The sequence below is a fragment of the Paraglaciecola sp. genome, from assembly GCF_039964565.1.
In the GTDB taxonomy this organism is placed as follows: domain Bacteria; phylum Pseudomonadota; class Gammaproteobacteria; order Enterobacterales; family Alteromonadaceae; genus Paraglaciecola.
The window spans coordinates 1-55,182 of sequence record NZ_JBDVXF010000018.1 but is presented as its reverse complement, the minus strand read 5'-3'; the positions used below and the strand labels follow the sequence as shown (position 1 = coordinate 55,182).

Annotated in this window: 42 protein-coding genes and 1 pseudogene; 24 read left to right on the top strand and 19 right to left on the bottom strand. The window is 41.4% G+C overall.

Annotated elements, in window-relative coordinates:
* Positions 1-239 (top strand): annotated as a pseudogene (locus ABJK37_RS08205) (transposase); the annotation flags it as partial.
* 298 nt (positions 240-537) lie between these two features.
* Positions 538-1,665, top strand: a complete 1,128-nt coding sequence (locus tag ABJK37_RS08200; RefSeq protein ID WP_348351937.1) for a hypothetical protein — start codon at positions 538-540, stop codon at positions 1,663-1,665.
* Between the two features lie 314 nt (positions 1,666-1,979).
* Here the strand turns inward: ABJK37_RS08200 and ABJK37_RS08195 are convergent, their stop codons facing one another.
* The 8 genes from ABJK37_RS08195 to ABJK37_RS08160 form a co-directional block, all read right to left on the bottom strand.
* Positions 1,980-4,331, bottom strand: coding sequence for a hypothetical protein (locus tag ABJK37_RS08195; protein WP_348351935.1), 2,352 nt, complete (start codon positions 4,329-4,331; stop codon positions 1,980-1,982).
* A gap of 93 nt (positions 4,332-4,424) precedes the next feature.
* A complete protein-coding gene (locus ABJK37_RS08190) occupies positions 4,425-5,789 on the bottom strand; it encodes a phytase (RefSeq protein ID WP_348351933.1) in 1,365 nt (454 codons plus the stop codon).
* Positions 5,790-5,916: 127 nt separating this feature from the next.
* Entirely contained in the window at positions 5,917-6,813 is an 897-nt protein-coding gene (iolE, locus tag ABJK37_RS08185; protein ID WP_348351931.1) for a myo-inosose-2 dehydratase, read from the bottom strand.
* 43 nt (positions 6,814-6,856) lie between these two features.
* Complete coding sequence (gene iolD, locus ABJK37_RS08180) at positions 6,857-8,704, bottom strand: 3D-(3,5/4)-trihydroxycyclohexane-1,2-dione acylhydrolase (decyclizing) (RefSeq protein ID WP_348351929.1); 1,848 nt, start codon at positions 8,702-8,704, stop codon at positions 6,857-6,859.
* A 10-nt stretch (positions 8,705-8,714) separates the two neighbouring features.
* A complete protein-coding gene (gene iolC / locus ABJK37_RS08175) occupies positions 8,715-10,628 on the bottom strand; it encodes a 5-dehydro-2-deoxygluconokinase (RefSeq protein WP_348351927.1) in 1,914 nt (637 codons plus the stop codon).
* 55 nt (positions 10,629-10,683) lie between these two features.
* On the bottom strand, positions 10,684-11,814 hold the full coding sequence (locus ABJK37_RS08170) for a Gfo/Idh/MocA family oxidoreductase (RefSeq protein ID WP_348351924.1): 1,131 nt from the start codon (positions 11,812-11,814) through the stop codon (positions 10,684-10,686).
* A gap of 20 nt (positions 11,815-11,834) precedes the next feature.
* Complete coding sequence (locus tag ABJK37_RS08165) at positions 11,835-12,671, bottom strand: ATP-binding cassette domain-containing protein (RefSeq protein ID WP_348351922.1); 837 nt, start codon at positions 12,669-12,671, stop codon at positions 11,835-11,837.
* Positions 12,672-12,683: 12 nt separating this feature from the next.
* Positions 12,684-13,805, bottom strand: a complete 1,122-nt coding sequence (locus ABJK37_RS08160; protein WP_348351920.1) for an ABC transporter permease — start codon at positions 13,803-13,805, stop codon at positions 12,684-12,686.
* Positions 13,806-14,515: 710 nt separating this feature from the next.
* Between ABJK37_RS08160 and ABJK37_RS08155 the strand changes: the two genes are divergently transcribed.
* The 13 genes from ABJK37_RS08155 to ABJK37_RS08095 all read left to right on the top strand — a co-directional run bounded on the left by ABJK37_RS08155 (position 14,516) and on the right by ABJK37_RS08095 (position 28,714).
* The gene (locus ABJK37_RS08155) at positions 14,516-15,475 is read left to right on the top strand and encodes a sugar ABC transporter substrate-binding protein (protein ID WP_348351918.1); all 960 of its coding nucleotides are present in this window, start codon (positions 14,516-14,518) and stop codon (positions 15,473-15,475) included.
* Between the two features lie 117 nt (positions 15,476-15,592).
* Positions 15,593-16,411, top strand: a complete 819-nt coding sequence (locus tag ABJK37_RS08150) for a MurR/RpiR family transcriptional regulator (protein ID WP_348351916.1) — start codon at positions 15,593-15,595, stop codon at positions 16,409-16,411.
* A 52-nt stretch (positions 16,412-16,463) separates the two neighbouring features.
* Complete coding sequence (iolB, locus tag ABJK37_RS08145) at positions 16,464-17,273, top strand: 5-deoxy-glucuronate isomerase (protein ID WP_348351914.1); 810 nt, start codon at positions 16,464-16,466, stop codon at positions 17,271-17,273.
* A 9-nt stretch (positions 17,274-17,282) separates the two neighbouring features.
* Positions 17,283-18,275, top strand: coding sequence for an inositol 2-dehydrogenase (gene iolG / locus ABJK37_RS08140; protein WP_348351912.1), 993 nt, complete (start codon positions 17,283-17,285; stop codon positions 18,273-18,275).
* Positions 18,276-18,679: 404 nt separating this feature from the next.
* Entirely contained in the window at positions 18,680-20,887 is a 2,208-nt protein-coding gene (locus ABJK37_RS08135; protein ID WP_348351910.1) for a TonB-dependent receptor, read from the top strand.
* Positions 20,888-21,060: 173 nt separating this feature from the next.
* Positions 21,061-22,362, top strand: a complete 1,302-nt coding sequence (locus ABJK37_RS08130; protein ID WP_348351908.1) for a metallophosphoesterase — start codon at positions 21,061-21,063, stop codon at positions 22,360-22,362.
* 110 nt (positions 22,363-22,472) lie between these two features.
* Complete coding sequence (locus ABJK37_RS08125) at positions 22,473-23,909, top strand: MFS transporter (RefSeq protein ID WP_348351906.1); 1,437 nt, start codon at positions 22,473-22,475, stop codon at positions 23,907-23,909.
* Between the two features lie 16 nt (positions 23,910-23,925).
* A complete protein-coding gene (locus tag ABJK37_RS08120; protein WP_348351904.1) occupies positions 23,926-24,399 on the top strand; it encodes a hypothetical protein in 474 nt (157 codons plus the stop codon).
* Positions 24,400-24,418: 19 nt separating this feature from the next.
* Positions 24,419-25,210, top strand: coding sequence for an inositol monophosphatase (locus ABJK37_RS08115; RefSeq protein WP_348351902.1), 792 nt, complete (start codon positions 24,419-24,421; stop codon positions 25,208-25,210).
* A gap of 79 nt (positions 25,211-25,289) precedes the next feature.
* Entirely contained in the window at positions 25,290-25,859 is a 570-nt protein-coding gene (locus ABJK37_RS08110) for a hypothetical protein (RefSeq protein WP_348351900.1), read from the top strand.
* A gap of 7 nt (positions 25,860-25,866) precedes the next feature.
* On the top strand, positions 25,867-26,556 hold the full coding sequence (locus tag ABJK37_RS08105) for a response regulator transcription factor (RefSeq protein ID WP_348351898.1): 690 nt from the start codon (positions 25,867-25,869) through the stop codon (positions 26,554-26,556).
* Positions 26,537-27,925, top strand: coding sequence for a HAMP domain-containing sensor histidine kinase (locus tag ABJK37_RS08100; protein WP_348351896.1), 1,389 nt, complete (start codon positions 26,537-26,539; stop codon positions 27,923-27,925). Before ABJK37_RS08105 ends, ABJK37_RS08100 begins: the two co-directional genes overlap by 20 nt.
* Positions 27,926-28,060: 135 nt before the next feature.
* Positions 28,061-28,714, top strand: a complete 654-nt coding sequence (locus ABJK37_RS08095; RefSeq protein ID WP_348351894.1) for an HAD family phosphatase — start codon at positions 28,061-28,063, stop codon at positions 28,712-28,714.
* 34 nt (positions 28,715-28,748) lie between these two features.
* On the opposite strand, the gene ABJK37_RS08090 is transcribed toward ABJK37_RS08095, so the two are convergent.
* Together ABJK37_RS08090 and ABJK37_RS08085 are read right to left on the bottom strand one after the other, a co-directional pair.
* A complete protein-coding gene (locus tag ABJK37_RS08090; RefSeq protein ID WP_348351892.1) occupies positions 28,749-31,739 on the bottom strand; it encodes a DUF3857 domain-containing transglutaminase family protein in 2,991 nt (996 codons plus the stop codon).
* A gap of 190 nt (positions 31,740-31,929) precedes the next feature.
* The gene (locus tag ABJK37_RS08085; protein ID WP_348351890.1) at positions 31,930-35,991 is read right to left on the bottom strand and encodes a hypothetical protein; all 4,062 of its coding nucleotides are present in this window, start codon (positions 35,989-35,991) and stop codon (positions 31,930-31,932) included.
* A gap of 213 nt (positions 35,992-36,204) precedes the next feature.
* Here ABJK37_RS08085 and ABJK37_RS08080 point away from each other — a divergent pair, with 213 nt between their 5' ends.
* Positions 36,205-37,080 (top strand): DMT family transporter, encoded by an 876-nt coding sequence (locus ABJK37_RS08080; RefSeq protein WP_348351888.1) that lies wholly within the window; start codon positions 36,205-36,207, stop codon positions 37,078-37,080.
* 13 nt (positions 37,081-37,093) lie between these two features.
* On the top strand, positions 37,094-37,714 hold the full coding sequence (locus ABJK37_RS08075) for a YigZ family protein (RefSeq protein ID WP_348351886.1): 621 nt from the start codon (positions 37,094-37,096) through the stop codon (positions 37,712-37,714).
* A 30-nt stretch (positions 37,715-37,744) separates the two neighbouring features.
* Here ABJK37_RS08075 and ABJK37_RS08070 read toward each other — a convergent pair whose 3' ends face one another.
* Together ABJK37_RS08070 and ABJK37_RS08065 are read right to left on the bottom strand one after the other, a co-directional pair.
* On the bottom strand, positions 37,745-38,833 hold the full coding sequence (locus tag ABJK37_RS08070) for a DUF2855 family protein (RefSeq protein ID WP_348351884.1): 1,089 nt from the start codon (positions 38,831-38,833) through the stop codon (positions 37,745-37,747).
* 10 nt (positions 38,834-38,843) lie between these two features.
* A complete protein-coding gene (locus tag ABJK37_RS08065) occupies positions 38,844-40,253 on the bottom strand; it encodes an NAD(P)/FAD-dependent oxidoreductase (protein ID WP_348351882.1) in 1,410 nt (469 codons plus the stop codon).
* Between the two features lie 136 nt (positions 40,254-40,389).
* Here ABJK37_RS08065 and ABJK37_RS08060 point away from each other — a divergent pair, with 136 nt between their 5' ends.
* Positions 40,390-40,986 carry a TetR/AcrR family transcriptional regulator gene (locus ABJK37_RS08060; RefSeq protein ID WP_348351880.1) on the top strand — a complete coding sequence of 199 codons (597 nt, stop codon included), beginning with the start codon at positions 40,390-40,392 and terminating at the stop codon, positions 40,984-40,986.
* A 140-nt stretch (positions 40,987-41,126) separates the two neighbouring features.
* Here ABJK37_RS08060 and ABJK37_RS08055 read toward each other — a convergent pair whose 3' ends face one another.
* From ABJK37_RS08055 to rpmE, 3 genes are all read right to left on the bottom strand, one after another.
* Positions 41,127-41,444, bottom strand: coding sequence for a DUF3718 domain-containing protein (locus ABJK37_RS08055; RefSeq protein ID WP_348351878.1), 318 nt, complete (start codon positions 41,442-41,444; stop codon positions 41,127-41,129).
* A gap of 329 nt (positions 41,445-41,773) precedes the next feature.
* Entirely contained in the window at positions 41,774-43,021 is a 1,248-nt protein-coding gene (locus tag ABJK37_RS08050) for a malic enzyme-like NAD(P)-binding protein (protein WP_348351876.1), read from the bottom strand.
* Between the two features lie 410 nt (positions 43,022-43,431).
* Positions 43,432-43,644: a 50S ribosomal protein L31 gene (gene rpmE, locus ABJK37_RS08045; protein ID WP_007625132.1), complete on the bottom strand. Its 213-nt coding sequence runs from the start codon at positions 43,642-43,644 to the stop codon at positions 43,432-43,434.
* Positions 43,645-43,927: 283 nt separating this feature from the next.
* Between rpmE and priA the strand changes: the two genes are divergently transcribed.
* The 4 genes from priA to hslU all read left to right on the top strand — a co-directional run bounded on the left by priA (position 43,928) and on the right by hslU (position 48,840).
* Complete coding sequence (gene priA / locus ABJK37_RS08040; protein ID WP_348351874.1) at positions 43,928-46,108, top strand: primosomal protein N'; 2,181 nt, start codon at positions 43,928-43,930, stop codon at positions 46,106-46,108.
* Between the two features lie 87 nt (positions 46,109-46,195).
* Positions 46,196-46,735, top strand: coding sequence for an SPOR domain-containing protein (locus ABJK37_RS08035; RefSeq protein WP_348351872.1), 540 nt, complete (start codon positions 46,196-46,198; stop codon positions 46,733-46,735).
* A gap of 168 nt (positions 46,736-46,903) precedes the next feature.
* A complete protein-coding gene (gene hslV, locus ABJK37_RS08030) occupies positions 46,904-47,428 on the top strand; it encodes an ATP-dependent protease subunit HslV (protein WP_215933653.1) in 525 nt (174 codons plus the stop codon).
* An 80-nt stretch (positions 47,429-47,508) separates the two neighbouring features.
* Positions 47,509-48,840, top strand: coding sequence for an HslU--HslV peptidase ATPase subunit (gene hslU / locus ABJK37_RS08025; RefSeq protein WP_348351869.1), 1,332 nt, complete (start codon positions 47,509-47,511; stop codon positions 48,838-48,840).
* A 123-nt stretch (positions 48,841-48,963) separates the two neighbouring features.
* On the opposite strand, the gene ABJK37_RS08020 is transcribed toward hslU, so the two are convergent.
* The gene (locus ABJK37_RS08020) at positions 48,964-49,554 is read right to left on the bottom strand and encodes a hypothetical protein (RefSeq protein WP_348351867.1); all 591 of its coding nucleotides are present in this window, start codon (positions 49,552-49,554) and stop codon (positions 48,964-48,966) included.
* A gap of 70 nt (positions 49,555-49,624) precedes the next feature.
* Entirely contained in the window at positions 49,625-49,942 is a 318-nt protein-coding gene (locus ABJK37_RS08015) for an antibiotic biosynthesis monooxygenase (RefSeq protein ID WP_348351866.1), read from the bottom strand.
* A 301-nt stretch (positions 49,943-50,243) separates the two neighbouring features.
* On the opposite strand from ABJK37_RS08015, the gene ABJK37_RS08010 reads away from it, so the two are divergent.
* A complete protein-coding gene (locus ABJK37_RS08010) occupies positions 50,244-51,602 on the top strand; it encodes an amidohydrolase (protein ID WP_348351939.1) in 1,359 nt (452 codons plus the stop codon).
* Positions 51,603-51,612: 10 nt separating this feature from the next.
* Complete coding sequence (locus ABJK37_RS08005; protein WP_348351864.1) at positions 51,613-52,905, top strand: amidohydrolase family protein; 1,293 nt, start codon at positions 51,613-51,615, stop codon at positions 52,903-52,905.
* A 680-nt stretch (positions 52,906-53,585) separates the two neighbouring features.
* Here the strand turns inward: ABJK37_RS08005 and ABJK37_RS08000 are convergent.
* Together ABJK37_RS08000 and ABJK37_RS07995 are read right to left on the bottom strand one after the other, a co-directional pair.
* A complete protein-coding gene (locus ABJK37_RS08000) occupies positions 53,586-54,086 on the bottom strand; it encodes a helix-turn-helix transcriptional regulator (RefSeq protein WP_348351862.1) in 501 nt (166 codons plus the stop codon).
* A gap of 195 nt (positions 54,087-54,281) precedes the next feature.
* Positions 54,282-55,028, bottom strand: coding sequence for an alpha/beta hydrolase (locus ABJK37_RS07995; RefSeq protein ID WP_348351860.1), 747 nt, complete (start codon positions 55,026-55,028; stop codon positions 54,282-54,284).
* Positions 55,029-55,182 lie beyond the last annotated feature (154 nt).

The following is a 55,182-nucleotide window of genomic DNA, read 5'->3' as shown; positions in this document are numbered from 1 at the left end:
ACACCACAGGCAGAATAATCAGGGAGGACAAAGCAGGACATATTGACCATCAACAACACCCCATCCTACAAAGATTGGGCTTATCAGACGAACAATGGTTAACCCTTACAACAGAGTTTGAAAAACATTTTTGCTATGCAGCTGGTGCAGAAATGATGATGAACCAATTTAAAGCGCACACAGGCCATCAACGTATTCGAGGTATGGGTAAAGCAAAAACATTGCTACGCTGCGCATAACCTTAACAAATCAGTCAACTTATAACTAAGAAGGCACAGTTGTGCCCACCACTGCGTTGAATATCTATTATTTCCACAAAATAGGTTGAAACTCGCCCTCTGCTCAGACCTCAGTCAATCCAAACCATTTGCACGCTGAAAATCAATAGTGAATCTTTGAGGTAGACTCAAAATCTTATTATGGGTGGCTTGGTAAAACTCTTGCTGGATAGAATCGTATTCTAATTAGGTTGATGTTTTTATGCTTTCGACAACATACAATACCGTCGTTTAACTATCCGTAGCATGGAGCACTATCTTGAAATTCGTTGATACGTGGGATTATCACCGCGATAGGCCTGAGCAAAAGCCACAAGACTATTATCGCGCTTTACGGGTCGAGCTTTCCAAATCAGTTGGAAATCAAAAAATTGTTTATCTCGACACAAACTTTTGGGTCAGGTTACGGAAAGGGATGCTTGATCCTGAACAGTATACAAATGAGAAAGCTTTTCTTGATATTACAGTTGATCTGGCTGAGCGCGGCATTTGTGCTTTTCCGATCAGCGAGAATACGTTTTGGGAGGTGATGGGGCAATCAGATGAAAGAACGCTGAGGGCCACAGCTGTACTGATAGATACATTGTCTAAAGGCATAACGTCTATTTCATCACAAGAACGCATCCAGCTGGAATTCATGCATTTTTGGTATTCTTTCCAAGGGAAAGACCTTTACAAACTGTCTGAGCTGGTTTGGAGCAAGCTTGCGTATAGCGCCGGTCTATTTATCCCTTCAATGCCTGAGCTTGAACCAGAACAGGATAAATTACTTCAAAAAGCATTTATTGATCAAATATGGAACGCGTCCTTAGCTGAAATGCTAGATGTAATGCTAAGTGATGGTAAATTTACACCGCCCCCTAAATCCAATATTGCGGACAAACTAAGTCAAGGCAAATTTGCACATCAAGACGAAGCGAAAAGTTTTAAGGCAATGTTCCTCAATGAGATAGGTGGTGTGATAGACCTCTTTGGAGATGACCTCGCTGACATGATGGAATATATGTTCGAAAAAGAGCACGGTTCAAAACTTAGCGAAGCAGATAAATTAACGCACCGAGCAGAATCGATGCGTTTAATGCGTAACGCCATCTACAACTTATTTAAGCTCAACAAAATGCCACAAAACGCTCTTCCTACATTGAGAATATTGTCATCACTACATGCGGCAGTAAGGTGGGATAAAAGGCAAATATTTGATGATCATGATATGCATGACTTTGGCCACGCCACTACCGCTCTACCCTATTGCGATTATTTCTTTACTGAGAAGAGACTGCACCATCTATTGCAACAAAAGCTGCTTGGTTTAGATAAACTATACAATTGTGAAATCCGTTCAAAACTGGTTGAGGCTACTAGGGTACTTCAACAGCTTAAAGTATAATTAACAATTTTGTGCCTTCGCATACCGGCCATTGGACTTACACTATCAGATAATTTTGTGAGTGTCCCTTTTTCGCTCAGTCATTGGCCAGTAAGAAACTATATTACTCAGTTTGATACTTTAACACTCACCGACATCACCTGTTGGCTCACGCTAGGCTCAAAATAATGCCGAAAAATTGGATTAAATATGAAGGGTATTGTGGATGCTTGTTTCAATTATTAGTCATCAGCTTATAGAAACAAAACTACCCTAGCAGATCATCTACTAGGGTAGTTTGGAAACCGGCTCATACCAGTGACAGAGCCGCTTTATTAGCGTGCAGGAAGCGCAACCTCAGCATATTTATTCATGCCTGAACCACCCATGGAGCCGGCGTCATAAATATAACCGTATACCGCACCCTTATCGGTTTGCTTGATAAGGTTACCGCGTACCCATAGTGCATTTACACCATCAACCTGAAGGCTTGGCTCACTCCATGTATTTTCGTTGCGATAGGTATAGAATATGCGACCTGTGTCTTGTTCAATAAAAACAACATGTACACCAGAGCCATATCCGATGGCATCGGCGCCAACCTGTTCAGAATCGGCAGCGTTTTGTACAACGGATCGACGGGTTACTTGTGTTGCTTTGGAAAGCTTACCTTCTGCATTGCCAAGACGCTCCCACAACTCTCCATTACTCAGCCGATAAATAATGCTTACGGTATCCGATTCATCTAAGTAAACCAGCGGGAGTATGGAACCAGCATCTTCGACTTCGGTACCCAAACCAGAGGCCACTAATGTGCGCTCTGTCAACTGACCATTGGCTAATATTTGTCGATACCAAGCGCTGCCATCGATGCTGGTATACGCAAGATGCACAGTATCGTTTTTGCTACGCACCACCACCGGACCAGAAAGATCCCCTGCGAGCTCTTGGTCAATAATGGTTTCTTCACTCCACTGACCTTCAGGTGAGCGAATTCTGAATAGAATTTTTTGCAGATTACCGTAGACACCTACCACACTGCCGTCAGATCTTACGGCGAGATCCGAGACCTGTACCGGGGGTTCTTGCGGGGAAGCCAGTTTTTCATCGGTAATGGCCCATGTATCAGGATGGGTAGGATGATCAGACGTGCGGAACACGTGGTAAAAAACATGATCAGATGTTTGATGCAAAGTGTGGATCTCATCGCCAACATGAGTCGATGACACACCCTCCAAATCGCCTGTTTGAGGGCGGTTAGTGCCATCTAGCTCGCGCCAAGTTCTGCCACCATCCGTTGATTTGACTGTCATCATCATATTGTCTGTTTCTGAGGGCTCCATCAAAAAGTATAGATCCCCATTGCTTGCTTCCCATGGACCAATACGCGTTGGCGTTTCAACAAATGTGCCGCCCAAATGACCTTCGGGCACCTCCACTGTCACTAGGGGGGTATGTTTGGCCTGCAAGGGCTTACCTTGACTATCAACCATTCTGAACTCAAAGGTATCCCCTGTTTTATTCAAAACAGCTCCGTCGGCTATGCGGCGGATTACTATAGGAAATTCCCACTCACTTTGGGCCAAAGACGCGGCCCATTTGGAAGATGTTGGGGCATAATCGATAGCTGAACCACCGGTAAATGGCAGCGTCGATGCCTGCAAAATATCTTGAGTTGGGTCACCGTAATCAAAGACGTCACTAGACATGATACTTACTATGGGGGAATGAGCTTCGCCAGAAATTTCAAATTCTTCGAATTCGACCGTGCTTTTTGCCGGAAGGTAAATACCTAACAATGATTTAGGAATATTGTTTCCCAGATTTTCAGTCAATTCTATGCCTTGTATGAACTCATCCCATTCATATTCGACAGTGACCTCAGAGTCTACTACCACCACTTTAACTTCAATCCATTGATTAGACTTTACGTCAACCTCATGGCTTGCCACTACGGATTCCTCACCCCTATGTGTACGCACAATATTAATGGCACTATTCGCTACCACATCTACACGAAAGTAATTATCGGCGTCAACATAGCCAAAGACGATGCCCGCTTGCGAAGCGTCTTGTAAACGCATAACGGCTGCAAATTCCTCTGCCTCCCAGTGTATTTGGTATTGACCTAAGGCGAGTAATGGATTTTGTTGCGTCGCAACGCGTAGGACTGCCTCATCATTGTCAGTGGGCACAGACATAAGCGCTTGGCTACCTTGGATAAAATGCCAGCGATCTGAAAGCGGTTCATTCGACGAGGATGAAAAATCCAATATCCGTTTTTTGATCGGGTAGGGAAAGTCCTCTGCCGTCAATGGCTCCCAAGAGCTGTTGTTGCGACGATACTGCAAGCCGAATTGTTGTTCAGATTGCGATGAACCTTCAACTTCAAAACGCAACCTAAATGGTTGGTCGGCCTGAACAACGGTTGCTTGATTGAGGTCAGTAGCCCAACCTTTATCCGCATTCAGCGGGGCATTAAAATCAGAGCGAATACGAAAAGCAGTCTGTTGCAGGTTTTCCAATGTCTCAGTCGCATCGGTTTCGTTTTTATCAGGATTGGAACAGCCTACAACTAACAGCAAAGCGGCTGCGAAAGTGAAGAACGATATAAAACTGACATTCTTTCGAATTGAAAAATGATGTTCTAATCTATTAAGTCCTAAAGCGGATAAATAACTACTCATGAGGTTCTCCTGTTCAAAAGGGGTCTGGTGACTATTTGGGTGAATTAGAGAAATTGGGGGGTAAAGCCAAGCTCTCCCCCCTAATTTTGAGATTTATTTCCTAGTCAAATCTTTAGTATTGACTGGTAAGTTGAGCTTGCTTGCTATATCTCCCCAAGAGACATATTTGAAATTACTGTTGTCTCCTTTAGCACCATCAAGGTGTTCCCTAGATGTTGCATTTTTACCGTCTTGCATCACTAATAAACCTTGGTCAAACTTTCCACCTAGATTGACGTTAACGACCATCATTCCGTCGGTTTCGTTGACTGCATCAACGCTACTACCATCAGTAACTGTGAAAGAGCTAACATATTGGTTGTCTCCGTCTCGCTGATAAAGCGCAACCGTATTATCACCTTGGCTAGACGCCAATATATAGCCCTTGCCATTACCACTGTCATACATGGTTAATCCTTCAGCATCGGCGTTTAAATATGGGTCACCATAGCCAGGGGCTTTATTGAAATCTAAGGTACACGCGTATTCTTCTTCTGCCTGATCCCATACTCTAGTGTAAGGCACGCCGTATTTCTTAACTTTAGAAAATAACGACCATGTTCTGACGTCGTTAGGCGCACTTAAGCTGGTTTTCCAAATACCCACATCTTCTTGGGCTAGAAATAGAGTGTTATTTTCTGGATCAGCCACCATGCCTTCAAAATGTGGCAGCTTACCGTCATCATCACTGCAAGGAGTCCAAAATTGGCCATTCGGCAAAGAGAAGGCGCTAGGGAAAACAATATCTACCATACTGCGATAATTGACTTTGCCTTGAGTGTCGACAAATAACTCCAACTGAGCCACAGTGGTTGTGCTGTTTTGTGTCACAAATGCCATGTACTTGTCAGTTTTAGCGGTCGCCAATCCGTAAGCGGTTAAGCCTTCATTGACCTCTTCTTGAGTGCTAGTAAATATACGCGGGACATCGGCAGCAGTAATATCTTTTAAGACAATATTACCATCTGAATTTTCTTCGATAGCATAAATAACAAGGGTATCTAAACCACGATCTGAAGCAACAGCAATGTCAATTAGTTTGCCGTTTAGATTAAAGTTATAGATCAAATCAACATTGTTAATACGCCCAGCTTTATTTTCACATTTCCTGTTATTCTCACAACCTGGTGCGGGTGCGGCAACAATGTGTTGTAGAAGATTTCCGTCCAATGAGTAGGTATCTAACCCACCTTTTTTTAAGGCCGTAATGACAACACTGCGGCTTTTATCAGTGGGATGGATCCAGATGGCTGGATCATCAACATCGGTAAAAAACTCCATGTCATTACTAAAGTGCGAACGTGTTTCCAATGTAGCATTCACTTTTGCAACATTGGGTGTATTTGACGCAGTAGCACATGCCTGAGTGCTTAAAGCGAGTAAAGAAAGTGAGATGATGTTGTACTTAAATGTTTTCATTATTTTATGCCCTAGTTAATTAGTGTGCTCAGATTAACCGAGTGTCTATAAATACTGGCTTGTCAAAACATTAAACTAAGTTAATGTTGGATAGGAGTTGAGTTGCTTTATGGCTAGGGCTTGCATATCAATTGATTGTTAGCCCAGCACTAGCAGCAAAGTTTTGCAGATTTTTAAAGCCTAACTTGGCGTAGGTCAGAGGATGGGCGATGGCAGGATCTTGTTCAGCCTCTACCACAATCCACCCATCGTACCCTTGCGATTTAAGTAGTTTAAAAATAGGTAGATAATCCACATCACCATCGCCAGGTACGGTGAATACGCCATTTAGAACGGCTTCGAGAAAGCTTAAATCACGATTTTTGGCGTCCTTTAAAATGTGACCTCTTATATCTTTGGCATGAAAATGAATTATTCTATCTGCATATTTTGTCGCAACATCTAACGGATTCGCACCTGCGAAAGTTAAGTGACCAGTATCTAAAAGTAAGCCTAATGAGGGTTTGGTGTTTTGCATTAAGTAATCAATATCTTGGGCCGACTCGACTACCGTCCCCATATGGTGGTGGTATGCCAGTTGTACGCCTTGACTTAAACAATAATCAGCAACTTGCGAGAGTCGCTGACCAAAGTCTTGCCAGTCAGTGTGTTTAAGAGTTGGACGTTGAGACACTGGCACCATTCGTTCACCATGAACGCAACCGGTGACTTCACAGTACACCATGACTGTAGCACCACCTTTCTTTAACAGTTGCAGGTGATCTTCAATCGCTGTAAGTTCCTCTTCGACACTATGGGACAACAATTTCCCGCTAAACCAACCGGATACAAGTGATAAGTCATGCGTTTTTAGAACAGCATTTAATTCTTCACTTTTACGAGGAAATTTATTACCTAATTCAAAACCTGAGTACCCCGCTTCACGGCCTTCACTTAGACATTGTTCTAATGGGGTATTGGCCCCCAAAGATGGCAGGTCGTCATTTGTCCAAGTAAGCGGATTAATTCCAATTTTTACAGTCATAATTATGTATCCCAAAAAGCCCCAACAAACGCTGACGCTAATATTAATAAGGTTGCTTAGTTTTATTCGAAATATAGTTTTTGTGAGCCAGTGAGACGTTATCGTTTATTGATACTTCTGGTATAGCCACATCCCACCACGAGTCACCATTGTCAGTCGTGATATAGGGGTCGGTGTCGATTGCAATCAAATAACTTGAATTAGCGGCTTTAGCTCTGATGATGGCTTGCTCAAGTTCAGCAATGTTTTGTACTGACTCAGATTGCACACCCATTGATTTTGCGTGTTGGGCAAAATCAATTTTTGGAGCCGGTTGACCGTTGGTTTGACAGTTTTCCAATAAGTTATTGAACGGTTCACTGCCTGTCGACATTTGTAGACGGTTGATACAGCCATAACCGCGGTTATCCAGCAAAACCACAATGATTTTATAACCCAGCATGACAGACGTTGCTAACTCTGAGTTCATCATCATATAAGAGCCATCACCCACAACAACAATGACGTCGCGCTCTGGCTCAGCCATTTTAATGCCAAGCCCACCGGCGACTTCATAACCCATGCAAGAAAAACCATACTCAACGTGATATGTGGCACTATCTTCACTACGCCATAGTTTGTGTAATTCACCAGGTAGTCCACCAGCGGCACAGACAATCACGTCCGTTGTATCTGATTGCCGCTTAACGGCTCCCAGCACTTGTGCATCACTAGGTAACCCCTTTTCATTAGGCGCAGTCACTGACTGATAGCTTTGCTGCCACTGTTGTTTTAGGTTTTGTGCTTTAGCAATCCACGATGACTCTGGAGACCAATCACTAAGTGATTCATTTAACGTTTCGATGACAGTCTTGGCGTCACCATGAAGCGGTATAGCGCCATGTTTTATTGCATCGAACTGTGTAACGTTTACTTGGACGAGAGAACACCCTTGTTGACTAAATAGCGTGCGAGATTCGGTTGTAAAATCTTGCAAACGACTACCGACAGCAATAATGAGGTCGGCCTTTCTGGCCAGTTCATTTGCGGCGGAAGTTCCGGTTACCCCAATACCACCCATTGCCATAGGATGCAGCCAATTTAGGCTACCTTTACCCGCTTGTGTTTCGGCTACGGGAATAGTGTATTTTTTAGAAAAGGAAGCAAGTGCCTGTGTTGCCAGTGAGTACTTTACTCCGCCGCCAGCAATAATGAGTGGCCGTGAAGCATGTTTTAATTTAGCAAACACTATGTCTAATTCGTGCTGTTCAGGAGCGGGTCGGCGTATACGGTGCACTTTTTTATCAAACATACTGATAGGGTAATCAAATGCTTCAGCTTGAACATCCTGAGGGAGTGCAATCGTTGCTGGACCACAATCTGCAGGATCGAGTAACGTCCGCATCGCCATTGGCAAACTATTAATCAGTTGCTCTGGACGAGATATCCGGTCAAAAAAACGACTCACTGGTCTGAAACAGTCATTAACTGAAATTGTCGGATCACCATAACATTCAATTTGTTGCAATACGGGATCTGGCGTCCTGTTGGCAAATACATCACCAACAACAAACAAAACCGGTAACCTATTGGCATGGGCTAGGCCAGCAGCCGTCACCATATTTAGTGCCCCGGGGCCAATTGAGGTTGTACACATCATCATCTGCTGACGATTTTTCTGTTTCGCAAAGGCAATGGCTGCATGGGCCATGCCTTGTTCATTATGTGCTCGATAGGTGGGAAATGAATCACGTTGTTGATGTAAAGCCTCACCAACACCTGCGACATTGCCATGCCCGAATATTGCAAAACATCCAGCAAATATGGGCTCCGCATCGCCATCGATTTCTAAATACTGCTGTTGCAAAAATTGGACTAGCGCTTGGGAAGCGGTTAAACGTATTGTAGTCATAGATATTCCTCTACGCCTTTCTACTGCGCCAAGCGTCTACTAGGCGTAAGTAATTATTTTTAATTTGATGCACAAATTCAATATCATCAATTTCATTATTGAGCCATGCTCGGCTAGGTGCCCCGAATATAGTTCTGCCTACTGCGAAACCTTTGCAAATAGGGTAATTTGCGCTGTTTTTAAAAGCCTGCGCCATTTCTTCGAAAGGGGCATCTAACCCTAACAATATAACGCCTCGACAATGTGGCGATCGCTCACTAATTAACGTTGAAATTGTGCGCCAAGCCGTTGAGCTAGGAGCTGGCAATTTCCACCAATCAGGTCGAATACCTAAATTGTATAGACGCTGCATAACTAAGGGGACATTATTGTCGGAAGCCGGCATATCACTAGGAGGAATAATTTCTAATAGTAACTCATGTCCGCTACTACAACAGGAATGGTAAAGTTCTAACAACTTGCGTTCTTGTTGCAGACGCAACTCACTGTCATCTTCGGGATGAAAGAACACCAAACATTTTACAACATGTTCAGCGGGCCATTTTTTCAACATGCTCCCAATTGAACTTTGACCTTCTAACTCAATAGGTCTAGATGATGGAAGCTCTACTGGACGACCAATCCACCAATTTTGTCCGGTGACTTGATTAAGCGCGTCTTGGCCGTAGGTGTCATCTATTAATACACCTGGTTGAAATTCAAACTCCGGTGAGTCTACGCATTCAGTAATTGATTGAACTAAAAGCTGTTTTAGTATTTTGATACGCGCTGGATCGGCATGAGCATTGCGCGCCATTTCGTAAAATTGTTTACGATGATCAAAAGCAAGAATACAAAGCTCTCGCCATTCTTTTGGCGAATTATTTGTGACTCGGTGTAAGTAGTTAATTTCGGTATCCAAATCAGGACGAAGTACACTGTGTCTGCGTGATAAGTAATTATCTAACTCCTCTTCAGAGGGGATCGCAGGGGCACAGTTATGTCTCGATACCACTAAGGCGCCACAAGCATTTGCGTAGTCACAGCATTTTTCATAACTTTCATTACGCAACCAACCGCGTAAAAAGCCACTCATAAAGGCATCACCAGCGCCTAACACATTAAGCACTTCGATTTTAACGCCGTAACGGGTAAAACCTTCATCCAATGTATCAGGAATTTTAGCGTCGAAAACACTGCAACCCAGGGCGCCTCGCTTAACCACTATTTCGGCGTTGGTTATTTCTCGAATGGTTTTCAAGCAAGCAATAGTATCGGTGCTGCCACCTGCAATATGGATTTCTTCTTCTGTACCGACTATCAAATCACACAAGGGCAAAATAGACTGTAAATGTTGAGTCACTGACTCATTCGAGACGAAACGATTTTCCCCTTCACCTATACCTGTTAATCCCCATAATACCGGACGATAGTCGATATCTAGTATGACTTTAGTACCCGCCTTTCGGGCATATTCGATTGCTTTTAGGCTTGTTTCATTGACCTGTTTAGTTGAGAAGTGTGTACCAGTAATAAGTAATGATTTGCTGGAAGCAATATAGTCATAATTAAAGTCTGCAGTATCGACAGCCATATCAGCGCAATCAGTGCGATAGAAAATCAGCGGAAAACTGTCATTATTTTTGATGGACAACAGCACCAATGCGGTTAAACGCTCGGGGTCGGTAATCACATGGCTAGTATCACAACCAACCCGTTGCAATTCTTCTTTGATAAATCGGCCCATATGTTCGTCACCAACTCGAGTTAACATCGAAGATTTTAAGCCGAGACGAGCAGTGCCAAAAGCAATATTGCAAGACGAGCCCCCTAAGGACTTACTAAAGGAATTAACGTCTTCCAGCCGGCTGCCAATTTGATCGCCATATAGGTCAACGCTCGCGCGTCCTAGACATATCACGTCAAATTTGTGTTTTTTTACCATTCTAAAGTTACTCCAATTAGATATTCAGCTTTTTTCCATTACAAACAATGCCGAATTACGCTTCTTTTATATTTATCCATCGGCCTAGTTGATGCGATTTTTCAACGGCATCAATGACCAAATTAACGTTATATCCTGCGCGGAAATCCGGCCAGATAGGTTTGTTTGTAGCAATCCCTTCGATAAGATCTCTGACTTCTACTATTTTTTGATCGTTGTATCCAAGTCCGTGCCCAGCTGATATACAAAAATACTTATAATCTGGATGTTCTGGACCGACTAAAATGGTTTTAAAACCTTCTCTGGCAGAGTGACCCCCTGATTGGTAAAGTTTAATTTCTGATAGTCTTTCTTGGTCAAAAATCAGAGTGCCTAAGGAACCGGTGACCTCATAGGTCAATCCCATTTTACGACCCCAAGCTATCCGGCTGGTCTCTATGGTTCCAATCGCACCTTGGTCAAAACGCAACATCGCATGAGCCTGATCTTCATTTTCGACTTCAGAAAATTTTCCAGGCTGACCCGCTACAGGACGCTGCTTAATGACAGTTTGTAAATCCCCATTCACTGCAGCTATGTCACCCACTAAATACTGCGCCATATTGATGATGTGCGAGCCCAAATCACCTAAAGCCCCACTACCAGAATGTTCGCGTTTCAAACGCCAGCTCATTGGCACCAAGGGGTTAGCAAGGTAGTCCTCATTATGAGTACCTCTGAAGTGAACAATTTCACCGATTTCACCACTGCTAATAATTTCTTTAGCTAATTGACTTGTAGGATTTTTCGCATAGTTAAAACCAACTAATGTTTTTACGCCTGCTTTTTCAGCCGCTAGGGTCATTTCTAACGCATCTTTTGCATTGAGCGCTAATGGCTTTTCCGAATAAACATGCTTACCAGCACCAATGGCCGCAAGCGCCATTTCCTTGTGCAAATAATTGGGTGAGCAAATATCAACCACATCGATATTGGGGTCGTTGACTAAATCCTGCCAATTACCAGTGGAACGATTAAATCCCAGTTCTGATGCTTTCTCTGCTGCCAAAGAATCATTAATCTCAGCTAACATTTCGCACTCAATTCTGGCGCTCAATGGAAAGATTGAGGGAGCGGAATGCAACGCTATTGCATGGGCCTTGCCCATGTACCCTGTTCCAATTAATCCGACACGTATGACATTCATGTTAGTTGCCTCTGCAAACTTTAATTATCATTTGGACTCGCCTCTGATAGTGATGGGCAGTTTTTTGTTGTTGAGTCTCGCTCATATTCATTCATGTCTGACTCCATCTCCGCCAATTCAGCACTACCTGACATCATTTCTAATACTTCTTCTCGCGCAATATTCTGTTTCTGATAAGTGCCAAGAGAACGCCCTCTATTGAGTAAAGTGAATTTATCTGCGACGGGATAAGCATGATGGACATTGTGGGTAATAAAAATAACAGCGAGACCGCGACTTCTAGCTTTTGCAATCACTTTTAATACAATGGCAGATTGCTTCACACCGAGTGCCGCTGTGGGCTCATCTAAAATAAGCACTTTAGCGCCAAAATATATAGCTCGAGCAATAGCCAAACATTGCTGTTCACCACCGGACATAGTGCCTACCAACTGCTTCGGGTCTCTTACTTGAATACCCATCTCAGCCAGACCCGTCATCGCGATTCTATCCGCAGTGGTAACATCAAAATAACGTAATGGCCCCCACCCTTTGGTAATTTCCCTGCCCATAAAAAAGTTTCGACTGATGCTCATTAGCGGCACCAAAGCTAAATCTTGATAAACGGTCGCAATACCCAAATCCAATGCCTGCTTAGCAGATTTCAGCCTGACAGCTTGGTCTTCAAAGCGCACCTCTCCTTGGCTCGGCTGATAAATGCCTGCCAAAATTTTAATCAAGGTGGATTTACCGGCACCGTTATCACCTAGCAAACAATGTACTTCGGCTGGATATATCTCGATATTAATATCCTGCAACGCAATAACGGAGCCAAAAAACTGACTAACGTTGCTAAGCTTAACAATTGTATTTGGCATTATTGTTCCAACTTAACGCGTTAAACGCTGTCTAATGAAGTTATTGAACAGCACGGCCATTAACAACATTATGCCTAGGAATACTCGAAACCAATCTGAACTGATCCCCGAGAAAAATAGACCTATTTGTACGACACCGAAAATGAGCGCTCCAAAAAGAGCACCTAATACCGAACCATATCCGCCGGTTAGTAGGGTGCCACCAATCACTACCGCAATAATTGCTTCAAACTCTTTTAAAACGCCTCTATCGGCAGCTGCAGAACCAAATTCGATCACCTGACAAGAAGCATAAACAGCTGCGCAAAAAGCGGTAAACATGAATAGAATGACTTTTACTTTAGCGGTGGGAATACCCATATTTGAAGCGGCCTTAGGATCACCACCGGTGGCAAATATCCAATTTCCAAAACGCGTAAAGAACAATACCCAACTGCTTATGCAGGCTAAAGCAATACTCCAAATAATAACCATTGGAATACCAGTGACAATCGGTTCGCCGTCTGCATAAGTATCCATTACACCTATTTGGGCAAGCCAATTGAAAATACTTTGGCCAAATTCACCGCCAAATAACGGTGCTAACCAATCGTCTTCCGCTCCATTATTGACACCGCTTACAATGGTTTTATTGGTGAATAAAATAGAGAGGGCGATGGTAAGCCCGCGTAAGATAAATAGAAAAGCTAAGGACACGATAAACGAAGGCAGCTTAGTCCGAACAACGATATAGCCTATTAACGCCCCGATTAATGATGCCACCGAGAGTGTTAGTAATAAGCTCGACCAAATAGGCCAACTCCAATATACCGTTGGAATTGCGATAACCATGCCACAAAAGCCAATCATCGATCCCATGGATAAATCAAACTCTCCAGAAATCATTAAAAGACAAGCACCTACTGCTAATATGGCTAACTGAGCAGAAACGGTTGCCCAATTTAAAATACCATCTGCAGCAAACATTCCCGAATCACCCGCTATCATGGCAAACAAAAATAAAACCAGCACTAGGCCTGCTATCGCACCGAAATCGGGGCGACTCACTAAAGCATGAATAGCAGAAATATCTCTAACGCGTTCATCGCTATCAGATGCTGCGGTGACTAAATTGCCTTTATCATCAATGTTCATGGATGTTCTTTTTGCATTAGCGGGTGGTGAGTCGGTGAATATAATTTAGAATATATATTCCAAAAAATCAATATGTGAAATGAATAATTTAATATACGTCGAGTTTTGAAAGTGCAAGCCTAGTGTCTTAATCGCCTAATCATGGTATTTAGAGGGTGTTTAGCGATTTTTTAGAATAGAATTTTTGTTCCACTAGAGTTTTTTCTGATCGCTGAATAATGACTTCAGTCACTCTTTGAGTACACATTTTTATCAGTTTTTGGGTTTCGCCAGGGGCAGTTGAAGTAACAATATCCGCGACTTCGCAAGCAGTTACTATAGATGGCGTTCTCGACGAGGATGCAGTTGGCGTGCAAATTGATGAGATAGGTAATGAGATTAATGATGAAGTTACAATGGGATGCAAAGTGGGATTCAATCATTAAGCGCCTGACAACATAAATACTCGATATCAACATCGGAAATAACCAGAAGTTGATGCAAACCCATTTCCTTAAGTTTATATAAAGCATGACTTGCACTGATTTTACTCATTAAACTCGTGGTACAGATGCGTAATAAATATTTCACAACAGTCCAAATCATTTGTTGACAGTTTAACCAAAGACCGCCTAAAATGGAATGAAAATTCTATTTAATCTTAATATGGAATGATTTAACTAAAACATTTAGATGTAGTGTTATCTTCCTTTACGCAGATGGTTAATTAAATGAAATTTGACAATCGAGTCCTATTTTACGTGAGCAAGTTATTCGTTGCCATTAGCGCAATGACATTCCTGGCTTTGCCGATTTACGCTGCAAATGAAAGATTCATTATGGTGAGTCATGCACCGGATTCAGACCCTTGGTGGAATACCATTAAGAACGCGTTGAAAGAAGCCAGTAGCGATATGGGTGTTGAGGTCCTATATCGCAATCCCGCTAGCGGTGACTTGGCGGATATGGCTAGAATTATCGAACAATCTATTGCCTCAAAACCAGATGGGCTTATCGTTAGCATAGCGGATTATGATGTACTTAAACGGCCATTAGAAAAAGCGCTAAAGAAGCAGATCCCTGTCATTACAATCAATTCCGGCACCTATCAGCAAAGTCAGCAGCTAGGGGCATTAACGCATATTGGTCAACCGGAGTATACCGCAGGATATGAAGCCGGGAAAAAGGCTAAAAACGCCGGTGTGACTGAGTTTTTATGCGTAAATCATTATATTACTAATCCTTCTTCAGTAGAAAGATGCCAAGGTTATGCGGATGGTCTTGGTGTTGAATTAGGTAATAGTATGCTTGACTCATCGCAAGATCCGACTCACATAGAAAAGAAAGTACATGCTTATCTCAGAAGTCATTCTAATACCAATGGTATCCTTGCTTTAGGCCCAACTTCTGCAATACCCGTTATTCGATTATTAAAAAAAATACGTGAAGCGGGAAAAATGCATTTCAGTACGTTTGACCTCAGCGATGAAATTGCTGAAGCAATAGAAACGGGGACAATCGATTTTGCAATTGATCAACAACCTTATTTACAAGGTTATATGCCAATAGTGATGCTGGCTCTTTACAGTCGTTACGGAATCATTCCTGCTAACGATATGCATTCTGGACCTGCTTTTATTACTAAGCGCAATTTGCCATCGGTTCGCGATTTGTCCGGTACAGTACGTTAACGATAACAATTGATTGGAGACTCTTCAGTAAAAAAAATCAATTTTTGGAATGTATGTTTTATTTTAATCCTTTATATTTCAAACAGTATTTTATAAATAGAAGAGAGTCATAAGAATATGAATGCAAAAACAGCCACTACTCTTGAAGATTTAAATGCGGAGATTACGCAAAAATTTTCTAATTTGAGTAAACGCCTACAGCAAGTTGCAGAATATGTGTTAGATAACCCTAACGGTATTGCGTTTGGTACTGTTGTTATGATTGCTAAAGATGCAACCGTACACCCTTCTACTTTAATTAGATTTGCTAATGCCTTCGGCTTTTCGGGTTTTAGTGATATGCAAAAATTGTTTCAGAAAAAATTACTTCAAGAATCTTCGAGTTACGAAGATCGAATCAATTTAGTGAAAAATGACAGTTCACTTGATGATCAAAATGCTAGCCTCAATTTGCTTAAACAATTTAGCGATGCAAATAGTCGTGCGATGGATTATTTAACAGACAATATTGATTCTGAAGATTTAGAAAAAGCTCGTTTAATATTATCCAATGCCGACATTATACATGTTAAAGCGGTGCGACGTTCATTTCCTATCGCTAGCTATTTGGCGTATTTACTCAACCATATTAACGTTCGCTGTTATTTGCTAGATGGTGTGGGTGGCATGCACAAAGAACAAGAACACTTAATTAGAGAGAAAGATGCGGTCATCGTCATTAGTTTTCATCCTTATGCAAGTGAAACACAATCAACAGTGGATGCTGCCATTGCAAAAGGTACACCTATCATATTGTTTACAGATAGTCCGTTAAGCCCTCTTATAGAACACGCTAACGTCTGTTTTACAGTCAAAGAAGCCGAAATTCATTCATTCCGATCTCTCACAGCAACTATGTGTTTAGTCCAGTCTCTCGCAATAAGTCTGGCGCATTAATTAATGCTCGAGTTGATCATACTTTTGTTTTCATGAGAACCTCGAGGTAAAAATGTCGTATTTACACAGTCGTCCTAGTGACGTTGATAAAGAAGGTTGTATTCAACGCATCACTACAAAAAAAGCCAATTGGGATTATGTAGAGTTTGAAGTACATACATTATCTAAAGGGCAAAGCAAAACGTTCCTAAGCAATGATCAAGAAACTTGCATGGTTTTCGAAACTGGGCTGGCCAAAGTTGAAACAAATACTGAATCTTGGCCTTCAGTTGGTGAACGGATGTCGGTCTTTGATAAAAAAGCACCTTACAGTGTTTATACCCCGCCAAAAGATAAAATTACTGTTACCGCACTGACTCATTTGGAAGTCGCAATTTGTAGGGCGCCGGCTATCGGTATATATCCTACTAGACTGATTCAGCCTAGTGATTGCAGTTATGAATTAAGAGGTAGCGGAACCAATCAACGTCACGTGTGTAATATTCTGTTTGCAAATATGGAAGCCGAAAAACTGCTGGTTGTAGAAGTCATAACGCCTAATGGCAACTGGTCTAGTTACCCGCCGCACAAACATGACAGTGATAACTTTCCTGAGGAGACCTCTTTGGAAGAAACCTATTACCATAAGCTAAATCCCGAGCAGGGCTTCGCATTCCAACGTATTTACACCGATGACCGCAGTATCGATGAGACGATTGCGGTAGAGCACAATAGTGTTGTGATGGTCCCAGAAGGTTATCACCCAGTTGGTGCACCCCATGGTTACGAACTCTATTACCTAAATGTGATGGCAGGCCCTTCAAGAGAATGGGTGTTTAAAAATGATCCAGCCCATGAATGGATCATCGAGCAAAATAAATAAGGATAAAACATGATTAATTTCGCATTACTGGGCGCCGGTCGAATTGGAAAAATGCATGCCGAGCTGATTGCAGCGTCTTCAAAAGCTACTCTAAGCTACGTTTTTGATACACACGCGCCTTCTGCACAAGCGTTAGCGGACAAATACAACACAGCGGCTGCTAACTCAATTGATGAAGTATTGAAAGACGTTAGTGTCGATGCGATTTTGATTGCTACCACTACAGATACTCACGTAGATTTCATTGTTAAGGGTGCCAAAGCGGGTAAAGCCATATTATGTGAAAAACCAATAGACTTGAGCACCCAAGTCGTGACCGAATGTTGGGAACAAATCAAGGATCTAAACATCCCGATTCAAATTGGCTTTAACAGACGATTTGACCCTACACATTCAAGTTTGCAACGTAAACTCGCTGATGGTGAAGTGGGTGTTCTGCAACAGCTCATTATTACCAGTCGAGACCCGGATATGGCACCCGCAGAATATTTGCGCCATTCGGGTGGTATTTTCCGAGACATGATAATCCATGATTTTGATATGCTGCGTTTTATCACCGGCGAAGAAGTGGTTGAAGTACATGCCGTTGGCAGTACGTTAATTGACGAGGGGTTAGCTAAATTCGGCGACGTAGACAGTGTGATGCTAACGCTTAAAACGTCATCGGGAAAACTCTGCCATATTAATGGTTCCAGGCGATGTGTATATGGTTACGATCAACGCATAGAAGCATTTGCAGACAATGGGATGTTGCAATCAACCAACCCATTGCCGCACTCGGTCAGTACCTCAAACGCGGCAGGGACCCAGAGTCAAAGTCAGTTAAATCCATTCTTCATCGAACGTTATCAGCAAGCCTATCAACGACAGCTCGAGAGTTTCATCGACGCCTTGATCAATAACATACCGCCTTCACCATCATTTACAGATGGAATGCAGGCTCAAATTCTAGCGGATGCTGCGCAAGAATCACTAGATGCCGGGATAACCATAAAACTGTAACCGTATAACTGTGAGTTGTTAAGGTTATCCTCACCGCTTTCGTCTTAATAGAATTTTCATTCCATTACTAAATATTAGAACGCTATCTCATTCAATTGAACCTATATCAGACAACTTAAGAGTTGTCTGATATCCCTCCCCGCCCTCTAAAATCACGTTGTTTATTATAAGTAACAAAAATTAATTGAAAATGTTAACGAAACGTACATTCTAAAGCTTGATAAATTGAAAAATAAATTCTATATTGTCAGTGTCTTCTCAACTAGAACAGAATAAATAGAAGGCTAAACATAATTTACAATCAAAACTGACGATACGACACACATACAACAGGCTGTCCTTTATCAAAGATAATCATCAGTTTTAAGTCGCCACCTATAACAAGATTACATGAGGGATGCACAGTGAAAAAAAGAGGCCCAAAAAACAAATCGACTTATTTAAGTCACTGTATTTCATTACTATTATTGTCAGGGTTTACTGCCCAAACACAAGCGCAAGATTCAGATGAGTTAGAACAAATTGAAGTTATTGGCACACCTGTATTTCGTGACCGAACCGCTACTATTTCTCCCGCACTAGTGTATGGCGTGTCCTTTTTCCAGCAATTTGAGCCCACGTCTGCCGGTGACATGTTAAAACGCACACCTGGTATTTCGTTCAGCAGCGATGTTGGCGAATATGACGCACCTCAAATGCGAGGCTTAGGCGCAGGTTATACTCAAATTTTAATTAATGGCAGAAAAGTACCTAGCAGTGGATCGGATAGAGCTGTGTTCGTTGATCGCATTCCAGCTGAAATGGTTAAGAGCATTGAGATTATTCGCAGCCCTAGCGCAGACCAAGACAGTCAAGGTGTAGGTGGCACAATCAATATCATCTTAAAAGATGGTGCAAGTTTTGAAGGTGGTAATGCCAGACTTGGATTATTACGATTTGACGATGGAGAGATGCGCGGAAGTGGTGCGTTTGGGTACAGTGGTAGCAACAATGATATGACTTGGAATGCCTCTGGCAGCGTTCAGGAACGTTATGTTCCAAAGCTAAAAATGGAGCGCCGCTTTGAGCCTGATGGTACGTTGAAAGAAGAAGAACGGGAAGATGATGTTCGGGATAGCGACGATATCTCATTTAACGCCAATGTCAGTTATTTACTCAACGACACCTCTACATTAGATTTGAGTGCCAATTTTGTATCGACGACTCGAGAAGAAAATCAAGTTGAGACTGTTTGGGAAGTTGAGGAAGGCGAGTTTACTTTGGATGGACAAGCTCGAGATGACGTCGATATAGATGAAGACTCCTATATTTTGGGTGCTATTTATCAAACAGAAATTGGCGATGACACGCAATGGGAAACCTCAGTTAATTATAGTCGTATTCAGAGTACTGAAGATGTAGTTAAGTTTGAACGAGAAACTCAGGATGGCATTTGGGAATACGATGCAAAAGAAGATTTAAATACGCAAGATTCGGAAGTCCTATTCGCTTCTTCTATTAAACACGAACTGTCGGATGATGTTGAACTAAAATTTGGGGTGGACGGCTCAAGAAAAAAACGTAATGAAAAGTACCGAGAATTTGCGGTTGATTCGGATACAGGCATCATTGAAGAAACAGATTTAGAACAAGAATACGACGCCATAGAAAAACGTTTTGATGGCTTTATGCTGGGTCAAATAAGTTTCGAAAACGATATAAGCTTGGAATTAGGCGTACGTGTTGAACATACCAAACGAAATATCGATAGCATGTCGATTAACGTAGATACCTCTGATACTCAAGTAAACCCCTCAATCCATTTTTCAAAGCGATTTGATGCTGACAATACCATGCGAATGAGCTTAGCTAAGACAGTTCGTCGCCCCGATTTTAAGCAATTATCCCCTAACATTGAATTTGATGAGCCAGAAGACGGCGACGCAAAACAAGGTAACCCCAACTTAAAGAACGAAGTCTCTCTAGGATTTGATATTGGTTATGAGCGCAATTTAGCAGACCGAGGTATCTTTGGCCTCAATGCGTTTTATCGTAAAGTAAGCGATGTAATTGAAGATGTTGGCGTAGGTACCGCTCCGGATGGAGGCATACTGTTTTCATATGACAACGCTGGTGATGGCGATATTTGGGGTGTGGAATTCGACCTGAACAAACCACTCTCTGATAACACTGGGTTCTTTGCAAACTTAACGCTGTTAGATTCTGAAATAATTGACCAATTTACCGGTAAAGAGCGTCGTTTCAGAGATCAATCTAACTATATCTACAATTTTGGCATTACTCACAATATCCCTGATTGGAATACGAGTATGGGCTTTAGTTATCAAAAGCAAGGTGACAGCTTGTCTGTGGATATTGATAGAGATGTAGAACTAAGCTACGACGGAAATTTAGAAGTTTTCTTAGAAAAACGCTTTGGTACTGACTATGTATTGCGATTAACTGCCACTAATTTGCTGAATGCCCATAAGATAGAAAAATTCGACAATTATGATGGAGACTCTGCAGCAGAAATATTAGAAAACCACATAAATGGCAATATTGACGAGTTGGAAACCGAAGATGAAAGTGCTAGTCGTATTATCACCCTAACACTCAGGGCATTCTTCTAGAGTTCACCTTAACCAAGATTCCTCAACTTGCTAGTTGGGGAACTTGGCCTGACTTTTAACCTAATATTGAGTATTGATAGCATCATAAGATTACTATCGATACTCAGCTTGATCGGCTTGTCATGTGGAGTAAATAAACAATGAACAAACTAAGTATTGATGGAAAAAATCTAATGTCAAGATTGCCTCACATGCTCTTTCTATCAGTTTTAATCATGGGTTGTAGCAACGAAGTTGAAGAAGTCGCCCCCCCTGCTAAAACGTCGATAGCGTCTGCAAATAAAGCAGAAAGCCCATTAGAACTAGGTTTTATCGCATTTGGAGACAGCGGATATCACACTGATTACCTCAAAGAAAAACAATTCACACCTTTAAAACCGACGAGACAAGATTTTATTGATTTTGAATATGCCGAATGGATTAAAAAAGGGCATAAACCAGAAGATTTTGTGCCGCCTCCTAGTGAGTTTGTTGAAGCCGTCGGCAGCATGGTGGACGCCAGTGGATTGTATCCTGTTGCTGATGCAATGAAATCATTTTGTTTAAAAGAAGAATGCGAATTTTCAGTCATGTTGGGAGACAATATTTATCCCGACGGGGCTACTGTCGGCGCGGATGGTAAAGATGATACTACGCGCTTCGATGATATTTTTACTAAACCACTTGGTGGGTTAGGTCAAGGTAACCCTGACTATCGTATTTATACTGCATTAGGTAATCATGATTGGGATACTTCACGTGAAGGTGCGATGGCACAAGTGGAGTTTATGCAAACCAATAAACCATTCTATATGGATGGCATTTTTTATACCGTTAAGCCACCAGCGGCTATGGGGGATATAGAAATTTTTGTTATCGATACCGATGTTATGTTGGCGGGCGAAACGGTATTAGACGCTGAGTTAAACCCAGATGGCAGCGAAGCCACCGACTTAGAAGTTGATAAGCCTGATCCATGGAAAGTTCCTCAAAATTCGGATGAAAGAAATATGGCTTCTTGGCTTGAAGAAAAACTCAAAAACTCCACCGCGAAATGGAAATTTGTAATTGGTCATCACCCTATTTGGTCAAGCGGCGGCAGTAAATTTGAACAGGCTAAAGTGATCCGCAGAATGATAATGCCTGCTATGTGTCAATATGCTGATATTTACTTTGCAGGTCACGAGCATTCTTTAGAATTGCATGAAGATAGTTGTGAGGCTGAAATTGGTAAAGGAAAAAATAAGCCTCTGCTGCAAGTATTATCTGGCGCTGCTGCCAAACAACGTCCGGTGCATAAAGCTTTTAAGGCATATCAAGATGCAACTTACCCACAAAATAAGGCTATTTTTGTTCAAGGTATGACCTGGGGCTTTTCGCATATTCAATTGAGTGGAGACATGGCAACTATTCGCATGTTAACCACACCCAATGACGGTAGTGGTAAGGTTAATCTGGAATATACCTACCAGTATCCGCGCCGGACAGGCAATTAGCCCCATAACAAATCGTTAGTTAAAACGTTACCTGTCAAAACAAGTGATAAAAAAATCAAGTGTCAGGTAACCTTTAAACTGCAATTACTTACTCTTTATTAGGCCGTTTTATGATTAGTATGATGCAACGATTTTTCTCTCGTTTGGGAGTGAGTCAAACATGTAGAAGTGCCATTGGTTATTTCGCGTCATTACCTGACCAACCAAAAAGTAATAATCCAGCTTATATCGATCAACAATTTAGTTATCACCGTCGTAATGTGATTGTCATCGTTACTTTTTGCTACGGTTTAGGCTACGTGTGCCGCCTGGCATTTAACGTTGTCAAAAAGCCTCTAATGGACGCAGGTGTGTTTACTCCCGAAGAGTTAGGCATTATTGGTTCCACCTTATTGTATGGCTATGCCCTAGGGAAATTCACCAATGGTTTTCTAGCAGATCATGCCCACGTAGGGCGTTTCTTTGCTGCTGGACTGTTTTTGTCGGCTATGGCAAACCTAGGAATGAGCTTTTCTGATCTAGCCTGGGTATCTGCGCTGCTTTGGGGACTCAATGGTTGGTTCCAAGGATTTGGGGCACCGTCTAGTGTGGTTTCCTTAGCTCATTGGTATACCAATAGTGAAAGAGGTCGCTACTACGGAATATGGAGCACAGCTCACTCTATTGGTGAAGGACTGACCTATTTAGGCATCGCTTGGTTAATTGCTGCAGCACCCAAAGGATTGGGGTTGGATTGGCAATGGGGACTTTGGACCCCAGCAGTCATATGTATTTTTGCGGCCTATTTAGTATGGCGATATTTACCTGATAGGCCCGCCACTATGGGATTGCCCACAGTGGCTGATTGGAAGTCAGAGCACGGCGAAATTAACCCAGATGTGGCGAAAGAGTCTGTTTGGAAAACGCAATTGAGGGTGCTGACAATCCCATCAATATGGATTTTAGCCATTGCCAGTTCGAGTATGTATGTCACCCGCTACGCCATTAATAGTTGGGGAAATGTATATTTACAAGAAATACGCGGATTCGATTTATTTGATGCTAATTTATTTATCTTCTTCAATACGGTCGCTGGAATTTTGGGCTGCTTAGTATATGGACTGGTTTCAGATAAAATGTTTAATGCTCGTCGTCCACCGGCAAATTTGATTTTTGGTTTATTAGAATTAGGCCCCTTAATAGTGATCTTTTATGGTCCTCAGAATACTCTCATTTTGGGTATTGCGCTGGTTGTCTACGGTTTTGGCCTCAGCGGTATTCTCGCTTCACTAGGGGGATTGTTTGCCATTGATATTGCACCCAAAAAAGTCGCGGGAGCAGCAATGGGTTTCATTGGTGTATTTAGCTATCTTGGCGCAGGTTTACAAGACTATATTAGTGGAAAACTCATTTACAGCAGTCAAATTGTATTTACCTTTCCTAGCCAGCAGCAAGATTTTCAAGTGTTTTTCTATAACTATGATAAGCCTATTATCTTTTGGGTGGGCGCGTCAGTATTGTCGATTATTTTGGCTTCCGCATTATGGAAAGTAAGAGCAGCAGACTAAGGGGGATGATTAACCTATGAAAAAACGACAATTGATTATTACTTATTTATTGTTAGGGCAACTTATGGCCTGTGGTGACGATAATAGCAATGCTTTTTGTGACAATCATGCAGATATCCATCAACAGCATGTTGACAAGGTCACACGAGTGAATGTTGTTTATTCAGAAAACGGTGAGCTAACGGCAAAACTAAGTGTCCCTATGTCTGACGCCGCTGAGACTGCGTTAGGTGAAAATTCTAACATCATCAAAATCACTGCTGAGTCGAGCTGTGAGGTGATTTCACCCAAGATTGTGAATGGAGAAGACTATTGGCAATCTGAGTACAAATTTGAATGCGGCGCGAACAATAAATTACAACATGTCTCCATTGAGGTATTAAATAATTTTCCTGAGATTCAAGAAGTAGAAGCTCATATTAAAACTCCTGCAACTAATAAAAACTTCATCCTCAATCGCCGTTGCGATAGACCGATTTTTGTATTGTAACTTTTAAATAGGTAGATTCATGGACAAAATAAACTCAAGACTGACATTTGCATGCGATACAGCGCGAGCGGCTGGTGCTTTAGCACTAGGCTACTTTAGTGACCTCAGTAGCCTCACAATCGTTAGTAAAGGGGTGCAAGACATGGCGTCCGAAGCTGATGTCAACACCGAGAATTTAATTAGAGCTGCAATTGAAAAACAATTTCCAGAAGATGATTTTTTCGGCGAAGAGAGTTCTGATACATATCAAGCAAAAGAGGGTTGTGGGGTATGGGTGGTAGATCCAATTGACGGTACTCAACCCTTTATTAACGGTATCCGCAGTTGGTGTATTTCAATTTCATTTATTCAAAATGATGAAATAATTATTGGCGTGATTTATGACCCTTGTACTGATGAAATGTTTGCGGCAGCAAAAGGTCAAGGAGCAACGTTAAATGGCTCAAAAATGCAAACTTCACAAGCCAGTAGTGTTGCCGAAGGGCTGATTAGTATTGGTTACTCAAATCGCGTGACACATGATGCTACCTTAAATCCTTTGCAGCGTTTAATGCAACAGCAAGGCATGTTCCATCGCAGTGGTAGCGGAGCATTGAGTTTGGCTTATGTCGCTGCCGGTAGATTACTGGGCTACTTTGAACCCCATATGAATATTTGGGATTGTGCAGCGGGAATTTTGCTAATTGAAGAAGCAGGTGGCAAAGCTTTCAACACCTTGAGAAACGAAAATTACTTAATCGATGGTGACGTGGTAATTGCCGCTGCGAGTGGCGTATACGCCCAATTATTAGACATTGTTGAGGGAGATTAATAATAGTTAATGTTTTACACATCATTATTTTATATTGCTAGTCATATAATGCTAACAAATCTAAAATGAGGAAGTGAAAATGATCAATTATGCCCGAAAATACAAAATTATAGTCATGCTGCTACTTGTCGCCAGTAGCAGTTGTTTTGCAGGAATGGATGAACAGGAACTTGCAATCGCGAAAGCCATCATGGATCGGTCTGGTATCAACGCTACGAAGAGCATCAGTTTAGTTCTGCAGCAATATAAGGGTATTGTTTACGATTATGAACTAGACACAGATGATTCCGATGATGATGCACTAATACATCAAATTAAGTTGATAGATCTCGAAACTGACGTGAAACATAAGATCACTGTTTCAGCACTTGACGGTAGTATCGTAGAAATCGAAGAAGAAAGCTTATTCTCTTGGTTTTATGAAGACGATAGTGTAAAAGCAGTTAAAAAATTGCAGAAACTTAATTATAGTTTAGTGGAAGCAATGACCACCATTTCTTTACCATCCGATGGGATTTTTTATGATGTTGAGTTAGAAGACAAACAAGGTGTTGTGTATTTTGAATTAGAAATGTTTTCTTCTCAAGGTGAACAAGAATTATTAGTTGATGCAGCATCCCGAAAAATCATACCAGTATTCCAACGATAAGCATTTCATGAAACTACTTGTAATAGAAGATGATTCCACTACCAGAGAGTACATACAAAAAGGCTTTCAAGAAAGTGGTGCAACTGTAGATACCGCTGATAATGGGCCTGACGGATTGTTCTTAGCAACAACTGAGCACTATGACATCATTATTTTAGATAGAATGTTACCCAAAATGGATGGTTTGGCTGTTCTTTCTGCTTTGCGTGCAGCCAATATCCACACGCCGATCATTATTTTGAGTGCGCTGAGTCATGTTGATGAGCGTATAAAAGGATTAAAGGTTGGCGGCGATGATTACCTGACGAAGCCGTTTTCTTTTCAAGAATTGCTTGTTCGCGCCTCAATTCAAGTTGATAGACAAAAGCAATTGCTTGACCCCAGTAATGGCTCCAACACTTTGTTAACCATTGCAGATTTATCCATGGATTTAGTGGGTCATAAAGTGACACGGGGCGTAAAAGAAATAAAATTGCAACCAAAGGAGTTTCAGCTACTTCGATATTTACTGGAGCATAAAGAACAGGTCATCTCTAGAACCATGTTATTCGAAGCGGTATGGGATTATCATTTTGATCCTAAAACCAATGTCATAGATGTACATATTGCCAAGTTACGTAAAAAACTCGAAGAAGAAGGTCATTCTCAACTAATCTACACGGTACGCGGAGCTGGCTATGTGGTTAGAACGACTTAGACGATCATTCCGTACTTCAATTTGGCGCTTTACGTTAACTTTTACATGCATTGTTTTGTGCATTTGTATTGGCATACTGACTCTTGTGTATAGGTTTACGGTAAGTGAACAAACCGACCAACTTACCAAACAAGTTTTAATGACGGCGCAAAGTTTAAGCGATATCGCCAATACTGAAGGAATTGATAGAGCCTTATTTAGCAAGACTGTTGAACGACGTTCTGACAAAAGTGCATCATCTATACTGGTACTCCAGACGCCAGATAACGTCATAGGTAATCTTGATTCGATCCCTTCAGCGTTGCCCACATTGCCAGAGCTCACACATTTTCCCATTGCTGTTGTTGACCACCTTGGCCAAGCTTCAGTTACCTTAGCCTTAGGGGGCCAACAGCCAACCCGGTTTGGGCCATTATTGGTTGGCATATTGGATGACAATTATTTAGTTAGGCAACGAGACTTTTTATCTGCCAGTATTTGGGCTTTAAGCCTCACTCTCATAATTACGCTCATAACCGGCTATCTCTTCAACCGCAAGGTGTTACTGAGAATCAACCAGATGGGGCACCTAATAACAGAAGTCAAAAATGGTAATTTAAATACTCGATTACCTTTAAGTAAACATCAAGATGAATTTGACACGCTGTCTCAGCAAATCAATCTAATGTTGGACGAAATCGATAATCTTATAGATTCGGTGGCGCAAGTAACTGATGGTATTGCCCACGATTTACGAACACCTTTATCCAGGATGCGCATTTCCATTGAAAAAAATATAGATACATCAGTTGTAAATAGCGAAAAGGAAGATTGGAAACTAACTCTATTGGATGAACTCGATGGTGTCATTGCTACGTTTAACGCTATGTTAGAATTATCCAGAATTGAAAAAGGCGTGCAGCCCACCTCATTACGTCAGATAGATCTGAAACAATTATGCCAAGATGTGGTTGAACTCTCGTTGCCACTTGCTGAACAAAAAGAACAGACATTAAGTTTCGTAATATCAGAGCATGAGTCATCTGAAAAGATAGTAATAATGGGCGAACGCAACCTGTTGTTTAGGGCGATTTTTAATTTAGTAGAAAACGCAATTAAATACACTCAGGAACAGGGTCTGATTGAGCTGGAATTAAATTGGAAAGAGGCGAGTTGCGAAATTGTTGTTAGAGATAACGGACCTGGCATTCCAGAAGCATTACATGACAAAATTTTTCAACGTTTATTTCAAGTTGATGTCAGCCGGCAAAATCAAGGTTTTGGATTAGGGCTATCAATAGTTAAGGCCATAACTAAAATTCATGGCACCGATTTGTGTGTGACCTCTTGCGATCCTGGACTAGAAATTAAAATTATTTTTAATAATTGAAACTGCCTACAACGTATTTTTTGACATTTTTTGTGAAGCTCAACTCTAAAAACCATTAGAAACTAGGTTTTTTGTAGCCCCTCTGAAATGAGAGCAGTAACATATAATTAAGTTAACTATTTAAAAATTAGATATATGCCTTTAACAAATTTTGATGCGGTGTTATTCGATAAAGACGGTACTATTTTTGATAGTGAACAAGTCTGTTGTGATGCTTGGTTGGCAACGGCAAAACGGTTTAATGTAGATTTTACCGTAGACATGTTTAAGAAATTTGTTGGAGTGCCCACCGAGCAATGTAATCAAATAGCCCATCAAGAATTTGGTTTGAGCTTTCCTATGGATGATTTCATCCGAGAGACTCGCAGTTTCATTAGCGCTAAAAAACGTCTAGGACTCCCAATTAAACAAGGCTTTACCGGTTTCTTCGATTATCTTGTAGCAAACAAAGTGCCTTTGGGTGTTGTCACTTCTTCTGGCTACGACTCGGCCATTGAAAGTTTTCAGCAAACAGAACTTTTGCAAGCCCTTGATACCTTAGTGACTTTTGATGACATTACTCACCCTAAACCCGCGCCAGATTGTTACCTACTTGCGTGCCAACAATTAGCAGTATCACCGCAACGAGTATTAGTGTTTGAAGATTCAAATGCTGGTATCGAAGCCTCGTTAGCGGCGGGGTGTCACACAGTTGCGATACCAGATTTAGTGGAATTACAACCGCGACTATTGGCTGATTGCCTTGCGACAATCAGCAGCTTTGACGAGGCTTACGGGATTTTAGAGTAACCTCGCCCAATAGATTAACGCTAAGAGGCCCACGTTATTTTTTGCTCTTCCAAAGTTTATTTAGAGTATTAAAAAACAACTTATCTCCATCATCTACAGTGGAAACAAATAACATAAACTCTGAACTGTCTGTTCGCTTAATGGTAATGATTGTATTGCTGTCTTGTTCTTCAGCATATTCCACTTCAATATTTTTGATTTGATCAAAACTTGCCACTTCGAGTTCAAAGCCTTGTTGATCATCCAACCAATAAGAAAACACTCGTTCTTGCGTAAAGCCATTGCCATCGTCTCTAATGCTTAGAAACGCATCGCTGTAAAAATACTGGATGGTTTCATCTGCGGGTAAAACCTGTTTGCGATACAAAAATTTTAAATCACTTTGCAACATCTGAGATTCGGTTCTCACTGAATCCCCGGGTAAAAATGGGGTTTCGATTGCCAAGGTATAGGCGATTAAGGGCACGCACAAAATTAGGGCAACCACTTGCCTGATTTTCCACTTTGAATTGTATTTGTAGGCACCTTCAGACTTGCTATTTAGGGAGTTAATGTAGACTACCATGGGCATGAATAATAATGAGGTAAGCAGTCCTAATATGATCACAAATAAGTGTTCAAAATAACTTGAGGCAAATGAAATAATTAAATAAGCGGCAGCAAAAACCAGTGCGAAAAAAGGCAACATCACTTGGTTTTTGTCAAATCGCTGCAAGCTATCTTGTCTTAGGGCTGAAAATAACGGATAAAACCAAATTGGGGCAAAGATGCCTCTGGCGATAGGCATAATATCTTTATGATATTTTGCTTTAATGGCATACCAATTTCGATAAGACCAGTAAATCTCGTATAAGCCCATAGTACCTATGCTGAGTATCAAAAATTTCACCCCTGAAATAGGGTAAAAGTGGCTATCGGGAAATTCGGGACGTTGTCGCGATTCTACTCCCCAACTCACCCAAATAAATACAATACCAAGCAGGTAAACAACAATGAATATCTGCAAAGTAGATAAAGGCTCTTCTTCAGCAACTTCAGTTTGGGTCTCTGCTGTATCACTTTTTATGTATTTAAGTAATCCAAAGTAGGCTTCTTCTCTTAGCCTCTCTCTTGCGGCTAAGTAGTCGTCTATTTGTTCGGCGTTAACGTGGTCCGTTTTGGACTCATAGTTGAATTGCAACGTCAGTGTATTGGCTTCAAACGACACTATTTTGTGAAAGCTAAAAAACGGATTGTCTTCTACAAAATTTTCGTCATCAAAACTCCAGCCATCTGATTCAAATGTAATTTCAAAATGATTGTTAATATTGTTCGGAAACTCTAGTGCTAGCGGTGCGGTTCTTTTTAGTTGGTCGGGTTTAAATACCGCATCACGCACTTCGTTAGGGTAAAAGTCCGCTTCGTAATGTTCGTCACCTCTTTCCCAATATTCTGGGATATCGTATGTTTCTTTAAGAGAGAGTGTGCCTTGTTTATCATCAAGCTTGACTGTCATCTCAGCTGCAGAGACCAGTGATGGAAATGATTTTTGATAGTAAATTTCGTAGTTATCGGCGACTTTCTTTTTGCCCTTTTTTTCTAGGCTATCGCGTATATCCAGCAGTTCTTTTCCAGAATACTGGGTCTCTACCGAAAGAGTCACTTTGTCTTCATGTTTTTTAGGAATGAAGTATTTTTCAGTGATATGAACATAAGAGCCCGCTGTGGCTGATGCCATAGATGTTAAACTATTTTGTTTGGGTTTTAGGACTAACGCAAAACCATAATCGGGCTGATATAAGTTGGCCAAATTACCGCTTTGATTGACTAAAGTTGGATCTAACCATATCTGTTGGCCTTGGTAGTGTAGACTAACAATCACATGGTTAAAGAGGTTGGCCGCAGGCGGTCTGTGTTGTAGTAGTTTTGTATATTCGGTATCAACTAAAGCTGGGAATGCCTCAATATCAAGCGCCGCTAATATAGCGATCAACAGACTGGTTTTGTCTTTGCAATCGCCGTATTTAAGCCTAAGGGTTTCTTCTGGAGCAGTAGGAACATGAGAGTTTGCTCCCATTTCTAAACCAACGTAGCGGATTTGCTCTTGAGCATATTTTAACGCCGCAACTATTTGCGATGGCTGGTCTGGATGTAGGCTACGTATCTCGTCTGCAACCTGTTTAACGCTGCCGTGGACCTTGAATTGATACAAAGGATATGCCCAAGAAACAACGTCATTCCAGCTTTCACTTTCGCTGAAATAAACCGAACTATATGCATCGTACCACTGGGGTACTTGGGATTCAGAGTCCAGCTTTTGTGGTTTTAATCGAGTAATTTGATATTCAGTAAATTCGTCGACTTGCTTGGTTTGTATATTTGGCTCGCCATTAATTGGGGTCACAAAAAGTGGCTTAGATTTGCCCCACAGTATTCTCAAATGTTGAATATTAAGTGGCACTCCCCAATTGATATTGCGGCTATATGAAAAACTATTGCGGTAAACTGGATTGGCACCGTATCGCGTATAGCTGTAATCCAAGGTATCGCCCACTTGAAGATCTGAAATCAAAACATTTAGAGTCAAAGAGCCGTCGTAAATCTGTCTTTTTAGTTCTGATTCAGTATTGAGTAAGGTCTTTTTTGTACTCTGTAGTCGATCTAAACGTTGCCCATCTCGAAGAATAAACAGCGAATGCAATGCCAGCTTTTGATACGAAGGATCAAACTTCAGGTTAAGTTGCGAAGAACTATCCAGACCACTTTGGTTCACTATCGTTTCAACATAGCGGCTATAGGTGGTTCTATCGCCGTTTTTTGTAACGCGGATTTGGTTATCCACCATGTGGTAGTGCAAACCATTACTGACTTCATCAGTAGGCACATCATCAATTGCCCCTGGGTCGTATTGAATAACCCAATTAGGCGCCGGCTCTAACTGAAAACCTTGTGACTTTTCTGCATTAGATTGACTTTGACAAACGATTGATAGAAAACAAAAAACAACGAAAAAATCACAACGAATACGAAACAAATTAAACAACAAACTTAAATCCTTTTAGTTGAATCACTGACAGCTAATTTGGCTAAATCAACTACTAAAAAGTAGACCTATATGTCCCCAATAGATTAATCATATCATTAGTTTCCGCTATCAGTATTGAGATTTATGCCAATAAGAATAGCGGCAGAGCATCAACTCTGAAAATTGATGCGCAGCTTCTACTTCACTTTACTCAATTTTGTTTTTCCACTTCTTTAGATTTTGCTGTTGTGGTTTTTTTAACGGGTGATGAACGCCAATAACCATGGGTACCTATGACTTTCCATGCCCATTTGATCCAGCTCAAGATTGAAGTGCTCAGCCATAAAACCCATACCAGCATAATGGCTTTATAAAACCAGACCGAAATGCTCAAAATTGTGACGCTGGGTAAGTTACCCTCAGCTCTATCGGCAAACCAAGTCAGGGTGTTTCCATAAGACTGATAGCCCTCAATTCCCATGCTAGGGTTACTCAACAAACTAATTGGCACCACAGAAATCAACGACATGATTGCTATCGCGGAAAACCCATACAACACAAGCTGAGATAAATTGAACATCACATACTCAGTATTTTTAGGTCTAAAACGGCTTGCTGTAACCGCAGCAAACCATAATGCAATTAATACTAATACTCCCCAATTACTTAAACTTAGCCCTAAACCCAGTATTAACCATTGCACTGTATTGAGAGGAGAAAACTTCACCCGAGCCAACAACAAGGCAATACATACAAATGCCAACAATTCGCCCCAATACAATATCGCAGGGCCTAAGAGAGGGCCCTTTGCCCATAAAATCCAACGTTGGTTACTCACATTCACTTGAGTCGTAATGTTGCTAGAAGGAGCATGCAGATTAATTTGCGGCGGGGAAAACACTAGTGCACTCTCGTCATTGGAGCGCATGCTGATCTGTATATGATGAGTACCCGGAGAAATCGGAATAGCGAGTTGCCTAGACTCGGGTTGCAAATTGATTAAATTACCATCGGTTTTCACTTCTTTCAGTTGATAGTTTTCTGGTAACTCGATGACATGTTCACCTCCACGAGTGCTGCGATAATTGAAATCTAACTCAAGCTTTGAGGTGCGACTGCCTTGATCAATTTTGAGGTTGACACTGTCTATTGCTAATGCGTCTCCTTGCACCGCTTCGGGGCGCGATATCGCAAGCTCAAGTGACTCACCGGCATAGGGATAAAATGAGTAGCTAAAATAATCCAGTGCGTTTTGTGGTTCCATTATCATTGGCAAACCCTTCAAATTTAAGTGCCAAGAAGGACTGGTCACAATTTGCCAACGCTCAATTATGTTTTTGTTGTCGGCGGCTATGAATTGCATGGCCGTATTGCGCTCCAAAGTCGAGCTCCAACTAAATGTTCTTTCACCTGCCGCAATGGTGACTGCGACTTGTTTGTCTGCCACTGTTATTTGGTCGCTAATTACACGCTCACCTGGAAGTATCGGGACGTGTATATTCACTGATCCTGAGGTTGGTGCAATGCGCTCTACTTTAGTTTTGACTGTCCAAATTTTGTCTAGGGTTACGACCCGGGTCACTTTGGCAAAAGGCTGTTGTTTAAAACGTGTAGAAGCGGGAGAGTCTGTTTGCTCGGTGTTAATTTTGGCTAAAAACTCTAAGGTATTTCCAGACAAGACATTCCCTTGAGTACCCACAATTTCCCAATTATTGGAGTCCTGTATCACTATACGTTTGGGTGGTTCGTTAAACCTTAATTGAAAATTATCGACTGGTATTAAGCGCCCTGTGATGTCTAACCTAGAGATACCTTTAGAAACCGGTACATATAGCCAATTGTTGTGACGGACAACACCGGTGACTGCTTTATCATTAACCACAAATGATTGGCCTTGCCAAAATTCTGAGCGAGGTAAAGCAATAGCTGTAAAACTGTCTGCGTGCACAACCAGTTTAAGTGTTAGCTGCGAGTTGCTTGCAACTACGTCAACAGAATTAATTGAAGCGCAATTAGGGGCGCACTCTGGCGCTTCTAATAATCGAGTTTGTAACTCTTGCAGCATGGCTTGACTTGGAAAATTAGTGGCTTCGGCCGATGGTGTAAACAGTGGCATCATGACAAACATCACCACTAGCGCTGCGCTTGATTTATGTTTGAATTGATTAATAGCCGGTGTGATTGCGTCTTTTAACAAAAACAATAACCAAAGCAACATCAGAATAATGCCTATTACCTTTAATATTTTATAGCTGAGCTGAGATAAAATAATCAGCTCAAAGGATTGCCCTTGGGCTACAGGACTGTTCCAACTGATTGAATACTGGTTCCAACTCCAATCAGGCATGCCCGAACCTGCTTGCAATAATGAGTCAGACTGATAACGCTCCATAAAAGAATCGGCTTGGCGTACTTTTGAGCCGCTCACCATTACCATGTCAGCTTCCACTTGTGGTTGTCTGACTCGCATTTTCCGGACGGATTCTTCAGAGCGGGTTTGAATATTTGCAGCTTGCGATACACTATTTTCTACGCTGTGATGATACATAGTGTGATTACCCGTTTCTAGCTGCGGATGAATTACCGTTCGTAACTGCGTGGCGCTGAAAAGCAAGACTGATGCTGCCACTAACGCTGCGCTAGCGCCCCAATACATTTTGGCAATGCGATTGAGCTTTTCAAAAGGCTGATGTTTTTTCACCGCCATAGCTACCAGTAAATTCAGCATGACAATGACTGGAGCATTGTTTTCTTGATAAACCGCCAATAACATCAGTGCGGTTAACACGCCAGGCACTACCCCTGCTAAACGAAACGCGGCCAATGATGCCAGTAATACAATAAAACTTGCCCAAATTGACCAACTACTCCACCAGCTATCAGAAACATTATCTGCGCCAAACACCGCAAAGAGTTTATTGCCTGGCGGTAGATTCAATGTAATCGACACCCGCTCAAAATCATTCTTCCATCCTGATACTGGTAGAGTAGATGTTGCATTCATAACACCGCTAGCCTTCACATCGACTTGGGGGTAACGATTTTCTATTCCTCTTTCATCTGCAGTTAAACTGGTAATAAGTACCGCGCCGTCTTGATCTTGGGCCGCTTCAAGCTTGAATGGCTGTGGCATGCTTAATCGCCAGTCTTGCACCATAGTTCCGCTAATTTGGTCTTTAAATGAGTACACCGCATTGTCAAAAGAGACCCACATAGTGCGATTTAAGGTAAGTTGATTTTCGAGATGTAGAGGTTTGCCGCGGTGCACTACATCGTAGCGCAGCGTATCTTTTTCAGTTAACAAGTAAGCGGGATAGTTATACCAGCTTTTCGGCATATCTACTTGTCCACTATCGATCACGCTCGCACCACTGAGTTTACCGAAACGTAACTTTTCGTCGCTTTCGAACGCCCAAACTTCATCTTTGGGCCAGTTGTGAGTTTGCGGGGGACGTTGCCACTCTATAATGGTTGGAAGTGAGTAAGCATTAACTATAACTTGCCATCTGCCCGGTTTGACTTTTGAGTGCAACACTCCAAGGGCATCTAAATAGGCTGGCGTGTCACTTTGAATACCGGCAAGCTCAAAGTTTTTTGGTAACACTTTGCCTAAGGCTACTTCACGCATTTTTCCGGATACATCAATTGAGATAATAGTTTTGAGTTGTAAATAAGGGCCGTCAGTGATTTTTCTCACCACGCGCATGTTTAATGACTCTTGCTCGGTTTGGCCTTGAGTCGACTCTTGAAACCATAACTGGTTATTTTCTATTTTAGGAAAGTTAATTGCTTGTCCGTTGATAGACATATTCACTAGTGCAACTGAACTAGGAAGCGAAATGCTCGCAGGCATTTGTTGCCAACTTAACTTACCAGTAACTAAATAAGTGCCTTTTTCTAAGGTAATGACGGGGCGATTTTTTTGTTCCAGTACAACAATGTTTTTACCGTTCACCTTCACTTCATGGGGCCAATATTTTTGATTGCCCAATAAAGGGATCTCAGTTTTAGAAAATACTTCCCAGGATTGTCGAAATTCCGCTCCTTGCTGATCCACTACAATGTCTACCACATTTGGCCATGCACACAGATGATTGTTTAGGATGTTATAATCGGTTTGATTAACAAAAGGGCAGCTTAAGTTTTGATAATCTTTTAGCACCCATGATTGCCAATCTTTTAATTGTTGCGGTATCGATTCCTCGGCAAAAGAACAGAATGAGGTGACTAGGCAAATGAGTAGTAAATGACGCAAAATTTTAAGTGAGGCCACGTTTTATTCCTTGTGTGCTTTTGTGTAGTTTGCCTTTAGTGACAGAAACAAATCAATAGTTTTATCTTGATGCCATAAATGATATCAAGTCCTCCAAAAGTAGAAATTCAACTCAATTGGATATACACCGAAAATACTAGATATGTGATCAGGTGATTAAGCTTTATGGCTTTTGTAGGGTAAGATCATGTTTTAGGTCAATAAGGAATTTTTGTGAGCTGGGTTTTCTTTACTTTGGGTGCAGTGGTGATGCAAACGTTTCGTAACGCTTTGCAAAGTAAATTAAGTGCGCATATGAGCACCTCTGGCGTGACCCTATCACGCTTTTTATTCGCGCCTCCTATTGCGTTGATATACCTATTATTGCTGTACACTTTTTCAAATCAATCCATCCCCGAGTTCACCACAGAATTTATATTGATAGTTTTACTTGCGTCTGTGATGCAAATTTTCGCGACTTCGTTAATGGTGATTTTATTTAAACAAAAAAACTTTGCTATTGGTGCAGGACTTGCCAAAAGTGAAGCCTTAGTCGCCGGTGTACTAGGAACCTTGTTTTTTGGGAGTCAACTCAATTTATTTGGTTGGGTAGGTATTTTAATTGGGGCGGCCGCAATTTTTGTGCTGTCAGGAGGCGGCCGAAAAGGGCAGCTTAGCTTTAAAACTGTATTGATAGGTTTAGCCTGCGGTACGTGTTTTGCTCTCACATCGTTATACGTGCGAGAAGCCAGTCACATGTTACAAGTGCCTTTTCCTCATAGCGCGGCTTGGGTATTACTTTGGGTGTTATGTATTCAGACAAGTCTGTTAGTGAGCTATATTGCAATTAAAGACAGAAGTACTTTTAGTGCCCTTAAAAACAACGCAAAAATGACCTTTGCTACGAGTGCCACCAGTTGTTTTGGCTCTATTTGTTGGTTTAGTGCGATGGCCCTACAACATGTTGCTTATGTCAAAACACTTGGCCAAATAGAGGTATTATTGACCATTTTAATCGCCACATTCTGGTTAAAAAACAAAGTCAAACAGTACGAGATAATAGGATTGTTGCTTATCGCAACTGCGGCAATTTTAGTGATGTGGGCTTAATAGCGAATCAACCATGACAGCAGCAAGTTATCAAGTGCCAGCAAAGGTACATCAAGTAGAGTTAGAAGTTAAACGCAGTAAATTTTTGACCTTTGCCGCGCCTGCCGTTAATCGTCGTGAGGCAGAGGATTTTATTCGTTCATTGCGAGAGCAACATCCTCAGGCCAATCACGTGTGCTGGGCTTATATTGCTGGCGCACCCAATACAACTATTCGCTCTATGAGTGACGACGGAGAGCCCAGTGGCACTGCTGGTATGCCTATGTTAAAAGTACTCGAGTACAGTGGGTATGGCGATTTAGTAGTGGCAGTGGTGCGCTACTTTGGAGGTACTAAGCTGGGCACAGGAGGCCTGCAGCGCGCCTACTCTGATGCGGTTTCTTTAGTGTTATCAGAATTACCCTTAAAACTAAAGGTCGCTCGTACTGCTGTGCAACTAAGTTACGACTACGCCTATGATGGTAGTATTTCGCGATTGTTAGAGCGTTATGACGTAGAAAATATAGAACCTAAATATGCTCAGCAAGTCACTCTAGCTATTGCTTTAGCGAGTAGCGAGCTGAGCACTTTTAAAAGTGATGTGACCAATATCACTGCAGGAAATGTTGAAGTTGTAACACCTGATGCGGATTAATCGGTCAATGTATCGGTGATAGGAAGACACTTACATTTTAATGATTAACCCTGCCTCAGGATCTACCTTACCGTCACACACATCCTGATAAACGTCAGCCAAACCATTTAAGCCATGCAACTGAGTCAGCTTTAACCAACTAGCACTTCTTTGAATAGTAGATTGCATAAAGGCAGTGGTTTTTTGCTCAAATACTTCAGGGCCCCAGTCTTTAATACGTTTTTGAATATGCGCCGGGGCAAAAAACATTTCGCTGCGTTGCTGAATAAAGTCGGGACCCATACCACCGTCTTCCCAATGGGTGAAACCCACATTCGAACAAAACTTCATGTTGGCGCCAAGGTGTTTATGTAGCCGCCCTAGTACTTCTCCGTTTCCAGACATATCCACTATGACAGTGGGTATTGATGGGTCAATCGAGGTCAAGTTGTCATAAGTCACTGTGCTGTCATAAATGTCCAAATCAGTCACCATGCCCAGATTGCGCTGCGAGGTCATGCCAATGGTACTGGGGGCATTTATGTCATCAGACAGGGCATAGCCTAAACCAATGCTAGTTTTACTAGAGGCACTAATGACCACAACTTGTTCGGCACCAAACCAGTTTCTGTCTTGCAAGTTGTCGTATAAGCAATATGACGTAATATGCAATGGAAACAACAACATCCGATAATCATCCATCGCCTTATTATAATTTGGCTCTGCCAATACCCTGCGGTAGGCGTTATATCCTGATGGCAAAGGAGCGCGATGTTCAGCCCCATCTATCCAGCGATATTCGCTAACAGCAGTAGGGGTCATTTTAAGGTAGGTAGCTGGCGGAAAATAACCAAATAAACGCTCGCCCACCGCGACGTTTTCTGCATTAGATGCCACTACATCGGCAAAACCCCAAACCGGTAAAATCCCCCACTCCTTTACATCTTTTCCTGTGGGTGGAAAAAACTGCCAATATCCAAATTGATCACCCACTACAGCATAGGTAATGTTGTTAGCGGTAAACGCAAACTTGTCAATTTTCACTAATACTTCGCCAGCAGCGATGTCACTTTCTGATAAGTCAGTGGCCACGACTCTATTGGTATGATAGTTATCTTTGCGTATTTGAAATTCACTCATCATTATTTCCTTAGCTCGCCGCACTTTGTATTTGCGCCAAATATTGTTGAAGTTTACCCATTGCTGGCTGCGCATTTTCTCGTAAGCGCTGAATGATGGCTTGTTTTTCTACTTCGTCGTCTTTCACGCTGCGCATTAACTGGCTAAACCCATCAAGTCTATTTTTTAGTAGCCAATTACGTAAATTATCATCCTGAGACCAGATGTACTGGTTCATCATAAAGGCCGCGGTTAAACGTAACCAATCGGTTAAGGTGTTTGGTAGTGGTACGACATTACAAATTTTATTCTTAACCTCTTCTGGGTAAGCTAACTCTATGTGAGCAATAAAGGCGGCACTGAAAACGGGTTGGTAAGAACGCACTGTTTGCGGAGTAATTAGATTGCCTTCAAAAATAGGCTTAGTTTCTAAATTCACCAAAGCACTCGCTGAGCAGTCAATGTGAAGATGGTTTGTTGATGTGGGGATTGTGCCTTTTTCTAACACTATTTGGTTGCTTTCAAGGCTCGTCACTCTGCCCTTACGTATTATGTTTTTGACTTTACGTAACTCTGCTAATTCCATTTGGCTGACCGTTGCACCATGAAACATCTCTGGCTGAACATTAGTATCAATCCGCAAGAACACGCCGGCTTTCTCTAAGCGATCAAACATATCCTCAACCGAACTAGATTGCGCTATCGCTTCCATTTGCGCCGCCTGAGCACCAATGGATTCAACAAAAAACTCTTCGGTAGGTTGGGTATTTTGGCGGTCAATTAACCAAGCATCTCTTGGCATGATCCATTGGATGTCGTCGGGATTGACATTTTTTTCGAGCAACCACAAAACTGCATCAATGCCTGTTTTACCGCCTCCAATCACCACATAACCTGCAGGAGGTTGTGTCACTTTGGGTAAATCATTTAATGGCATAAATTGCACATCAGCCGCAATGCTGAAATTAGGGGTATGAGTTGAGGGAACATGAGTATTCAAATAGGTGGCATCAACCGTTTTTTTATTCACTTTAACTTGATGGGTTTCACCAGTAAGTGAAGAAACAAACTTACCATCACCTTTGTAATCACACATAGGGAAATACTGTACCCTTCCAGAAGGTAAAAACTGTTCGCGCATCACGTCATCGAAATAGGCACTCACCTCAGCTCCAGATGCGAGCTCGTTTAATCCTTTGTTAAGACCCACTTTGTCAATACAGCCCTTACTCAACTCACGAGAACTGACTCCATAAAAAGAAGAAGGTTGATGCAAAGTCACAAAAGGATAGGCGACGTTCCAATGGCCACCGGGTTTATGGAATCGGTCGACAATCATTATGTTGGCGTCACTGTCGGTCAGTAAGATATCGGCAAATGCCATACCTACCGCACCACTGCCAACTATTAAGTAATCTGTTTCATGGGTGAATGTAGTCATTATTTTTGTCCTGCTTAATATGAGGGAATATTGTGCAGTTAGATAAAAATCACATTGCACATAACACTGTTATAGTTAATCATAACAGTGTTATGCAGGTCAACAAATTATCTTATCAAGTGGTTAAATCATCATCATGAGCGACGCAAAGAGCATTATTTTACAAGCAGCATCTGAATTGTTCCTAGAAGGCGGTACTTCAGCACTGAGCGTTAGAGCCATATCCAAACGTGCTGGCGTCTCTACAATTGGCATATACAGTCACTTTAAAGGCAAGCAAGGCATTCTAGACGAACTGTACATCGAAGGGTTTCAGAAAGTATTTGCTGCTATGGATATACTCAAGTCTGCCAAAGGACCCAGAGAAACCATTTTGCAAGGCGTCAAAGGTTATTTAGAGGTGGCTGAAAAATATGAAGCTCATTACCGCCTAATATTTGGCGAAAGCGATCCTGGTTATTATCCGTCTGAAGAGGCCCGTGACATAGCTGAAAAAGCCTTCAAACTGTTAATTCGAGTGAGTTCACTTATTCTGCCTGAAGATACTCCCATTGCTAAAAAGCAACGAATCGCACTTGAGATTTGGGCATTTGTACATGGTTACGTGAGCTTAAAACACCACGCTATTTCAACTTTAATTAGTCCAGACGAGTGGAACACACTCGCATTAAACGCGTTATCAACTCATATCGATGCGATTATTTCGAAACATGGCTCGTCAGTTTTGGAGTAAGCTGGGCAACAAAAGGTGCAATCAACATATAGTTGTTTTATTGCTAGAAAAAATTTTTGATAGGTGGAATGCGCAGTGAGAAAAACTAATTTTGATAGCTAGTTTAACTCACTGTCTTTTGGAATTTTCATATTAGTGGTCTATAAACTAGCCAAGAATTCCTGATTGTCTGCGGTGCTTTTTTTCGCCATAAATTTAGCGGTTTTTTGAGCTTCATTGGCCATGGCAAAACTAACAGCATCATAACCATTACACACTAAACCGTCGGCAATGCGTTTCATTCCTAGGCCGCTATCTCGTATGGCTACATTTACTTTAATAACGCTGTCACTTTTAATCGCTTCACATACTTTAACTAATTTACTTTCAACTGCTGGATCCATTTTGTTAGCCGCTTGAGCGCCGCCTGCCAAAAAGATACCTGCGCTGATGATGGTGCTAATAATTGCTTTTTTCATGATAAATCTCTCTATGTTGGTTGCTGGTGTTATTTTGTGTACACCCATAGAGTAGAGATTGAAATTGAGATTGAAGCACCAAAAATGCTCAATTGCGGTTAAACGCGGTGAAGCGTTCAACTCAGTATTTCGCGCGATAATCCGCCGCTTAACTTGGGTTATTCGTCGTATATTGCGAAATTTTGTTACATTTAGCTAATTATCAGGATGTGATTATTTGGCAGCTCAGGGGAATATCCCCTTAATCTACCTTTTGTGGCAAGTAAAAATCAAACTAGCCCCACATAGCTTATGGGGACACTTTGAGAGGATTAAGCCAAGCAGCCAAGTTAATCCTGTAAGTAACTGGCTGGCAACTGAGTAATGGCAGCCACGCCAGAATCGAGCGCAGCTTGGGCGACTGCTTTTGCGACACGTTTTAACAAGCGAGGATCCATAGGTTTAGGGATAATGTAGTCCTTGCCAAAACTCAGACTATCAATGTTACTGGCGGATAAAACGTCTTTAGGTACTTCTTCTTTAGCAATGGCGCGAATTGCATCCACTGCGGCAATTTTCATTTCGTCGTTAATTTGCGAGGCGCGTACATCTAACGCGCCACGAAAAATGAACGGGAAACACAAAACATTGTTTACTTGATTTGGATAATCAGAGCGCCCGGTAGCCATAATTAAGTCATCGCGTATTTTGTGAGCTAACTCAGGCTTAATTTCAGGATCAGGATTAGAACAGGCAAATATTACCGGCTTAGGAGCCATTAATTTTAAGGCTTCGGGCGGTAGTAAATTAGGACCAGACACCCCCACAAATACATCAGCGCAATCTAAGGCATCTTCTAAGGTGCGTTTATCAGTATTATTAGCAAATAATTTTTTGTGGAAAGTCAGGTCTTCGCGACGAGTATGGATCACACCTTTTCTATCAAGCATATAGATACGTTCGCGCTTAGCACCACATTTAACCAACAGCTCCATACAAGCGGTAGCGGCAGCACCCGCGCCTAAACACACTATAGTGGCATCATTAATGTTTTTGCCTTGAATTTCCAACGCATTCAACATACCAGCGGCAGTAACTATTGCAGTACCATGCTGATCATCATGAAACACTGGGATGGCACAACGCTTTATTAATTCTTGTTCAATTTCAAAACATTCAGGTGCCTTAATATCTTCTAAATTGATACCACCAAAAGTATCGGCGATATTCGCCACCGTATTGATAAAGTCTTCCGTTGAAGTATGTTTCACTTCAATATCAATCGAATCGATATTCGCAAAACGTTTAAATAACAAAGCTTTGCCTTCCATCACAGGTTTGGATGCAAGGGGGCCTAAATTGCCAAGCCCTAAAATCGCAGTACCATTTGATATGACCGCCACTAAGTTGCCTTTACCTGTGTATTTAAAGGCTGCGTCTGGGTCTGCTGCAATCTCTCGAACCGGCTCTGCTACTCCAGGGCTATAAGCCAATGCTAAATCGGTAACAGTTTCGGCGGGCTTGGTAATTTCAATGCTGATTTTTCCTGGGACAGGTTTAGCATGATAATCGAGAGCTTGTTGGCGGAAATCAGACATTATTGGTTCAGTCCTTTAAAAAGAATAAATATTGATGAACAGTTGCAACCTCGAATGGTGTTCTTATTAATCTTGATTTTTGTGAAATAAGTCCATCAGACACAGCGTTAAACAACATTGCTAATAGCAAGGTAACACAGCTTTAGTCGCTGAACATATCAGATCAGAGTTCTTATTTTGTATAGCCAATATAATTAAAATATATACAGACAAACCCTTTATGTATTTGATTTACAAAAGAGTTTAATTGGTCAGGTTGAAATCGTTTTCAACATTTTACCATGCGAGCCATAGTGTAAAAGACCTTGGTAAGGGGAATCAAACACATGAATTTGACGCAACAAAATCTAGGTACAAAAAAAGGCGCTGAATCAGCGCCTTTGTGGTGTATTGCCAATTGACAAACAATTTTAGCTTTTCTTAAGACCAGCAAAACGTTTGTTGAATTTGTCAACACGACCACCAGTATCAACGTTACGTTGCTTGCCTGTGTAGAAAGGGTGGCAAGACGAACATACGTCTAAGTTGATGTCTTTTTTCAAAGTAGAACGTACTTTGATAACATTACCGCAAGAACAGTTTGCAGTCATTTCTTGATAATCAGGATGGATATCTTGTTTCATGGGTTACCTCTTCGTCAGGCCGCATCGCTATTCAACCCGAAGTTGAACACCATACGAAAATTAAATTAAAAAGCTTTGTGGCTTGCCGCAAAGTGGCGCGCATATTAATGTAACCAGCTTGGGCGATCAAGGGTTTTGTTGAATTTATACTCAAACCAGCACTAAATACCTCAAATAATTGGAATAACTCTGCCCACGGCGAATGAGAGTAGCCAACTTATAAAGGTAAGTTGTAAGGATCACCGCTATAAATCATATTTCATTAAAGGCTTGTATTATTTAAATGCTCATAATTCGTGTTGCTCTCCCTATTCCCAAGCGCCAATTATTTGATTATCGCTACGATGGCAAAGCATTAGCCATTGGCGTGCGTGTCTCGGTGCCATTTGGGCCGCGTAAGTTATTAGGTGTCGTGTGGGAAACGAGTGACCAATCTGCTTGGGATATCAGCAAACTAAAATCCATCGAGGCGGTGCTAGATGATTCGCCAATATTTGACCCAATACTGATTAAACTATGTAGTTGGTTAGCACAATATTATAAACATCCCATAGGAGATGTAGTACAAACCGCCATGCCAGTGGCACTGCGCAAAGGTGAATCGAGCCAAGAGAAACCCATCGAATTTTGGACCTTAAGTCACCAAGGCCAAGCTACAGACTTAAGCAGTTTATCTCGCGCTCCAAAGCAGCGAGCATTACTAGAAGCCCTACAAAAACAAGATTGCTTGAAGTCAAAGGCCAAGTCTGAATTTGGCGCAGCCGCTATTAAGGCCCTTGTAGAAAAAGCATTAGTTGAATCAATCAGCAAACAAGTGTCCCAGGAACCCACTTGGCAACAAGATTTAGTAGTGCAAGACAAACCTAAAGCCAATGTTGAGCAAGCCATAGCGATAAGTTGTATTGAAGCCAAGCTCGACCAGTATGGCTGTTTCTTGTTGGATGGTATTACTGGCAGCGGCAAGACAGAAGTGTACTTGCAGGCCATAGAGCAAGTATTAAAACAAGGTAAGCAGGTATTAATATTGGTGCCCGAAATTGGTCTCACCCCGCAAACTGTGCATAGATTTAAGTATCGCTTTGGGATAGAAGTCGGTGTGCTGCATTCTGGACTCAATAACAATGAGCGCCTTCAAGTATGGCAACAAAGTGCTAGTGCAAAGTTAGGCATTATTATTGGCACTCGCTCGGCTATTTTCACTCCGATGCTTAAGCCTGGTTTACTGATTGTGGATGAAGAACACGATTCTTCATATAAACAGCAAGACGGATTACGTTATCACGCCCGTGACTTAGCGGTAATGCGCGCTCACGAAGAGAATATTCCACTGGTACTAGGCTCGGCTACACCAGCACTAGAAACTCTCAACAACGCCTTAAGTGGTAAATATCAACATTTAAAATTACATCAGCGAGCCGGAAACGCCGCACTTGCGACGCAGCATGTATTCGACATTCGCCAACAACCGTTAAAGTTCGGTGTGGCGCAAGGCATGTTAGAGCGTATGAGCCAACACTTGCAGCAAGACAGCCAAGTGATGTTGTTTATTAATCGCCGCGGTTATGCACCTGCTTTAATGTGTCATCAATGTGGTTTTGTGGAACACTGTAAACACTGTGACAAGCCTTATACTGTGCATAAACAGTTGTACAAATTACAGTGTCACCATTGTGGTAGTGCTAAACCTATCCCTAAAACCTGTCAACAATGTCACTCCCACGAATTGGTATCCATGGGTGTAGGTACCGAGCAACTAGAGCAAGGTTTAGCTGAGTACTTTCCGCAATACAGTAGTATTCGCATAGACAGTGATAGCGCTAGAGGTAAAAACAAGTTAGATAAAATGCTCAACAGTATTAACAATAATGAGCATCAAATATTAATTGGCACCCAAATTTTATCTAAAGGCCATCATTTTCCAAACGTGACGCTGGTATTAATTTTAGATGTAGACGGAGCCTTGTTTAGCGCAGACTATCGCGCGGCTGAACATTTAGCGCAACTTATTACACAACTAGCAGGCCGCGCTGGGCGCGCTGAAAAACCAGGTGAGATGTGGTTGCAAACCCACGATCCTGGGCATCCTCTGCTTCAAGACTTAATCAATAACGGTTACAGTCACTTTGCGCAATATGCGTTGATGGAAAGGCAACATGCCAATTTACCGCCCCATAGTTTTCAAGCGTTATTTAAAGCGCAGGCGTTAAGTGCCAGAGACGCTTTTGATTTTTTACAACAAATAGCGCAACTATTTAGCCATGTAGACGGGGTAAGTTGTTTGGGGCCTATTCCTGCCTTGATGGAAAAACGTCAAGGGCATTTTAGGATGCAGCTTTTGTTGCAAAGTTCGCAACGTAGTCGTTTGCAAAAAGCCATTGCACAGCAAATTCAACAGATTGAATCCTTACAACTAGCCAATAAAATTCGCTGGTCGTTAGATATTGATCCCCAAGATTTCACCTGAAACTAATAATAATGAAGATTCTGATTGAGGATCCTGTGATCATAGGTAAGATCGATTCTATTATTTCCTAGCAGTACTTTTATAAATATGGCACACAAAGATTATGTGGCTCGTGGCCGCGGTAAGAAAGCCGCTCCTCCGCCCCCCAAACCGTCACTACCATGGTTACGGATTATCATCACTTTAACTTTGGTGGCAGGGTTTGGCTATTTTCTTTGGAGTATCAAAGGTACTGCACCTGATGATACAACTACAAAAGTTGTTACTCCTGAGCAAGCTACCAAGCAAGAAAATGCCTTGCCAGAAATTCCTGAGGAAGAATGGGAGTTTATTAAAACCCTACCCGAATACACAGTAGAAATAGACCATAAAGAACAAGACCAACCAACAGTGCGCCGTCTTATCCAATGCGGCTCATTTAGAACAAACGGTCAAGCGCAAGAGCTTAAAGCAAAAATAGCTTTTCAAGGCTTAGAAGCACAAGTGAGACCAAGCCAAGGCTCCACTGGAAAATGGTACCGCGTAATTCTTGGTCCTTACGACAGCAAACGTGGCGCTGAAAAAGACCGCCACACCTTACAACGTGCCAAAATTAACGGCTGTAAAATTTGGAATTGGAATCTTTAACCAATATGGCTGCAGAGCATAAGCCTGCAGCTTGAAAAAAAAAGAATGCTCCCCACATCTATTCCACTCGGCGGCGTTTTCTAAAATATTGAAAACCATAGCCCACTCTTAGCCCTGACAACTAAATGTCATCTCATTAAGTTGTCCTTGGACACTGAAGGAATTTTCGTGACTACCATTGTATCTGTACGCCGCAATAACCAAGTAGTAATAGCCGGTGACGGTCAAGTTTCACTTGGCAATACTGTAATGAAAGGCAACGCCAAAAAAGTGCGCCGCCTTTATAACAACAAAGTACTAGCAGGTTTTGCTGGCGGCACAGCTGACGCCTTTACTTTGTTTGAACGTTTTGAGTCTAAACTTGAAATGCACCAAGGCAACCTAACTCGTGCTGCCGTTGAACTGGCTAAAGATTGGCGCACCGACCGAATGTTGCGCAAGCTTGAAGCCTTACTAGCAGTGGCTGACGAAACTGCCTCTTTTATCATTACCGGTAACGGAGACGTTGTTCAGCCAGAAAATGACTTAATTGCGATTGGCTCTGGCGGCAACTTCGCGCAATCAGCCGCCATGGCTTTACTGGAAAATACTGAGCTAACGGCCAAAGAAATTGCCGAAAAAAGCTTAACCATAGCCGGCAATATATGCGTATTTACCAATCATAGCCAAACCATTGAAACGATAGATTATTAAGCACTTCGGCAAAGTTATTTTTGTGACTGGCGCAGCAATCATTAGCGCCGGTCATTTACCCAGATTATAAGGTTTTATTTATGTCAGACATGACCCCAAGAGAAATCGTCCATGAATTGGACAGTCATATTATTGGTCAGCAAGATGCCAAAAGAGCAGTCTCTATTGCGCTTAGAAATCGCTGGCGCAGAATGCAGCTCGATTCAGAGTTGCGCCAAGAAGTTACCCCTAAGAATATTTTGATGATTGGCCCAACAGGTGTAGGTAAAACTGAAATTGCCCGTCGCTTAGCAAAATTGGCGAACGCACCTTTTATTAAGGTTGAAGCCACCAAATTTACCGAAGTAGGTTATGTGGGTAAAGAAGTAGAAACTATCATACGTGACCTAGCCGACATCGCAGTCAAGATGACTAAAGAACAAGCCACCAATAAGGTGAAGTTCCGCGCGGAAGAAGCCGCTGAAGAACGCATTTTAGATGCATTGTTACCTCCTCCAGAAAATGCTTTTGGTGATAAAGAAGAACATCAAGATAAAGGCACCAGACAAATTTTCCGTAAAAAACTACGTGAAGGTCAATTAGACGACAAAGAAATTGAATTAGACGTTGCAGCGCCTCAAGTGGGTGTTGAGATCATGGCGCCTCCTGGTATGGAAGAAATGACTAACCAGCTACAAGGCATGTTTCAAAACCTTTCTGGCAAGGAAAAGAAAAAGAAGAAACTAAAAGTTAAGGAAGCCCTTAAATTATTGACTGAAGAAGAAGCCAGTAAGTTGGTCAATCAAGAAGATTTGAAACAAACCGCCATCGAATCCCTTGAACAAAACGGCATAGTTTTTATCGATGAAATCGACAAAATTTGTAAACGTGAAGGCACCACAAGTGGCGGTGATGTATCTCGCGAAGGTGTGCAACGCGACCTATTGCCTTTAGTAGAAGGCTCAACGGTGTCCACTAAACATGGCATGGTTAAAACCGACCATATTTTGTTTATTGCCTCTGGTGCGTTTCAAATGAGCAAACCTTCTGACTTGATCCCTGAATTACAAGGTCGTTTACCTATTCGTGTTGAGTTAGGCGCCCTAACCGCTCACGATTTTGTGCGAATTTTGACCGAGCCCAACGCTTCGCTTACCGAGCAATATGTAGCGCTGTTGAAAACAGAGGGTGTGGATGTTTCCTTTTCTGAAGACGGCATTGAGCGTATTGCTCAAGCGGCCTGGCAAGTAAATGAACGTACCGAAAATATTGGCGCAAGACGTTTACATACAGTGATGGAAAAACTCATGGAAGAGATATCTTACGACGCATCTGAAAAAAATGGTGAGTCATTAATAGTTGACGCTAAATACGTCAATGATCACTTAGATATGTTAGTGGAAGACGAAGATTTGAGCCGCTTTATTTTGTAACTGAAGAGCAAGATTTAACTAAAAATGCCGCTTCAAAAAGCGGCATTTTTATATCAAAAGTAAAGCCAATATGGTGATTTTTCTGAATAGCCATCAGTTCGCTTAGGCCTTTGCGGCTGGGTCTCACCAAGTGTTTAGCTTTATTTTTGATTTTTCTGAGTATTCCAAAATTTTGGAAAGATTCTTCACACTGGCTACAGTCAAAACATATGAATCTGAACCATTATCGATTCCAATAATTTCCAATCCCACACTTTTACTACACTGTAACAGCAAAGATTGTTGGTCTTTTGATAAGTAAAACGAAATATTGTTGCTCGTTTTGGCAAATTCGTTTTTAAGTTCTTCAAAGTTGACGCACACAGAGAGTCGGTTATTAGACACTCCATTTAGTGAGTCCAATACAAATTGAGGGGCTTCCCTCCAATCCACATCTATTGCTAATTTATTTGCTTTTAAACTTTCGACAATAACAAAGGTAAAATCAAATTCATTATCGAAAGGCGCTTCGTATCCGTGATATTCCAAGAGTGCCTTGTATTGTTGTTTGTAGGCATTTTTACTAGATAGAAAAAGGCTCACGTCACTCAAAACATTGGGGGAATTGTCAGACATAATTTGCGCAAAGATGAATTGAGGATGTTCGTTATGCAACACTTGTTTTCCGCAACTTAGGGTAAAAATCGTGAAGATGGCTAAATAAATGACTTTCATTTTTGTTTCCAAATAACGGTGTACAACCAATTCTGTTAACCGATTTGCTTAAGTTGTGGCTTGGGAAACGTTATTCAAATTCCTTCACTACACCCTTTACTACACTCTTTACTACACTCTTTACTACATAGTGGCGCCCAACATCTTTAGAAATTACTCCCCAGCTAGAGCTCAATACTCTTTTTTGGTGCGCTTCGAATGCTTGTTTATCGACGAATTCTTCATAAACCTCAAAAATGCTTGGTTGGTGTTCTCTTTGAGTGACTCTAAACGCTAAACATCCGGGCTCTTGTAGAGTTAAAGTGATGTGTTTTGGAAGAGCAGATTTAATTGAATCAATTTGCTCTGCGGCTACATTTATATAGCCCGTCAATACAATTTTTTTCAAAGTGACTTCCTTACCAATTACCTCAAAGAGCGTTAACGCTCAATCCAACTAGGTATTTAATCTCACATAATCGACTACAACAAAGTGTATTTAAAGTGAGTGTTTGCTAAAACGTCAACCAAGTTTAAATCATCTTAAAGGCTTTTAGCTTGTTGAAAGTCAGCAAACATAATATTCTTTTTAAGTCTAAATTAGTTCTGCTCAATATAAAATATGGAGTTTTTAATAAACACATAAATTGATTAGATTGTTGATACTTCAAGGAATATCTATGAACCACCCCCTGTTTAAACGGAGCTTAATGATAGCCGCTGTGTCGCTCTCATTAACTGCATGTATACCTAATGAAAAGCAAGATGAAAAAGTAACCATTAATAAAAACCCTTTCCCAAGTACTTATAAAATTTTACCGCAGCAAAATACTTTGTTTACTCAAGCAACGGTTCTAACGGGCACTGGTGAACGAATTGATAATGCAGATGTACTTTTTGTCGATGGAAAAATAAAACAAGTAGGTGTTGGCCTAAACGCGACTAATGTTGAAGTTATTGATGCACAAGGAAAATGGATAACCCCAGGTATTATTGATGTACATTCTCATTTAGGGGTTTATCCAAGCCCTAGCGTAGAATCACACTCTGACGGTAACGAAATGAGCTCTCCTAATACTTCTGAGGTATGGGCTGAGCACAGCGTATGGCCGCAAGATCCTGGCTTTCAAGCAGCAAGAGCGGGTGGAATTACCACCTTACAGATATTGCCTGGCTCGGCTAACTTATTTGGCGGCCGCGGTGTCACCTTAAAAAATGTACCAAGTCATACCATGCAAGCGATGAAGTTTACAGACGCACCTTATGGTTTAAAAATGGCCTGTGGAGAAAATCCAAAACGGGTTTATGGTAGCAGAAAACAAATGCCATCAACTCGCATGGGTAATGTAGCGGGTTATCGAGCTGCTTGGGCGGAAGCTGCTGAATATAAACGAGCTTGGAATAAATACGACACCGACTATGCTGCGGGTAAAAATCCCCAAGCACCCGTTCGAGATTTAGAGCTCGATACGCTAATGGGTGTGCTTGATGGTGAAGTTTTAGTGCATAACCATTGTTACAAAGCTGAAGAAATGGCGGTGATGATAGATATAGGTAAAGAGTTTAGTTATCACTCGGGGACTTTCCATCATGCGATAGAAGCCTATAAAATTGCTGACAAACTCGCAGCCAATGGCAACTGTGTTGCGATGTGGCCAGACTGGTGGGGCTTTAAAATGGAAGCCTATGACATGGTAGAAGAAAATGTTGCCATAGTTGATTCGGTAAAAAATTCTTGTGCCATAGTACATTCAGATTCTGACACTACTATTCAACGGTTAAATCAAGAAGCCGGCAAAGTACTGTATCGAGCTAATGAGAATGGTTTTGAGTTAAAAGAAGAAGATGCCATCAAATGGATCACCGCTAATGCGGCTAAGTCACTTGGTATTGATGATAAAACGGGTAGTTTACAAGTCGGTAAGAATGCCGATCTAGTGTTATGGAATACCAATCCATTTAGTGTTTACGCGCAAGCAGAGCAAGTTTTTGTGGATGGCGCGAAAGTTTATGATCGTTTTGATGAAAAGTATCAGGCGAAAAGTGACTTTCTTTTAGGGCAAAAGTAGGAATTAACCAATGAAACTGATTCAAATTAACAAACCCATCTTAAATGCATTAGTTACTATTCCTTTTGTTTTGTGTGCATTTATCACCAGCACGGTACAAGCAAAAAGCACTGCTATTACTCATGCCACCGTTTACACACTTACTGGCGAAGGTACTATTGAAAACGCCACGGTTATTATTGACCAAGGTAAAATTACGCAAGTTTACAGTAGTGACAATACCCCAGAAAATATTAACACTGATGAAATCATTGATGCCAAGGGAAGAATTCTGACGCCTGGGTTTATTGGCAGTATGAATACACTCGGTTTAGTTGAAGTGAGCGCAGTGGCAAGAAGTCGTGATAGTAAAGATAAAAAAGCCGATATTACCTTTGATGCAAGCTTAGCATTTAACCCCAAATCAACCTTAATCGCATATACTCGCAAAGGAGGGATTACCAGCAATATTGTTGCTCCTCAAGGTGGAGAAGACTTATTCGCGGGGCAATCTTTTGTGGTTGATCTTTCTGGTGAATTCAATAGTGTAACCGACAGACAAAACGCAGTAATAGTGCACTTAGGCGCTGAAACTAAGGGTTCAAGAGCACAAAAACTGCAAGCGTTAGATTACAAATTTGAAGATGCACAAAAAGCGTTAGCGAATAAAAGTAAAGGCAAAAAAGCAAAAGAAGCTGCGAAAGATAAAGAGCCAAAACGTGATGAGTTAGTTATCAATGCTTTATTAGCGGGTGAAAAACCGTTAATAGCTTATGCTGACCGAGCAACAGACTTATTGGCTTTAATTGCGTTAAAACAAAAATATGGACTTGATTTAGTATTGGTGGGGGCAAGTGATGCGGTACTTATTATCGATGAAATAGTGGCGGCTAATGTACCGATAATTCTTAGTGCTATTGACAATTTACCCAGTAGCTTTGATTCGTTACACGCCAATTTAAGTAATATGGCTATGTTAACCAAAGCGGGGGTTAAGGTCATTTTAGCGCCTGAGGGCGATAGCCATAATATAAACCGTTTACGCTTTGATGCTGGAGTTGCCGTTGCCAATGGTGTATCAAGAACGGATGCTCTTTCAGCGCTTACCGCTAATGTAGCCGATGTATTTAAACTAAACTCAGGTCGAATTCAGGTTGGTAAAAAGGCCGATTTAGTTTTGTGGAGCGCCGATCCTTTTGAATTGAGTACTAAGGTAGACAGTATGTGGATCAATGGTGAATCGGTTTCTACACGCTCCCGACAAGATGACTTACGCGATCGATATTTAACAAAGTCTGATATGCCAAAAGCTTATTCTAAATAAAGTATTGACGAGTTAATACTTTATTTGGGGTTGATAACGAACAAGAGCGACAATCTAAACCAATGTAGGTTGCCGCTTTTATTTTTAGAAATTTTACAGAATAAAGTTATTCACTTAACCTTCCAGCATTCTGATTGATAACGCGGCGGCACACGTTCTGTTATCAACACCCAGTTTTTTAAAAGTCTGTTCTAAATGCTTGTTAACTGTGCGAGCAGAACCCAACCCAGCCCCCGAAGCAATAAAAGTACTCAATCGGTGTTTTCGTTACTTTTTAGGTTGGGTGTCTTCTTTGCCGTTTTCTTTGCCGTTGTTTCTTTGCCGTTCTTCTTCTTTGCCGTTGCGGATATTTACTGCCATTAAAGTTTTGCTTTAAGTTTTAATAAGTAAAAAGTAGCACTCAAAAATGTAGCCAGAGACGCTAACCCAAGCCAGAAGGATAACAAATAATAAATGACGGTTGCGCCTCCACTGTGGAGTGTAAATATACCGCAGTCATAACCACATGTTTCCATCCGATAAAATGACCAAAGAAAAACTACAAGACAACAAATAAAGACAGATAATGCTAGTTTTCTAAGTTTCATAATATTCATCTAAAGTAACTAGAACCCTATGGGAATTTTAGGAGAGCTTTTGGCCGAAGGCCAGCGAGTAAAATTCCCACCATGATGTTTTTGTTAGCCATGCTGTCGTTTATATACACCTTGATAATATTCATAAATAAATCCAGGAATTAGTGATGGTAAACCAACAACTAAAACCAAGATTAAAAAACTAATTTTATCTAACCTATCTTCTGAAATAGAGCTACTAAAGATGGAATCCCTAAGCAAGCTCACCCAAGCAGTGGAGTTGTGACCTGTCCATAAAAGATATAAGGCAATTGAAAGAACGGGTAATAACACCGAAAAGTGGATAACCTTAGCTTTTACACTCATATTACTAAAAGAAAAGCTATCTTCCATTTGCGAAGAAAAACCTTTCGTTACTAATTCAGTGATAGAACATTCGTAAACAGCAGCTAAAGATTTTGCTGACTCTTGTGATGCGATTCCTGTTTTTTCAATTCGTTGAATTGTTCTTAGACTTAGCCCTGAGACTTCAGCCAATTGCGTCTGACTCCAAGCCCTACTATCTCTCTGGTTTTTTAACGTTTCTTTGTTTAATTCCATTTCCATTTTTCAAACCCTCTTCATAAATGTTTAACCAATATGAAGAAGTATTGCCTTTATTAATACGACATATATATGCCACCAGTATGACAGGACAGTGCCAAGCATGGCTAACGCCGCAATAAGTGGAAAATTATAGTTGGCTAAAATGTTTGAGGAACGAAAAACAGCCAACTGTAATTTTTCCTTTTAATTGCCTTGTTAGGCTTTTATTAGCTCAGAACAAGGCAATCCGTTTAAGTGACTATTTATTAAGACGTTAATCCTGTCTTTTAACCACGCAGGACCAAAGTCAGTAATATCGTTATGTTTTGCCTTAGGAATATTTACTACGCAACTTCCATACTTTTCTTGTTCAGTCTCTGTTGGCAATACACCTTTATCTGCTGGGTAATCACTAGCCCGAATAGATAGTATTTGGAAGTCACTATTACGAGGTAAAGGAACACGCCTATGATCTAGCGTTATGATTTTTTGAATATAACTCTTAGTTTGATTACCTAACCACGCTGAAATATCACCACCATTAGAGTGACCAATTAGTGTTAATTTCTCAAAATCGTATTCATTAAAGCGTTTAGTCAAAGAGCTTTTTAAGAAATCTAATGTTTTTGCACCACGATTCCAGTTTTCACTTCGTGTTTCAAATAAATTACCTGAAACGGATAAAGCAGGATCACTTGGCAGCTCATGACCTATTGCGATGACAAGGTAACCAAGTTGGTTAAATTGCTTAGATAGGAAAGTATATTTGGTATGTGACACTCCATACCCAGCACTTAAAAAAGCAACTGGGCACTTTAATTTTGTAGAGCATAGTTGGATGTTATCAGGGAAAGTAATTTCAACTGGGATAATTCTATCTCTGGCAGCATCATAAATGTTTTCTGCATTTACACTATTCACCCAACACGCAATTATGATTACGATTCCTTTTAGATAACTCATAACTCTCCTGAAAGCCTAACGAGGCTGTAGAAAAAGTCAGTTTTGACTATTCAAAGCATCGTCTTTCTATAAATTTGTAATGCCTACAACTTTGCCTTGAGCCAAGATATATTGCAAAGTTTTTTACTCGTGGTTTTGATTTTCCAGTTTTCGG

Bases quoted from the DNA above. Each gene is read 5' to 3' on its own strand.
- ABJK37_RS08155 (WP_348351918.1), top strand. From the start codon at position 14,516: ATGAAATTTGACAATCGAGTCCTATTTTACGTGAGCAAGTTATTCGTT.
- ABJK37_RS08095 (WP_348351894.1), top strand. From the start codon at position 28,061: ATGCCTTTAACAAATTTTGATGCGGTGTTATTCGATAAAGACGGTACT.
- ABJK37_RS08125 (WP_348351906.1), top strand. From the start codon at position 22,473: ATGATTAGTATGATGCAACGATTTTTCTCTCGTTTGGGAGTGAGTCAA.
- ABJK37_RS08060 (WP_348351880.1), top strand. From the start codon at position 40,390: ATGAGCGACGCAAAGAGCATTATTTTACAAGCAGCATCTGAATTGTTC.
- ABJK37_RS08050 (WP_348351876.1), bottom strand. From the start codon at position 43,021: ATGTCTGATTTCCGCCAACAAGCTCTCGATTATCATGCTAAACCTGTC.
- ABJK37_RS08120 (WP_348351904.1), top strand. From the start codon at position 23,926: ATGAAAAAACGACAATTGATTATTACTTATTTATTGTTAGGGCAACTT.
- priA (WP_348351874.1), top strand. From the start codon at position 43,928: ATGCTCATAATTCGTGTTGCTCTCCCTATTCCCAAGCGCCAATTATTT.
- ABJK37_RS08160 (WP_348351920.1), bottom strand. From the start codon at position 13,805: ATGAACATTGATGATAAAGGCAATTTAGTCACCGCAGCATCTGATAGC.
- ABJK37_RS08170 (WP_348351924.1), bottom strand. From the start codon at position 11,814: ATGAATGTCATACGTGTCGGATTAATTGGAACAGGGTACATGGGCAAG.
- ABJK37_RS08000 (WP_348351862.1), bottom strand. From the start codon at position 54,086: ATGGAAATGGAATTAAACAAAGAAACGTTAAAAAACCAGAGAGATAGT.
- ABJK37_RS08100 (WP_348351896.1), top strand. From the start codon at position 26,537: ATGTGGTTAGAACGACTTAGACGATCATTCCGTACTTCAATTTGGCGC.
- iolC (WP_348351927.1), bottom strand. From the start codon at position 10,628: ATGGTAAAAAAACACAAATTTGACGTGATATGTCTAGGACGCGCGAGC.
- ABJK37_RS08065 (WP_348351882.1), bottom strand. From the start codon at position 40,253: ATGACTACATTCACCCATGAAACAGATTACTTAATAGTTGGCAGTGGT.
- ABJK37_RS08110 (WP_348351900.1), top strand. From the start codon at position 25,290: ATGATCAATTATGCCCGAAAATACAAAATTATAGTCATGCTGCTACTT.
- ABJK37_RS08005 (WP_348351864.1), top strand. From the start codon at position 51,613: ATGAAACTGATTCAAATTAACAAACCCATCTTAAATGCATTAGTTACT.
- ABJK37_RS08150 (WP_348351916.1), top strand. From the start codon at position 15,593: ATGAATGCAAAAACAGCCACTACTCTTGAAGATTTAAATGCGGAGATT.
- iolG (WP_348351912.1), top strand. From the start codon at position 17,283: ATGATTAATTTCGCATTACTGGGCGCCGGTCGAATTGGAAAAATGCAT.
- ABJK37_RS08115 (WP_348351902.1), top strand. From the start codon at position 24,419: ATGGACAAAATAAACTCAAGACTGACATTTGCATGCGATACAGCGCGA.
- ABJK37_RS08165 (WP_348351922.1), bottom strand. From the start codon at position 12,671: ATGCCAAATACAATTGTTAAGCTTAGCAACGTTAGTCAGTTTTTTGGC.
- ABJK37_RS08130 (WP_348351908.1), top strand. From the start codon at position 21,061: ATGTCAAGATTGCCTCACATGCTCTTTCTATCAGTTTTAATCATGGGT.
- iolD (WP_348351929.1), bottom strand. From the start codon at position 8,704: ATGACTACAATACGTTTAACCGCTTCCCAAGCGCTAGTCCAATTTTTG.
- hslU (WP_348351869.1), top strand. From the start codon at position 47,509: ATGTCAGACATGACCCCAAGAGAAATCGTCCATGAATTGGACAGTCAT.
- ABJK37_RS08070 (WP_348351884.1), bottom strand. From the start codon at position 38,833: ATGAGTGAATTTCAAATACGCAAAGATAACTATCATACCAATAGAGTC.
- ABJK37_RS08055 (WP_348351878.1), bottom strand. From the start codon at position 41,444: ATGAAAAAAGCAATTATTAGCACCATCATCAGCGCAGGTATCTTTTTG.
- ABJK37_RS08010 (WP_348351939.1), top strand. From the start codon at position 50,244: ATGATAGCCGCTGTGTCGCTCTCATTAACTGCATGTATACCTAATGAA.
- rpmE (WP_007625132.1), bottom strand. From the start codon at position 43,644: ATGAAACAAGATATCCATCCTGATTATCAAGAAATGACTGCAAACTGT.
- ABJK37_RS08020 (WP_348351867.1), bottom strand. From the start codon at position 49,554: ATGAAAGTCATTTATTTAGCCATCTTCACGATTTTTACCCTAAGTTGC.
- ABJK37_RS08190 (WP_348351933.1), bottom strand. From the start codon at position 5,789: ATGAAAACATTTAAGTACAACATCATCTCACTTTCTTTACTCGCTTTA.
- ABJK37_RS08195 (WP_348351935.1), bottom strand. From the start codon at position 4,331: ATGAGTAGTTATTTATCCGCTTTAGGACTTAATAGATTAGAACATCAT.
- ABJK37_RS07995 (WP_348351860.1), bottom strand. From the start codon at position 55,028: ATGAGTTATCTAAAAGGAATCGTAATCATAATTGCGTGTTGGGTGAAT.
- ABJK37_RS08105 (WP_348351898.1), top strand. From the start codon at position 25,867: ATGAAACTACTTGTAATAGAAGATGATTCCACTACCAGAGAGTACATA.
- iolB (WP_348351914.1), top strand. From the start codon at position 16,464: ATGTCGTATTTACACAGTCGTCCTAGTGACGTTGATAAAGAAGGTTGT.
- ABJK37_RS08035 (WP_348351872.1), top strand. From the start codon at position 46,196: ATGGCACACAAAGATTATGTGGCTCGTGGCCGCGGTAAGAAAGCCGCT.
- ABJK37_RS08075 (WP_348351886.1), top strand. From the start codon at position 37,094: ATGACAGCAGCAAGTTATCAAGTGCCAGCAAAGGTACATCAAGTAGAG.
- iolE (WP_348351931.1), bottom strand. From the start codon at position 6,813: ATGACTGTAAAAATTGGAATTAATCCGCTTACTTGGACAAATGACGAC.